Source organism: Streptomyces shinuiensis, assembly GCF_043660855.1.
Classification (GTDB): domain Bacteria; phylum Actinomycetota; class Actinomycetes; order Streptomycetales; family Streptomycetaceae; genus Streptomyces.
In genome coordinates, this window is the sequence record NZ_JBIHML010000001.1 from 3,563,463 (window position 1) to 3,618,972 (window position 55,510).

Annotated in this window: 52 protein-coding genes, 1 tRNA gene and 4 pseudogenes (2 of these 57 only partly in view); 29 read left to right on the forward strand and 28 right to left on the reverse strand. The window is 73.4% G+C overall.

Going from position 1 to position 55,510, the window contains the following annotated elements:
* The 7 genes from galU to ACGRHY_RS16340 form a co-directional block, all read left to right on the forward strand.
* A protein-coding gene (gene galU, locus ACGRHY_RS16310) for a UTP--glucose-1-phosphate uridylyltransferase GalU (protein ID WP_394636064.1) crosses the window boundary here: on the forward strand, nt 1-130 show its 3' end. It extends 776 nt beyond the left edge of the window; 130 of the gene's 906 nt are visible here — the last part of the coding sequence; its start codon lies off the left edge, out of view; it ends in the stop codon at nt 128-130.
* A 4-nt stretch (nt 131-134) separates the two neighbouring features.
* Nucleotides 135-1,535: a molybdopterin molybdotransferase MoeA gene (locus ACGRHY_RS16315; RefSeq protein ID WP_394636065.1), complete on the forward strand. Its 1,401-nt coding sequence runs from the start codon at nt 135-137 to the stop codon at nt 1,533-1,535.
* A 64-nt stretch (nt 1,536-1,599) separates the two neighbouring features.
* Nucleotides 1,600-2,109, forward strand: coding sequence for a cyclic pyranopterin monophosphate synthase MoaC (gene moaC, locus ACGRHY_RS16320; RefSeq protein WP_394636066.1), 510 nt, complete (start codon nt 1,600-1,602; stop codon nt 2,107-2,109).
* Nucleotides 2,106-2,645 (forward strand): MogA/MoaB family molybdenum cofactor biosynthesis protein, encoded by a 540-nt coding sequence (locus ACGRHY_RS16325; protein ID WP_394636067.1) that lies wholly within the window; start codon nt 2,106-2,108, stop codon nt 2,643-2,645. Before moaC ends, ACGRHY_RS16325 begins: the two co-directional genes overlap by 4 nt.
* Nucleotides 2,642-3,268 (forward strand): GNAT family N-acetyltransferase, encoded by a 627-nt coding sequence (locus ACGRHY_RS16330; RefSeq protein WP_394638080.1) that lies wholly within the window; start codon nt 2,642-2,644, stop codon nt 3,266-3,268. Before ACGRHY_RS16325 ends, ACGRHY_RS16330 begins: the two co-directional genes overlap by 4 nt.
* 172 nt (nt 3,269-3,440) lie before the next feature.
* Nucleotides 3,441-4,595 carry a divisome protein SepX/GlpR gene (gene sepX, locus ACGRHY_RS16335; RefSeq protein WP_394636068.1) on the forward strand — a complete coding sequence of 385 codons (1,155 nt, stop codon included), beginning with the start codon at nt 3,441-3,443 and terminating at the stop codon, nt 4,593-4,595.
* Between the two features lie 103 nt (nt 4,596-4,698).
* Nucleotides 4,699-4,772, forward strand: a tRNA-Ala gene (locus ACGRHY_RS16340).
* 333 nt (nt 4,773-5,105) lie between these two features.
* Here the strand turns inward: ACGRHY_RS16340 and ACGRHY_RS16345 are convergent.
* Nucleotides 5,106-5,639, reverse strand: a complete 534-nt coding sequence (locus ACGRHY_RS16345; protein WP_394636069.1) for an NUDIX domain-containing protein — start codon at nt 5,637-5,639, stop codon at nt 5,106-5,108.
* Between the two features lies 1 nt (nt 5,640).
* On the reverse strand, nt 5,641-6,708 hold the full coding sequence (locus tag ACGRHY_RS16350; RefSeq protein WP_394636070.1) for a MerR family transcriptional regulator: 1,068 nt from the start codon (nt 6,706-6,708) through the stop codon (nt 5,641-5,643).
* Between the two features lie 108 nt (nt 6,709-6,816).
* Here ACGRHY_RS16350 and ACGRHY_RS16355 point away from each other — a divergent pair, with 108 nt between their 5' ends.
* The 5 genes from ACGRHY_RS16355 to ACGRHY_RS16375 all read left to right on the forward strand — a co-directional run bounded on the left by ACGRHY_RS16355 (nt 6,817) and on the right by ACGRHY_RS16375 (nt 10,130).
* The gene (locus ACGRHY_RS16355) at nt 6,817-7,470 is read left to right on the forward strand and encodes a sigma factor (protein WP_394636071.1); all 654 of its coding nucleotides are present in this window, start codon (nt 6,817-6,819) and stop codon (nt 7,468-7,470) included.
* Nucleotides 7,471-7,472: 2 nt separating this feature from the next.
* Nucleotides 7,473-8,090: a DUF4383 domain-containing protein gene (locus ACGRHY_RS16360; protein ID WP_394636072.1), complete on the forward strand. Its 618-nt coding sequence runs from the start codon at nt 7,473-7,475 to the stop codon at nt 8,088-8,090.
* Between the two features lie 146 nt (nt 8,091-8,236).
* Nucleotides 8,237-9,076 carry a DUF4397 domain-containing protein gene (locus tag ACGRHY_RS16365; RefSeq protein WP_394636073.1) on the forward strand — a complete coding sequence of 280 codons (840 nt, stop codon included), beginning with the start codon at nt 8,237-8,239 and terminating at the stop codon, nt 9,074-9,076.
* A 5-nt stretch (nt 9,077-9,081) separates the two neighbouring features.
* Nucleotides 9,082-9,768, forward strand: coding sequence for a class F sortase (locus tag ACGRHY_RS16370; protein WP_394636074.1), 687 nt, complete (start codon nt 9,082-9,084; stop codon nt 9,766-9,768).
* Between the two features lie 74 nt (nt 9,769-9,842).
* A complete protein-coding gene (locus ACGRHY_RS16375) occupies nt 9,843-10,130 on the forward strand; it encodes a zf-HC2 domain-containing protein (protein ID WP_394636075.1) in 288 nt (95 codons plus the stop codon).
* Between the two features lie 6 nt (nt 10,131-10,136).
* Here the strand turns inward: ACGRHY_RS16375 and ACGRHY_RS16380 are convergent.
* The 4 genes and pseudogenes from ACGRHY_RS16380 to ACGRHY_RS16395 all read right to left on the reverse strand — a co-directional run bounded on the left by ACGRHY_RS16380 (nt 10,137) and on the right by ACGRHY_RS16395 (nt 14,644).
* Nucleotides 10,137-10,886 (reverse strand): annotated as a pseudogene (locus tag ACGRHY_RS16380) (SAM-dependent methyltransferase).
* A 178-nt stretch (nt 10,887-11,064) separates the two neighbouring features.
* Nucleotides 11,065-11,826 (reverse strand): helix-turn-helix transcriptional regulator, encoded by a 762-nt coding sequence (locus tag ACGRHY_RS16385; RefSeq protein ID WP_394636076.1) that lies wholly within the window; start codon nt 11,824-11,826, stop codon nt 11,065-11,067.
* Nucleotides 11,827-12,061: 235 nt separating this feature from the next.
* On the reverse strand, nt 12,062-13,486 hold the full coding sequence (locus tag ACGRHY_RS16390) for a multicopper oxidase domain-containing protein (protein WP_394636077.1): 1,425 nt from the start codon (nt 13,484-13,486) through the stop codon (nt 12,062-12,064).
* A 93-nt stretch (nt 13,487-13,579) separates the two neighbouring features.
* Nucleotides 13,580-14,644, reverse strand: coding sequence for a multicopper oxidase family protein (locus ACGRHY_RS16395; RefSeq protein ID WP_394636078.1), 1,065 nt, complete (start codon nt 14,642-14,644; stop codon nt 13,580-13,582).
* A 327-nt stretch (nt 14,645-14,971) separates the two neighbouring features.
* Here ACGRHY_RS16395 and ACGRHY_RS16400 point away from each other — a divergent pair, with 327 nt between their 5' ends.
* Entirely contained in the window at nt 14,972-15,727 is a 756-nt protein-coding gene (locus ACGRHY_RS16400; protein WP_394636079.1) for a YcnI family protein, read from the forward strand.
* Nucleotides 15,724-17,517, forward strand: coding sequence for a copper resistance CopC/CopD family protein (locus ACGRHY_RS16405; protein ID WP_394636080.1), 1,794 nt, complete (start codon nt 15,724-15,726; stop codon nt 17,515-17,517). The genes ACGRHY_RS16400 and ACGRHY_RS16405 overlap by 4 nt, the downstream gene beginning before the upstream one ends.
* A gap of 10 nt (nt 17,518-17,527) precedes the next feature.
* Here ACGRHY_RS16405 and ACGRHY_RS16410 read toward each other — a convergent pair whose 3' ends face one another.
* Entirely contained in the window at nt 17,528-18,007 is a 480-nt protein-coding gene (locus tag ACGRHY_RS16410; RefSeq protein WP_394636081.1) for a GNAT family N-acetyltransferase, read from the reverse strand.
* 22 nt (nt 18,008-18,029) lie between these two features.
* Between ACGRHY_RS16410 and ACGRHY_RS16415 the strand changes: the two genes are divergently transcribed.
* Nucleotides 18,030-18,827: an exodeoxyribonuclease III gene (locus ACGRHY_RS16415; RefSeq protein ID WP_394636082.1), complete on the forward strand. Its 798-nt coding sequence runs from the start codon at nt 18,030-18,032 to the stop codon at nt 18,825-18,827.
* A gap of 170 nt (nt 18,828-18,997) precedes the next feature.
* Here ACGRHY_RS16415 and ACGRHY_RS16420 read toward each other — a convergent pair.
* Together ACGRHY_RS16420 and ACGRHY_RS30270 are read right to left on the reverse strand one after the other, a co-directional pair.
* Nucleotides 18,998-19,393: pseudogene (locus ACGRHY_RS16420) on the reverse strand (integrase core domain-containing protein); the annotation flags it as partial.
* A gap of 45 nt (nt 19,394-19,438) precedes the next feature.
* Nucleotides 19,439-19,552, reverse strand: a pseudogene (locus ACGRHY_RS30270) (transposase); the annotation flags it as partial.
* Between the two features lie 104 nt (nt 19,553-19,656).
* Here ACGRHY_RS30270 and ACGRHY_RS16425 point away from each other — a divergent pair.
* Nucleotides 19,657-19,791, forward strand: a pseudogene (locus ACGRHY_RS16425) (exodeoxyribonuclease III); the annotation flags it as partial.
* On the opposite strand, the gene ACGRHY_RS16430 reads toward ACGRHY_RS16425, so the two are convergent.
* Nucleotides 19,779-21,062, reverse strand: coding sequence for an FUSC family protein (locus ACGRHY_RS16430; protein ID WP_394636084.1), 1,284 nt, complete (start codon nt 21,060-21,062; stop codon nt 19,779-19,781). The pseudogene ACGRHY_RS16425 and the gene ACGRHY_RS16430 overlap by 13 nt on opposite strands.
* A gap of 90 nt (nt 21,063-21,152) precedes the next feature.
* Complete coding sequence (locus tag ACGRHY_RS16435) at nt 21,153-22,016, reverse strand: MerR family transcriptional regulator (protein ID WP_394636085.1); 864 nt, start codon at nt 22,014-22,016, stop codon at nt 21,153-21,155.
* Nucleotides 22,017-22,199: 183 nt separating this feature from the next.
* On the opposite strand from ACGRHY_RS16435, the gene ACGRHY_RS16440 reads away from it, so the two are divergent.
* The 3 genes from ACGRHY_RS16440 to ACGRHY_RS16450 are packed head-to-tail and all read left to right on the forward strand — an operon-like array spanning nt 22,200 to nt 25,593.
* Nucleotides 22,200-23,720 (forward strand): flavin-containing monooxygenase, encoded by a 1,521-nt coding sequence (locus tag ACGRHY_RS16440; protein WP_394636086.1) that lies wholly within the window; start codon nt 22,200-22,202, stop codon nt 23,718-23,720.
* Nucleotides 23,717-24,712 (forward strand): alpha/beta fold hydrolase, encoded by a 996-nt coding sequence (locus tag ACGRHY_RS16445; protein WP_394636087.1) that lies wholly within the window; start codon nt 23,717-23,719, stop codon nt 24,710-24,712. Before ACGRHY_RS16440 ends, ACGRHY_RS16445 begins: the two co-directional genes overlap by 4 nt.
* Nucleotides 24,712-25,593: an SDR family oxidoreductase gene (locus tag ACGRHY_RS16450; protein WP_394636088.1), complete on the forward strand. Its 882-nt coding sequence runs from the start codon at nt 24,712-24,714 to the stop codon at nt 25,591-25,593. Before ACGRHY_RS16445 ends, ACGRHY_RS16450 begins: the two co-directional genes overlap by 1 nt.
* Before the next feature lie 82 nt (nt 25,594-25,675).
* Here the strand turns inward: ACGRHY_RS16450 and ACGRHY_RS16455 are convergent, their stop codons facing one another.
* From ACGRHY_RS16455 to ACGRHY_RS16495, 9 genes are all read right to left on the reverse strand, one after another.
* Nucleotides 25,676-26,461 (reverse strand): enoyl-CoA hydratase/isomerase family protein, encoded by a 786-nt coding sequence (locus ACGRHY_RS16455; protein ID WP_394636089.1) that lies wholly within the window; start codon nt 26,459-26,461, stop codon nt 25,676-25,678.
* Between the two features lie 7 nt (nt 26,462-26,468).
* Nucleotides 26,469-27,602: a cytochrome P450 gene (locus tag ACGRHY_RS16460; protein ID WP_394636090.1), complete on the reverse strand. Its 1,134-nt coding sequence runs from the start codon at nt 27,600-27,602 to the stop codon at nt 26,469-26,471.
* A gap of 209 nt (nt 27,603-27,811) precedes the next feature.
* Entirely contained in the window at nt 27,812-29,176 is a 1,365-nt protein-coding gene (locus ACGRHY_RS16465; RefSeq protein ID WP_394636091.1) for a cytochrome P450, read from the reverse strand.
* A gap of 8 nt (nt 29,177-29,184) precedes the next feature.
* The gene (locus ACGRHY_RS16470) at nt 29,185-29,775 is read right to left on the reverse strand and encodes a GTP-binding protein (protein WP_394636092.1); all 591 of its coding nucleotides are present in this window, start codon (nt 29,773-29,775) and stop codon (nt 29,185-29,187) included.
* Nucleotides 29,750-30,124: a DUF742 domain-containing protein gene (locus ACGRHY_RS16475; RefSeq protein WP_394636093.1), complete on the reverse strand. Its 375-nt coding sequence runs from the start codon at nt 30,122-30,124 to the stop codon at nt 29,750-29,752. The genes ACGRHY_RS16470 and ACGRHY_RS16475 overlap by 26 nt, the downstream gene beginning before the upstream one ends.
* Nucleotides 30,121-30,525 (reverse strand): roadblock/LC7 domain-containing protein, encoded by a 405-nt coding sequence (locus ACGRHY_RS16480; RefSeq protein WP_394636094.1) that lies wholly within the window; start codon nt 30,523-30,525, stop codon nt 30,121-30,123. The genes ACGRHY_RS16475 and ACGRHY_RS16480 overlap by 4 nt, the downstream gene beginning before the upstream one ends.
* Complete coding sequence (locus tag ACGRHY_RS16485; RefSeq protein ID WP_394636095.1) at nt 30,525-31,682, reverse strand: ATP-binding protein; 1,158 nt, start codon at nt 31,680-31,682, stop codon at nt 30,525-30,527. The genes ACGRHY_RS16480 and ACGRHY_RS16485 overlap by 1 nt, the downstream gene beginning before the upstream one ends.
* Before the next feature lie 432 nt (nt 31,683-32,114).
* Nucleotides 32,115-35,555: a S41 family peptidase gene (locus tag ACGRHY_RS16490; protein WP_394636096.1), complete on the reverse strand. Its 3,441-nt coding sequence runs from the start codon at nt 35,553-35,555 to the stop codon at nt 32,115-32,117.
* A gap of 413 nt (nt 35,556-35,968) precedes the next feature.
* A complete protein-coding gene (locus ACGRHY_RS16495; RefSeq protein WP_394636097.1) occupies nt 35,969-36,376 on the reverse strand; it encodes an SsgA family sporulation/cell division regulator in 408 nt (135 codons plus the stop codon).
* A 386-nt stretch (nt 36,377-36,762) separates the two neighbouring features.
* Here ACGRHY_RS16495 and ACGRHY_RS16500 point away from each other — a divergent pair, with 386 nt between their 5' ends.
* From ACGRHY_RS16500 to ACGRHY_RS16525, 6 genes are all read left to right on the forward strand, one after another.
* Nucleotides 36,763-37,920, forward strand: coding sequence for an energy-coupling factor ABC transporter permease (locus ACGRHY_RS16500; protein WP_394636098.1), 1,158 nt, complete (start codon nt 36,763-36,765; stop codon nt 37,918-37,920).
* Between the two features lies 1 nt (nt 37,921).
* Nucleotides 37,922-38,686: a cobalt ECF transporter T component CbiQ gene (cbiQ, locus tag ACGRHY_RS16505; RefSeq protein WP_394636099.1), complete on the forward strand. Its 765-nt coding sequence runs from the start codon at nt 37,922-37,924 to the stop codon at nt 38,684-38,686.
* Nucleotides 38,671-39,483: an energy-coupling factor ABC transporter ATP-binding protein gene (locus tag ACGRHY_RS16510; protein ID WP_394636100.1), complete on the forward strand. Its 813-nt coding sequence runs from the start codon at nt 38,671-38,673 to the stop codon at nt 39,481-39,483. Before cbiQ ends, ACGRHY_RS16510 begins: the two co-directional genes overlap by 16 nt.
* Nucleotides 39,484-39,559: 76 nt before the next feature.
* Nucleotides 39,560-40,738 (forward strand): serine hydrolase domain-containing protein, encoded by a 1,179-nt coding sequence (locus ACGRHY_RS16515; protein ID WP_394636101.1) that lies wholly within the window; start codon nt 39,560-39,562, stop codon nt 40,736-40,738.
* A gap of 39 nt (nt 40,739-40,777) precedes the next feature.
* Nucleotides 40,778-41,584, forward strand: a complete 807-nt coding sequence (locus tag ACGRHY_RS16520; protein ID WP_394636102.1) for an SDR family NAD(P)-dependent oxidoreductase — start codon at nt 40,778-40,780, stop codon at nt 41,582-41,584.
* Nucleotides 41,585-41,733: 149 nt separating this feature from the next.
* A complete protein-coding gene (locus ACGRHY_RS16525) occupies nt 41,734-42,402 on the forward strand; it encodes a lytic polysaccharide monooxygenase auxiliary activity family 9 protein (RefSeq protein WP_394638081.1) in 669 nt (222 codons plus the stop codon).
* A gap of 381 nt (nt 42,403-42,783) precedes the next feature.
* Here the strand turns inward: ACGRHY_RS16525 and ACGRHY_RS16530 are convergent, their stop codons facing one another.
* The 6 genes from ACGRHY_RS16530 to rsmI all read right to left on the reverse strand — a co-directional run bounded on the left by ACGRHY_RS16530 (nt 42,784) and on the right by rsmI (nt 48,455).
* Nucleotides 42,784-43,764 carry a 4-(cytidine 5'-diphospho)-2-C-methyl-D-erythritol kinase gene (locus ACGRHY_RS16530; protein ID WP_394636103.1) on the reverse strand — a complete coding sequence of 327 codons (981 nt, stop codon included), beginning with the start codon at nt 43,762-43,764 and terminating at the stop codon, nt 42,784-42,786.
* Nucleotides 43,761-44,603 carry a 16S rRNA (adenine(1518)-N(6)/adenine(1519)-N(6))-dimethyltransferase RsmA gene (rsmA, locus tag ACGRHY_RS16535; protein ID WP_394638082.1) on the reverse strand — a complete coding sequence of 281 codons (843 nt, stop codon included), beginning with the start codon at nt 44,601-44,603 and terminating at the stop codon, nt 43,761-43,763. Before rsmA ends, ACGRHY_RS16530 begins: the two co-directional genes overlap by 4 nt.
* A gap of 86 nt (nt 44,604-44,689) precedes the next feature.
* Entirely contained in the window at nt 44,690-46,216 is a 1,527-nt protein-coding gene (locus ACGRHY_RS16540) for a resuscitation-promoting factor (protein ID WP_394636104.1), read from the reverse strand.
* A gap of 133 nt (nt 46,217-46,349) precedes the next feature.
* A complete protein-coding gene (locus tag ACGRHY_RS16545) occupies nt 46,350-47,180 on the reverse strand; it encodes a TatD family hydrolase (protein ID WP_394636105.1) in 831 nt (276 codons plus the stop codon).
* A 49-nt stretch (nt 47,181-47,229) separates the two neighbouring features.
* On the reverse strand, nt 47,230-47,493 hold the full coding sequence (locus tag ACGRHY_RS16550; protein WP_394636106.1) for a hypothetical protein: 264 nt from the start codon (nt 47,491-47,493) through the stop codon (nt 47,230-47,232).
* A gap of 110 nt (nt 47,494-47,603) precedes the next feature.
* The gene (rsmI, locus tag ACGRHY_RS16555) at nt 47,604-48,455 is read right to left on the reverse strand and encodes a 16S rRNA (cytidine(1402)-2'-O)-methyltransferase (protein WP_394636107.1); all 852 of its coding nucleotides are present in this window, start codon (nt 48,453-48,455) and stop codon (nt 47,604-47,606) included.
* A 94-nt stretch (nt 48,456-48,549) separates the two neighbouring features.
* On the opposite strand from rsmI, the gene ACGRHY_RS16560 reads away from it, so the two are divergent.
* On the forward strand, nt 48,550-50,322 hold the full coding sequence (locus ACGRHY_RS16560) for a dolichyl-phosphate-mannose--protein mannosyltransferase (RefSeq protein WP_394636108.1): 1,773 nt from the start codon (nt 48,550-48,552) through the stop codon (nt 50,320-50,322).
* A 111-nt stretch (nt 50,323-50,433) separates the two neighbouring features.
* On the opposite strand, the gene ACGRHY_RS16565 is transcribed toward ACGRHY_RS16560, so the two are convergent.
* Nucleotides 50,434-50,805 (reverse strand): hypothetical protein, encoded by a 372-nt coding sequence (locus ACGRHY_RS16565; RefSeq protein ID WP_394636109.1) that lies wholly within the window; start codon nt 50,803-50,805, stop codon nt 50,434-50,436.
* A 370-nt stretch (nt 50,806-51,175) separates the two neighbouring features.
* A complete protein-coding gene (locus ACGRHY_RS16570) occupies nt 51,176-51,415 on the reverse strand; it encodes a hypothetical protein (protein WP_394636110.1) in 240 nt (79 codons plus the stop codon).
* A 485-nt stretch (nt 51,416-51,900) separates the two neighbouring features.
* Here ACGRHY_RS16570 and ACGRHY_RS16575 point away from each other — a divergent pair, with 485 nt between their 5' ends.
* From ACGRHY_RS16575 to ACGRHY_RS16585, 3 genes are all read left to right on the forward strand, one after another.
* Entirely contained in the window at nt 51,901-53,556 is a 1,656-nt protein-coding gene (locus ACGRHY_RS16575) for a penicillin-binding transpeptidase domain-containing protein (RefSeq protein ID WP_394636111.1), read from the forward strand.
* Between the two features lie 247 nt (nt 53,557-53,803).
* Nucleotides 53,804-54,454: a hypothetical protein gene (locus tag ACGRHY_RS16580; RefSeq protein WP_394636112.1), complete on the forward strand. Its 651-nt coding sequence runs from the start codon at nt 53,804-53,806 to the stop codon at nt 54,452-54,454.
* Between the two features lie 212 nt (nt 54,455-54,666).
* On the forward strand, nt 54,667-55,510 hold the start of the coding sequence (locus ACGRHY_RS16585; RefSeq protein ID WP_394636113.1) for an ABC-F family ATP-binding cassette domain-containing protein. It continues 1,004 nt past the right edge of the window; the window shows 844 of its 1,848 coding nt (coding positions 1-844); its start codon is at nt 54,667-54,669; its stop codon lies off the right edge, out of view.

The window sequence follows — 55,510 nt, forward strand, 5'->3', positions numbered from 1 at the left end:
GGGCCGCCGCTACGACACCGGCGACCGCGGGGACTACCTCCGCGCCATCGTCAGGCTGGCGAGCGAGCGCGAGGACCTGGGCCCGGACTTCCGCGCCTGGCTGCGAGACTTCGTCAAAGAGGAGCTGTAGGCACTTGAGCGGTACCCGGTCCGTCGACGAGCACCTGGCCGACGTCCTGCGGTCGGTCCGGCCGCTGGAACCCATCGAGCTGCACCTGCTCGACGCCCAGGGCTGCGTGCTCACCGAGGACGTCCTGGTGCCCGTCTCCCTGCCCCCCTTCGACAACAGCTCCATGGACGGCTACGCGGTGCGCGTCGCCGACGTGGGGAAGGCGGGTGAGGAAGACCCGGCGGTGCTGGAGGTCGTCGGCGACGTGGCGGCGGGCGCCGGCCGGCTGCCCGAGGTCGGCCCCGGCCAGGCCGCCCGCGTGATGACCGGCGCACCGCTGCCGCCCGGCGCCGAGGCCGTCGTCCCCGTGGAGTGGACCGACGGCGGCACCGGCGCCGGCCCCGCCGACGCCATGGCCGCCCACAGCGCAGACCCGTCCGGCGCGGCCGGCGAGGTCCGCGTCCACCGTCCGGTGACGGCACGGCAGTACGTGCGGAGCAAGGGCGGCGACGTACGCGCCGGCTCCGTCGCGCTGGAGGCCGGCACCGTCCTGGGTCCGGCACAGATCGGCCTGCTGGCCGCCGTCGGCTGCGGCACCGTCACCGTACGGCCGCGCCCGCGCGTGGTGGTGCTCTCCACCGGCAGTGAACTGGTCCGCCCCGGAGCGCCGTTGGGACCCGGCCAGATCCACGACTCCAACAGCTTCGCCCTGACCGCAGCCGCCCGCGACGCCGGCGCCATCGCCTACCGCGTCGGCGCGGTGGCCGACGACGCCGCCACCCTGCGCACCGTCGTCGAGGACCAGCTCGTGCGCGCCGACGCCATCGTCACCAGCGGCGGTGTCAGCGTCGGCGCGTACGACGTGGTCAAGGAGGCGCTCACCGGCCTGGAGGGCACCGTCCTGGGCGGCGCCGAGCCGACGGGCGACGGGGACGGCGAGGACGGCGGCGGCGACGGCGAGGACGCCGAGGGTGTCGGCGACACGCCGCGGCCCCCCGCACGCGTGGAGTTCCGCCGCCTGGCCATGCAGCCCGGCAAACCGCAGGGCTTCGGCCTGGTCGGCCCCGACCGGATCCCGCTGTTCGCCCTCCCCGGCAACCCCGTCAGCTCCTACGTCTCCTTCGAACTGTTCGTCCGCCCCGCCCTGCGCGCCCTGATGGGCCTGGAGCCCGTCACCCGGCGCTCGGTCACCGCCCGGCTGGAGTGCGGGGAGCCGATCACCTCCCCGGAGGGCAAGCGCCAGTTCCTGCGCGGCCGGTACGAGCCCCCGGCCGCCGGGGAGGAACTGGGCACGGTCCGCCCGGTGGGCGGCCCCGGCTCGCACCTGCTGGGCTCCCTGGCCCGCGCCGACGCGCTGGTCGTCGTACCCGAGCGGACCACGCAGGTCGCCCGGGGCGACGAACTGGAGGTCGTGCTCCTGGACTGACGCGCCGGTGCCCGCGCCGCGGCGGGTACCGTTGTCGTCCGGAACGGACCGACGCGGGAGAGCGATGAGCAGCGCGCGACAGGGGAGTCCAGCGGACGGGGCCGCAGGCCTCACCCACATCGACGAGGCGGGCGCGGCCCGGATGGTCGACGTCTCGGCCAAGGACGTCACCGCCCGCACGGCGCGCGCCACCGGCCGCGTACGCGTCTCCCCCCGGGTGGTGGAGCTGCTGCGCGGCGAGGGCGTGCCCAAGGGCGACGCGCTCCCGGTCGCCCGTATCGCCGGGATCATGGGCGCCAAGCGCACCCCCGACCTCGTACCGCTGTGCCACCCGCTGTCCCTGTCCGGGGTGAAGGTCGACCTCGCCGTCGCCGACGACGCGGTGGAGATCACGGCGACGGTGCGCACCACCGACCGCACGGGTGTGGAGATGGAGGCGCTGACGGCCGTGTCGGTCGCGGCGCTGACGGTCGTCGACATGGTCAAGGCCGTCGACAAGGGGGCCGTCATCACGGACGTGCGGGTGGAGGAGAAGACCGGGGGAGCCTCCGGGGACTGGAGCCGCGACCGATGACCGAGCCCGTGCCCGAGTCCGCGTCCGGGCCGCCCGTGCCCATGACCCGCCGCGCCCTCGCCGTCACCGTCTCCAACCGCGCCGCCGCGGGCGTCTACGCCGACACCACCGGCCCGCTGCTGGCCCGGTCCCTGCGCGCACTGGGCTTCACCACCGACGGCCCGCGCGTCGTCCCGGACGGGGAGCCCGTCCAGGACGTGCTGCGCGAGGCCGTCGCCGACGGCTACGCCGTGGTGCTCACCACCGGCGGCACCGGCATCTCGCCCACCGACCGCACGCCGGAGATGACCCGGGCCGTACTCGACCACGAGGTCCCAGGCATCCCCGAGGCCATCCGCGCCGCAGGCCTGGCCAAGGTGCCCACCGCCGCCCTCTCGCGCGGCGTCGCGGGCGTCGCCGGACGCACCCTGATCGTCAACCTCCCCGGCTCCACCGGAGGCGTGCGCGACGGCCTGACGGTCCTGGAACCCCTGCTGCCGCACGCCGTGGACCAGATCCACGGCGGCGACCACCCCAGGAAGGACGCACCCCACTGAACGCACCCTGGCCGGTCGAGCTGACGGACGGTGACATCACCCTCCGCCCCATAAGGCTGCGCGACCACCGCGTCTGGCGCGAGGTGAACCAGCGCAACCGCGACTGGCTGCGCCCCTGGGAGGCCACCGTCCCGCCCGCCCTGCCCGGCCGCCTGCCGCCGCGCCGCCCGACGTACCGGCAGATGGTCCGGCATCTGCGGACGGAAGCGCAGGCGGGCCGGATGCTGCCCTTCGTGATCGAGTACCGGGGGCGGCTGGTCGGCCAGCTCACCGTCGCGGGCATCACCTGGGGCTCGATGTGCTCGGGCCACATCGGTTACTGGGTCGACCGGGAGGTGGCCGGACGCGGTGTGATGCCGACGGCCGTCGCGCTCGCCGTGGACCACTGCTTCCGCACCGTCGGACTGCACCGGATCGAGGTCTGCATCCGCCCGGAGAACGGGCCGAGCCGCCGGGTGGTGGAGAAACTCGGATTCCGCGAGGAAGGGCTGCGGCCGCGTTATCTGCACATCGACGGCGCCTGGCGCGATCATCTGGTCTACGCGCTGACCACGGAGGACGTCCCCGGGCGCCTGCTGGAACGCTGGCACCGTCGCTCTCTTCCGGGAGCCTCGCAGAAATAAAATAAATGTTCGATATTGCCTGAGGGTAAGACACCTTACAGTCATCGGTCGGACACATTCGCGGAGGCAGGCCGCCGTAATCACAAAAAACGGTTGAGATATCAGCCGGATCGTGCGACACACCGCGCCAATTGGCGTATCACCTTCGCGAAACCCCTCTACCGTGTGGTGGGTGAGCAGCAGCGGCCTCATTTACGCAGTCATCGTCGGGGCCTGGGCCGCCTACCTGGTGCCGATGTGGCTCCGTCGGCAGGACGAACTCAACGAGGCCCGTCCGACGGAGCGCTTCGGCACCGCCATCCGGCTGCTGTCCGGCCGGGCTGGCATGGAGCGCCGGTACGCCAGGAACCTCAGGGGGGCGTCCGGGGACGGCGGCCCCGCCGACGGTGACGACCAGGGTGCCCCGGGCGTCGACGTCCGGGCGCTCGCCGACCCCGTGACCGAGCGCGTCGCGGTCCCCGGTCCCGCGACGGTCGCGCGTGCCGAGGCCCCCACCGAGGTACGCCGCCCCCAGCAGGAGCAGGAGGACCGGCGCGGCGGACAGCCCCGGCAGGACCGGCCCAGCCGTCCGAACCAGTCGGACCAGGTCCAGAAGGGACGGGCCAAGCTCCTCGCCCGCCGTCGGCGCACCACGATGGTGCTCTTCCTCGCCTTCACGCTCGGCGCGATCGTCGCGGCGGTCGGTGGCATCGCGTTCCTGTGGGCCCCGGCGATCCCGGCCGGGCTGCTGAGCGCCTACATCGCCCACATGCGCGCCCAGGAGAGGCGACGCTTCGAGTTCGTGATGGACCGGCGTCACGCCGAGGCCGCCGCCCGCCACCTGCGCGAGCGCCGCACGGACCGCGCCGACCGTACGGAGCGGGCGGACCGCGCCGCCGGCGGCCGTACCGCCACGGGACGCAACGCCACCGGCCGCAACGCCACCGCCCGCACCCCCGAGCCGGCCCCCGAGTCCGCCTCCGACCCGGAGGCGGACGAGCGGCGGGCCCTGGTGGAGCAGACCGACCACGCCGAGTGGGTGGACGCCCAGCGCCGCGAGCGCACCCCCGCCCCGGTGGAGAGCGGCTGGGAGCCCACCCCCGTACCGCTGCCCACCTACGTCAACGCCCCCGTCGCCCCGCGCACCGCCCGGAGCGTGGACCTGGAGGCCCCGGACGCCTGGAGTTCCGCCCGCTCCACCACGGCCTCCTCCGGGCCCGCCCGGCTCTCCGCCCCGGCCTCCCGGCTCTCCGCCCCGTCCTCCTCACCCTCGTCCGCGCCGCGCCGCCGGACCCCGCTCTTCGACCAGTACGCGGACGAGGGCCGCCCCCGCGCGGCCAACGAATGACCCCGCCCGCCCCGGGCACCCCCGTCGCCCCGCCCACCGTGACCAGCGCGGGAACGGATTTCCGCGCACGGGCGTGGGGATGCTAGGGTTTCACCCGTTGCAGGGGCCTGTAGCGCAGTCCGGTAGCGCACCTCGTTCGCATCGAGGGGGTCAGGGGTTCGAATCCCCTCAGGTCCACACAGGACCGTTCGCGGGTTCGCTCGGGAGCGGTTGACGAGACCTCGACCGATCTTCATGATCGGTCGAGGTCTCTGTCGTTTTCGGGAGCTGTTCGACCGTGTCTGGGGTCCCGATATCCGTCTCCGGACTCTTCGGTCGTCTGTGAATCCCCTCGCTGGGTTCTGACAGCACTATCGGCCCGGGCACGGGACGCTTTTCAAGCGGTCACGGGCCGGCTGGCACAGCCTCTCATCACCCGGCAACGGGTTTTTCACCTCGGAGACCCTGCTCCTGAACCGGGTTGCCGCAGTCAGCACGAGCGTAGTGCCGGCGGCGATCAGGACGGCGATCTCAGGGGTTCCAGCGGACGAGGGAGAGCCGCGGACCGCCGGTGAGGTAGCCGCGGAGGGCGCCGCCGGTGGAGGGGACGAAGTTCTCCGGGAGGGCGTCGACGGGAATCCAGCGGACCTGGGAGTGCTTGTCCGGTTCGCGGTTCTCGGGCTCGCCGGACCACTCGTGGGCGGCGAAGACGACGGTGAGGTAGCCGTTGGGGGACTCGACGCCCCGGGCCCCGTGGATGACATGGGCCAGGCGCAGGTGCTCGGCCTTCACGACCAGGCCGGTCTCCTCGCGCAGTTCGCGTACGGCGGTCTCCGTGACGGGCTCGCCGGGGTCGTTCTTGCCGGTGGGCAGATCCCACATCCCCTGCGCGAACTTGGCCCGCGGGCCGCGCTGGAGGAGGACGACGCGGTCGGCGGCCCTGTCGTGGACGATGACGGCCGCTACCAGCAGCGTCATAGACTCCAGCGCGGGCGGGAGAGTGGTGCGGATCTCGTGTTCGGGCTGTGCCACGGTGATCCCTTCGGAAGTCGGGCTTCCGAGCATGTCAGGCTGGACGCTCCGGCGGCCGGGGGCTCGTCGGAGCGGTCAGCAGGTCGAGGGCGTCGCGCAGACCGCGGGGGCGGAGGATGCCCGGCAGGCGCAGCCCCCGCCAGCCCGGCCCGGCGACCAGTACGGCGGGGCGCACGCGGGCGCCGCGCACGCCCCAGGCGGTGGCGCGTACCCGGTGGACCAGGGCGGGATCGGCGGTACGGCGGGTCTGGGACCAAAGGACGACGGCGTACGGCCCGGTGCGGCGCACCGCCTCCTCCATCGCCCCGGCCGGGACGGAGGCGCCGAACATCCGCACGCCGACGCCGTGTTCGGCCAGCCCGGCCGCCAGGACCTCCAGCGGGAGGGTGTGGGTCTCGTCGGGCGCGCAGGCCAGCAGCACCGGGGCGGAGGGCGCGGGGGAGGCGGCGGACACGGAGCGCGGCCGGACCGTCACACGGCGCAGGGCCGAGGAGACATGCCAGGACAGCAGGTGCTCCACCTCCACGTAGCGCTCGCCGGAGGTGACCCACTTGCGGCCCGCCGCCCGCAGGGTGGGCATGATCACCTCCTCCCAGGCGCCGGCCACGCCGTGCGCGGCGATCGCCCGGTCCAGCAGGTCGTCCAGGGCTGGGGCGTCCAGGCGTACGGCCGCGCGGGCCAGGCCCCGGCATTCCCGGCCGACGCTGCCCACGGGGAGGGCGTTGCCGCCGCCGGCGCGGGCCGGTGCGGAGGGTGGCCCGGCGGATTCCGCGGGTGATGCGGGCTCCGCGGGGGCTGCCGGTTCCTCGGGTGCGGGCCGCGCGGGTGCGGGGGGCGCCGGGCCGGGTGAGGCTGTGGCACGCGCCTGGCGGGCGGCCTCCGCCGGAGGCACGCCGGAGGCGGTCAGACGGCACATGGCCTCCAGCGCCGCGATGTCCTCCGGCGACCACCGCCGGTGCCGGCCGCCCTCCCGGACGCTCGGCCCCAGCCCGTACCGCCGGTCCCACGAGCGCAGGGTGGTGGGCGCGACGCCCAGTCGCCGGGCGACGGTGCCGGTGCTGAGGCCCGCCTGCCCGGGCCGGGGCTCCAGGGAATCCGCCATGCGTCCAGAGTAGTCGATGCAGAAACGATGCGACTTGCCCTCGCCTGTCATGCGCTCCACCGTGGTGGTATCGAAGCGCACCCCGCGCCCGGTGTGAGGAGTGAAGCCATGACGCCTGCGACGGTCCAGGTGGCGGCCCCTCGTGCGGAGCCCCGCGCGCGGCCGCGCCGGCCGGTCCCCGGGGGCGCGGCCGCCTCCGAGGAGGAACTGGTCAGGGCCCTGGCGCACGGCGAGGAATGGGCTCTGGCCGAACTCCTCGAACGCTTGGGCACGCTCGTCCACACCCTGTCCGCCCGCGTTGTGGGCGACCGCCAGGACGCGGAGGATGTCACCCAGCAGGTCTTCCTGGCCGCCTGGCGCGGCCGGGGCTCCCACCGGCCCGAGCGCGGCCCGCTGCCGGGCCGGCGCGTCGGCATCACCCGCAGGGTGGCGGCCGGCGCGCCGGCCGCCCGCGCCCGGCGCCACGAGCCGGCCGCGGCGGGCTCCACGTTCCCACCCGCCGCGGCCGGACCCCATCCGGACGAGGTCCTGGACCGCCTCCTGGCCGCCCGCGCGCTGGCGGGGCTGTCCGCGTCCCAGCGCCGGGTGCTCTTCCCGGCCTTCTACGAGGACCTCACCCGCACCGAGATAGCCCGGCGCACCGGCCTGCCTCTGGCACGGCCAAGGCGCACGCCCGCAGGGGACTGCTGCGGCTGCGCCGGCGGATGGATGCCGTCCGGTACACCCTGTGACCTTCCGTCAACCCCCGCGAGGAGGCGGTGACCATGAAAATCCAGGACGAACTGCCCATGGACCACCGGCTGTCCGGTGTCTACCGCTACGGAGCCGCCGCCAGCGGCCTCATCCTGCTGCTCTTCGGGATCCTCGGATTCGCCAACCGGCTCGACTTCTTCGACACCACCGGTTCCGAGATAGCGGGGCTGTCCAGCAACGGCCTGCTGAGCCTGATCTCGGTGACCGTCGGGACGCTGCTGATCGTCGGAGCGTTCATCGGCGGCAACTTCGCCTCCACGCTCAACATGACGGTCGGCGCGCTGTTCATCCTCAGCGGCTTCGTCAACCTCGCCCTGCTGGAGAGGTCCGCCAACATCCTGGCGTTCCGCATGCCCAACGTCATCTTCAGCTTCGTGATGGGCCTGGTCATCCTCACATTCGGGATGTATGGGCGGATAAGTGGCGGACTGCCGCACGACAACCCATACTGGCTCAGGCGCCACCCTGAACAGGCTGCCGCCGAGGAGGAGCGCAGGCGCCGCCTGGCGGCAGCGGGGATCGGCGCACCGGGTCGCACCCCCGAGTCCCTCGGGGCACGGGGGGCCGGCCCGGACCGGCCCGCTCTGAACCGTGACAACCACCGTGAAAGCGCCCAAGGGAGGGCGTAGCGGCACGCCGACCAACCAACCCCCCACAACAGGCGACGGGGAACCAATCCGTGAAATCCGTCGTGAAGTGCATCCGAAGGGCCGGCAGTCCGGAAGAGAGGGTGAAGTCCCGCATCCGAGCGGGGCTCCCACGAAGGGAAATCCCGATGATGAACTCGCGCAGCAGGAAGATCGTGTCCGTCACCGCCGGTGCGTGCGCACTGTCCCTGGCCGTGGCCGTACCCGCCTCCGCGGACGCCCACGAGCAGGGCGAGAAGGCATCGGTCTCGGTCTTCCACGGCGTCCCCGGTCTCACCGTGGACGTCTACGCCAACGGAAACGAGCTACTCCCCGACTTCGAGCCCGGCACCCTGACCGAGCCTCAGTCCCTGGACCCTGGCACCTACGACATCGAGGTCTTCGCGGACGGCGAGGGCCCCGACGGCGACCCCGCCATCCAGAAGAGCGTCGAGGTCCCGGCCGGTGCGAACGCCACGCTCGCCGCGCACCTGAGCGCGGAGGGCGACCCGATGCTCACCGCCTTCGTCAACGACACCTCCAAGGTCCCGGCCGGGCAGTCCCGGCTGACCGTCCGCCACGTGGCCGCCGCGCCCGCGGTGGACGTCCGCGCCGGCGGAGAGCCGGTCATCGAGGGCCTGACCAACCCCAACGAGGAGTCGCTGGAGGTGCCCGCCGGCACGGTCAGCGCCGACGTGGTCCTCGCCGGCACCGACACCGTCGCCATCGGCCCCGCCGACCTGGAACTCGGTGAAGGTGCCAACACCGTCGTCTACGCCTGGGGCAGTGCCGAGGACGAGAACCTCGCGCTGAAGACGCAGACGATCAGCGGCATGGCCTCCGCGCCGGGTGGTGTGGACGCCGGTGAGAGCGGTGCGATGGCAGCGGACAACGAGTCCGCCACCACCTGGCTGGCCTGGGGCACCGCGGGCGCCGTCGCGGTCGCCGGTCTGCTGGCCGCCCGCCGCCGCTACGCCCGGGACAACTGACGGCCATGCGCGCCTCCATCCGGGGTGGGCGGCCCTCCGCGGCGGCCGTGACGGCCGCCGCGGTGGTCGCCGCCGTCCTGGCGGCTCTGCTGGCCTGGTCGCTGCTGCGGCCGTCCGGAGCCGTGGTGCCGCAGGACTTCGGCGACCGGCCGCGGGCCCAGGAGCCCGCGGCCGGGTCGCCGTTCGAGGTCCACGACAGCGAGGCGGAGGGTGCGGACGGCGCCGGGAACGCGTCCGCTCCCGCACCCGAGCCGGTGGCCCTGAGCATCCCCCGGCTCTCCCTGGAGGCCCGCGTCCAGGGCGTCGGGGTCGGGGAGGACGGCACGGTGGAGATCCCCGGGAACGCCGGGCAGGCCGGCTGGTACCGCTACGGGCCGGCGCCGGGCGCGCCCGCCGGATCCGCCGTCGTCGTCGGCCACGTCGACGACCGCACCGGCGACCTGGGCGCCTTCGCCAAGCTGTACGGCGTCCGCGAGGGCGACGACATCACCGTCGAGCGGGAGGACGCCCCGCCACTGCGGTACGAGGTGACGGCCCGTGAGGTGGTCGACCAGGACAGCCTCCCAGACGAGGTGTTCCGGCGCGACGGACGACCGGTGCTGACCCTGGTCACCTGCGCGCCCCCGTTCGACCGCGAAGGCGGCGGTTACCAGAAGAACCTGCTGGTGTACGCCGTCCCGGCCGGGGAGTGAGACCGCAGGGCCGGGCGGGCACGGTACGGTCCGGCGACAGGCCGCTACGGCGTCATGGCGAGGAGGAGGACGGCGTGGACCACTGCGACCCCACCCTGTCGGCCGCGCTCGCCTTCGGCGAGGCCTCCGAACAGGAGATCCGTGCCGCCGAGCGCCATCTGGAGCACTGTGCGGCCTGCCGCGAGGAACTGGCGGCCCTGCGGGAGCTGGCGGCCGCCGCCCGCGGCGCCGCCCCCGCCGACAGCGTGTCCGTACGGCCGCCCCCGCGCGTGTGGGAGGCCATCGCCGCGGAGACCGCCGCCGAACGGCGGGACGGCGGGCGGGACGGTGGAGGGAACGGAACGGCCAGCGGGCCGCGGTGACGCCGGTCAGCCGGCGTGGATCAGCGTGAGGTAGGCCGGCCCCAGCACACCCCGGTAGTGCAGCCAGGCTGACCGGTGCCCCTCCACACGCTCCCGGACTCCGGCGGCCGAGGGATGGTCGCCGTGACCCGCCAGTCACCCCTCGGCGTCGGCCAGGTAGCCCGACTCGAACTCCTCCCACCCGTCCTCGTTCGCCGTCTCGATCCACTCGACCCGGGACCCGGCGCCCACGGCGGCGTCCACCAGGCCCGCGAGGGGAAGGTGGTCCGAGGCGGACGCCCCCGGCCACATGCCCGACAGTTCGGCGGCGGTCGGGGTGCGCTGCCGGAAGCCCTCGCCCAGCAGGACGCGCTCTCCCGGGGAGACCAGCCCGCGGAGCTCTGCGAGGGCGGGGGCGGTGTGACCGGGCGGTCCGACGGAGGTGAGCGCCTGGCTCGCCCCGAGGCACAGCACGAGGTCGGCCGGCCCGCGCGACGCGGCGTCCCGGCGGCCGCGCTCCAGGTCCCCGGCGCCGATGTCCAGGCCCGCGCCCGTGGCGCCGGGCACGGCTTCGAGCACGCGCAGCGTCATCTCGCCCCAGCCGCACCCGATGTCCAGGACGGTGGCGGGGCGGTTGCGGGCGAGGCGCGCCACCATGTGGTCGGCCCGAGCCCCGGAGAGGGGGCCGTGGAAGGCGAGACGGGCCAGCCGGGGCGGCGCGTCGGTGTCGGTCACGCCGGGAACGCCAGCGACGCGGACGGCGGCGGAACAGCGAATATCCGGAAGGCGCCGGACATACGGGGAGGCGGGGAGGCGGGGACGAGCGCGGCGGTACGGACGGAGCGGCGGCCTTGCCGCAGGCGCGCACCCCCGCGTTCCCGGCCCGTCCTGACGGTGGTCACCTGCGCCCCCGTACGGCCCTGAAACGGTTGCCGGAAGAATCCGGCGCCCCCGGTCACTCCCCGTCGGGCGGCCTCACGGTGTCCGGTTCCCCGATCTGCGGCCCTCCGGCCTCCCGCTCCGTGGTGGTGTCCTCGGCGTCCCCCCCGGCCTTCTCGAACAGGGCGAGGCAGGGATGCTCCGCGCTGTGGGAGACCTTCAGGTCGGTGGCCCGCAGCGGCGCCCTCATCTCCGCCAGCGCACCGCGCATCAACCCCAGGTGGACCGAGCACACCACGTCCGGCCGCCGTTCGGCCACCGCGCGGAAGGGGCAGTGGTGCACGCGCAGTTCGGCCGGCCCGTGGGTCCGGTCGGTCCCGAAACCGAGGTCGCCCATCAGCGAGTCGATCCGCTCGAAGGCGTCCTCTGAGGAGACCGACGAGAACGGAGCCGGCCGCTCGACCAGATGGCGTCCCCATTCACGGCCCGCCGCGACCGCGTCCCTGGACGGGCTGGTGGAGGTGGCGGCCAGGTGCCCGGCCAGGATCTCGGCGAGCACCCGGTACCCGCCCGGGGGCTCGGTGGTTTTCCCGGAGACGGCCGTGTAGGTCAGTTTCGGCCGGCCCGGGCCCCCGCGGTCGGCCCGCCCTTCCGTCACCCGGCCGTCCTTGGTGAGCCGGGCCAGGTGGAACCTGACCGTGTTGGCGTGCAGTCCGAGCTCGTCCGACAGTTGCCGCACGGTGAGGGACTGCCCGGTTCGCCGCAGGGTTTCGAGGACGGCCTCCCGGGACGCGCCGGAGAGCCCGGAAGGGTTGCTGGAGGAATGAGAAGTTTTCATCCTATCAACGCCCGAAATAGTCGTGGGAACCGGGATTGTTCTGAGAAATTTGTCTCCAGCGTAACAAGGGTGCGGCCGGGTTGTTCCGTTCCGGCGTGCAGCCCCGCTGCGGACAGGACCGGCGTCACTGGTGAGGCCGGGTGGGGTGAGGGGCGCCCGGCGGACACGGGACCGTGTGCGCCGGGCGCCGGATTCCATCGTCCCGCCGCGGTGGCCGGGACGTCTCAGGGGGTGGTCAGTGCGCCTCCGCGGGGCCGTCCCCCGCCACGATCAGGCCGGCGGCGCCGCGTGACAGGTCCCTCATGATGTGGTTCACGAAGGTGTAGCTGCCGGCCTGGTCGACGGTGAACTCCACGAACCCGCCCTGGGTGGGGGCCAGGTCCAGGGTCTGGGAGCCGCCCTTGTCGGCGCTGTCCGGCTTCAGCACGTAGCTTCCCTCCTTCCACACCGTGTCGAAGATCAGGCCGACGGTGTGGAACGCCAGGGGCTCGTTGATCGCGGCGTTGTCGACCCAGATGCGGACCCGGTCGCCGACGTCGACCTTGATCGGCTTGTGGACGTACTGGTTGTGGTAGCCGTTGAAGACCACGCCGTCGTTCTCGCCGGCCATCATCTTCTTCAGGTCGGAGGCCTTGCCCTCAGGGCCCAGGTACAGCTCGGACTGGACCAGGGAGATCTCCTTGTCCACCTTCGGCAGGTTCGGCGGGTCGACGATCACCGCGCCGAACATTCCGTTGCCCATGTGGTGGATCATCGGGGCGACGCCGCAGTGGTAGGTGAAGATGCCGGCGTGCTTGGCCTTGAACTCGTAGACCAGCGACTCGCCCGGCTTGATGGGCCGCATCTCCACGTTCGGCGCCACCTCGGAGGCGTGGAAGTCGATGGAGTGGTCCATCGATCCGTCGTTGATCAGGGTGACCCGGAAGGTGTCACCCACCTTGCCCCGGAGGGTGGGGCCCGGGGCGGTGCCGTTGTAGGTCCAGACGGTCTGGGTCACGCCGGGGGCGACCTCGGCCTTCTTCTCCTTCACCCGCAGTTCCACCTTGTGGAGCTTGCCGGCGGGGGCGGGCTCGAGCGTCGGGTCGACCGCCTTCCACTTCGCGGACGGCTTGGCGTTCGCGTCGATCTTCGCGCTGTCGTCGGCCTCGGCGGTGCCGGAGTCTCCCCCGGCGGCCGCGGTGCCGCCCTTGACCTTGATGGCGAGCACCATTCCGGCGTCCTTGTGGCCCTCGACGGTGCACCACGCCTCGGTGGACTCGTTGATCGGCCCCCAGTCGAGGGTGGCCGACGCGCCGGGCTTGAACACCGTCGGGTCCTCGCCCTTGAGGCCGAGGGTGTGCTCCATGGCGCCCTTGTTGGTGACGTTGAGCTTGAGCTTCGCGCCGGCCGGTATCTCGATCGAAGCGGGCTTGACGTACATCTCGCCGAGTTCGATGTCGAAGGTCATGGTCTTGCCCGCGCCGGGGGCCGCCGCGGGAGCGGCGTCGGCGCCGGGCGCGGCCGCCCCGGCGGACGACCGGTCGGGCTGGAAGACCCCGACCAGTGCCATCCCGATCACGAGGCCCAGCGCGAGCGCGATGCTCACCACCGGTATGAAGGGGGTGATGACGCGCAGGAGTGCCTGCGGTCTTCCCTGAGGGGAATCCGTGTTGACGGACACGGTCGTACTCCAGTCTTGACGGTTGGGGACGGGGTGGGTGGGGGGGAGATCCCGAGAGGGTGACGGGGGGAGAGGGGCGGGGAGGCCGCTCCGTCAGCTCACGACCATTTCGGTGAACATGCCGAACATGCCCGACTTGCCTTCGGAGTGCGGGAAGATGTGGCAGTGGAAGGCCCACTTGCCCGCCCGGTCGGCCTTGACGAGCACGCTGTACCGCTCGCCGGGTGCGACGTTCACGGTGTCGGCCTTGTAGGGTTCCTTCAGGGGGAAGCCGTCCTTGGCGACGACCAGCTGGTCCAGCCCGTGCAGGTGCATCGGGTGCGCCATGGTGCCCGCGTTGACGTAGTGGATGAGGACCGACTCGCCCTTGCGGACCCGGATGGGTTCGGTGGCGGGGAACGACTTGCCGTTCAGGGACAGGCCGATGCTGCCCGCGTCCTGGAGCTGCATCGGTATCTCGTGGTCGGCCTTGATCTTGTCCGGCAGGGGCATGTCCCCGATCAGGAAGGCACCCCACAGACCGTTGGACACCTGCTCGGTGCCGTTGTGGTGCGAGTGGTACCAGCCGACGGACGCGCGCTCGGCCTTGATCTTGTACGTGAAGGTGTCGTCCGGCGGGACCGGGTCCTGGGTGATGTTCGCGACGCCGTCCATGGCGTTCTCGATGGGGATGCCGTGCCAGTGGATCACGGTGGACTGCGGCAACTTGTTCTTGAGGACCACCTCGACCTTGTCGCCGACGTCGACGCGGAGGGTGGGGCCGGGGACCATCCCGTTGTAGGACATGGCATCGACCACCTTGCCCGGTTCGACCTCCCACTTCACGGGCTTGGCGGTGAGCGTGAACCGCTTGGTCCCGTCCTCCAGGATCTTGGGCTTGATGACCTGCGCGCCCCTGCCCTCGGTCTTGGCCGGGAACGACTTGTCGCGCTTGGCCATCATTTCGTCCATGGACTTCCAGTCCTGGGCCTCCTGGTCCCCGGCGGAGGTGCCGGGGGAGGCGGGTGACGGGTCGTCGTCGTGCGTCGCGCCGTGGTCCGCCGCGGCACCGGCCGCCGGTGCCGGAGCGGGAGAGGTGGCCGGGGAGAAGGACCACCAGGGGACAGCGAGTGCCACTGTGAAGGAGACGGCGCCTACCAGCGCCTTTGTTCTCAACATGCTGCCTTCCTCGGGCTGGCTCGAGTGAGTGCCTAGTTTTTATCATAAAAAACAAGTGTCGTGTGTGTCTCGCAGGTCACATCCCGGTGGTGCGGCCCCGGTGGCCGGTCGACCCGCCGCGTCGCCCGGGTGGCCGCGGTCCGACCTCCCGGGCCGGATCGAATCCCTCTGGACTGGAGTTGAGGGGTTGGCGGGCGCCCGGAGGGTCGGCGGGGCAGGGGCTTGGGGTGGCGGCCCTTGTGTCGCCTGTCGAAGAGGCGGGGGTGAGAGAGAGGTTGTTTTTATGGTAAAAACTCTTCACCATCTCTGGCCGACTGGAGAACCCCCATGCGCCATGCCCTGCGCCGAGGCACCCTGGCCGCCGTGTCGGCGGGTGCCCTCCTGCTGGCGGCGGCCGGCCCGGCCGCCGCCCACATCACCGTCGACCCGCGCAGCACCGAGGCCGGGGGCTGGGCCAAGCTCACCTTCCGCGTTCCCACCGAACGGCCCGACGACGCGACCGTCCGGGTCGAGGTCGTCCTGCCGCAGGACCAGCCGCTCGCCTCGCTCTCCGTGCGTCCGACCCCCGGCTGGAAGGCCGAGGTCAAGAAGCGGAAGCTGTCCGAGCCGCTCGTCGTCCACGGCGACAGGAGCATCGACGAGGTCGTCTCCCGGATCGTGTGGACCGGGGGAGAGATACGGCCCGGAGAGTTCCAGGAGTTCGACGTCTCCGCCGGTCCGCTGCCCGAGGACGCGGACCGGATGGTCTTCAAGACCCTCCAGACCTACGACAGCGGCGAGGTGGTCCGCTGGATCGAGGAGCCCGCCGAAGGTGGCGAGGAGCCTGAGCGTCCCGCCCCCGTCCTCGCCCTGACTCCCGCGGCGGCCGCGGTGGACGATGCCCCCTCGGAAGCCGCGGCAGACGATGCCCCCGCGGCTTCCGAGGGCTCCCCGGAGGCGGCCGCACCGGCGGCGGAGGGGACGCAGGACGCGGCGGCCAGGCTGCTGGGCGGCGCCGGACTCGGGGCCGGTCTGGCCGGCCTTCTGGCGGCCGTCGCGGTACGGCGCCGGACCGGGCGCACCACCGACCGCGCCGGGTCGTGAACCGGGCCGCCTGCGCCCCGTCGGCCCCGCCGGGGCGCAGGGCACCGTCCGCACCGCGGCTCGTCGCGGCCCTGGTGCTCGGCGCGATCGGCGGGTTCCTGCTCCTGCTGACGGCGACGGCCGCCCCGGTCGCGGCACACGCCGAACCGGTCGTCACCACACCGGCGAACGGAGCGGCTCTCGAGCGGGCGCCGGAGACCGTCACCGTGCGGTTCGGCGAACGGGTCCGACCCGTCCCCGACGGGCTGCGCGTCCTCGGTCCCGACGGCACCCGGGTGGACACCGGGGAGGCGCCTGCCGACCCCGAAAGCATCGCGGCCACGCTCAGGGACGGCCTCGGCGACGGGGCCTACACCGTCTCCTGGCGCGCCGTCTCCGCCGACTCCCACCCGGTCCACGGCGCCTTCACCTTCACGGTCGGGCGGACGGGCTCCGCCCAGCCCCCGCCGCCGGGCGCCGGCCCGGGCACCGACCCGGTACTCGGCGCCCTGGTGACCCTCACCCGCGGCGCGGGCTACGCGGGCTTCGCCCTGCTCGCCGGCGCGGCCGGGACGCTGCTGCTGACGGCTGTGCCGGGTGCCGCCCGCGCGAGGCTGAACCGGCTGGCCGCCGGCGGAGGACTGCTCGTCGTCGTGGCCGCGGGCGCGGACCTGGTCGCGCAGGGCCCCCACGCGGCCGGAGCGGGCCCGGGGGGCCTCCTCGACCCGCGGTTCCTGGAGCCGGTGCTGACCGGACGGACGGGCATCGCACTCCAGGTGCGGGCCGCGCTCACCGCCCTCCTGCTGGTGCTGGTGGCTACGGACCGGCTGCGGCCGCCCTCCGGGCGATCCCTCCTCCGTCGCCTGGCGGTCGCGGTACTGCTCGCCGCCGTGGCCGCCACCTACGCCGCGACCGGGCACGCGGCCACCGGGCACCTGGTCCCCCTGGCGCTGGCCGCCGGCGTACTGCACCTGCTGGCAATGGGGCTCTGGCTAGGCGGGCTGGTCGCCCTGGGACTTCTGTGTGCCGGGCGGACCGGCTCCGAGCCACCGACCGCGGCCATCCGCCGGTTCTCGCCACTGGCCGCCTGGTGCGTCGCCGTGCTGGCCGTCACCGGGCTCTTCCAGGCGAACCGTCAACTCGGCGATCCGGCAGCTCTGCTGGACAGCGGATACGGCCGGCTGCTCGTCGCCAAGACGGCGGCCGTCCTCGCCGTACTAGCACTGGCGTACCGTGCGCGTCGCTGGGTGCGCGCGCACGGTACGCCGTACGCCGCCCCGCCCCCGGCCGGCGCGCTGCGCACCGTGCGGCGCACCCTCGCGGTCGAAGCGGTGGGCGGTGCGCTGGTGCTCATCCTGTCGACCCTGCTGGCCGGCTCGGCCCCGCCACGGGACGTCCCCGCTCCGCCGGCGGGCCCCGCCGCCGTACGGATGGAGGCCGGTTACGACACCGGCGGTGCCGCCGGCCGCGGCACCGTCACGGCCCGGATCGTCCGGCGGGGCGACAGGACCGGGCTGGACCTGCGGCTTGCCGCACCCTCCGGCAAGCCCGTACGGCCGGAGGAGGTCACCGCCGCCTGGACGCTGCCCGCACTCGCCCTCGGTCCCCTGCCGGCGGACCTGGAGCCGGCCGGACCGGGCCGCTGGCGGGGTACGACGCGGCTGTCGCCGGACGGCGACTGGCGACTGGCGGTCACCGTCCGCACCTCCGACGTGGACGTGGCCACCGTGGTCTTCGACGGCATCGTGGCCGCTCCCGGTCCTGCCGGCCGGCCGGCAGGACCTGAGGGCGGGGGCGGGGAGCGGCGGTGAGGGGCGGGCCTCAGCGCAGCGGCTTGGCGTAGCAGCGGCTGTCGGGCTCGTGGCGGTAGATCCCGAACTTCTCGGTGGGCGTGTAGCCGCTCGACTCGTACAGCGCCATCGCCTCCGGCTGCGCGGTGCCGGTCTCCAGCACCATCCGCAGCCGCCCCGCCTGCCGTGCGTCCTCCTCCAGCAGGGCCAGGATGCGGCGGGACAGCCCCCGGCGCCGCGCCTCGCGGACCACGAACATCCGCTTGAGCTCGGCGTCGCCGTCGCGGTAGTTCTCCCCGTTCTCGTCCATCGCCCGCCAGCCGCCGGTGGCCACGGGCCGGTCCCGCTCGTCGTGCGCGATCAGGAACAGGCCGTTCGGCGGCGAGAACATCCCGGGGTCCAGAGGTGTGACATCGCCCTCGCCGCCGTAGCGCTCGGCGTACTCCAGCTGCACCAGATCGGTGAGCTTCGCGGCGTCGGGGTGGTCGTAGGCGACGGGCGTGATGCGCATGGCCGCATCGTAAGGTGCCGGGGTGCTGACGATTTCGACGGTCAATGTGAACGGGCTGCGCGCCGCCGCGAAGAAGGGTTACACCCAGTGGCTGGCCGCCACCGACGCGGATGTGGTGTGCCTGCAGGAGGTGCGTGCCGAGCCGGACCAACTCCCCGGCGGGGTACGCGATCCGGAGGGCTGGCACGCGGTGTACGCCCCGGCCGCAGCCAAGGGACGCGCGGGTGTGGCGGTGCTCACCCGGTGCGCGCCCGAGGATGTGCGAGTGGGGTTCGGGGTGAGCGAGTTCACGGACTCCGGCCGCTATCTGGAGGTGGACCTGCCGGGCCTGACCGTCGCCAGCCTCTACCTGCCCTCGGGCGAGGCCGGCACCGAGCGGCAGGAGGAGAAGGAGCGCTTCATGGCGGCCTTCCTGCCCTATCTCGCCGGGCTGCGCGAGCGCGCCGCCGCGGCCGGCCGCGAGGTCCTGGTCTGCGGCGACTGGAACATCGCCCACCAGGAGGCCGACATCAGGAACTGGAAGGCCAACCGGAAGAACTCCGGCTTCCTGCCCGAGGAGCGCGCCTGGCTCGGCCGGGTCCTCGGCGAGGCGGGCTACGCCGACGTGGTCCGCCGGATGCATCCGGATCAGGACGGGCCGTACTCGTGGTGGTCCTACCGGGGCCGAGCCTTCGACAACGACGCGGGATGGCGCATCGACCTGGTTTGCAGTTCGCCTGGCCTGGCGCAGCGGGCGGTGAAGGCATGGGTCGAGCGGCCGGCTACGCATGCGGAGCGCTGGTCCGACCATGCCCCCGTGACGGCGGTCTTCGAGGCGTAGGCCAGGGCAGCAGCAGGACGACAGCGACAGAAAGTCGAGTTTGGTCACAGCTCTCCAGCTACCTCTGCAGACACCTATCTATTTCTTGCGTAGAGGGAACAGTGGAACCGTAACCAAACAAGATTAAGTAGTGAGCTGCCCCGAGTTTCGTGGAGTCCGCGATCGTGTGATCAAGCGGTCTGCGGGACTTCGTCCAGTTGCGCCCAGTGCGCCTGTTCGTACTCGTCGGGTGGTGCGTAGCCCAGGGCGGAGTGGAGGCGTTCACCGTTGTACCGCGTGACCCACCGGAAGACGGCCCGCTCGGCCTCGTCGAAGTCCCGCCATGGGCCCTGATGCTCAATCAGTTCGGCCTTGAACGTGCCGTTCAGTGCCTCGGCCATCGCGTTGTCGTAACCGTCCGAGACGGAGCCCACCGACGCTGAGGCACCGACCTCCGCGAGACGTTCCGTATAGCGAATGGATACGTATTGCGACCCTCTGTCGCTGTGGTGGATGAGCCCGGCGTCCTTCTTGATCTTCTGCCGCCACAGCGCCATTTCCAGCGCGTCCAGCGGCAGGTCGGTGCGCAGGTGGGTGGCGGCCTCGGCCTGGCGGACCCAGGACCTCAGGGCTTCCTTGTGGATGCCGAGGTCGCGGGCGACGTGGGCCACAGGACGGCCTGTCGAGCGGACCTCGCGCACCGCGCGCTCACGCAGCTCATCAGGATATTTACGGGGCGCTGGCATTACTCGTGGTTCTCCTTACGCCTGGAAGCGTAACCCAGGCTTCAGGGACTCCACGAAGATCAGTGCAGCTCATGCCGGGCAGCGTGCTGGACTCTGAACCGTCCGGGTTGCGCATCGACTACCACGTGGCCACCGAGCCGCTGGCGCAGCGGGCGGTGAAGGCGTACGTGGAGCGCGCGGCCGATCACGCGGGCCGGTGGAGCGACCACGCGCCGGTGACCGTCGTCTACGCGCCCTGACGGCCGGAGGCGTCTCCGCCGCCGTCCCCGTCTGTGCCGCCCTCCCCGTCCCCGCCGCTTCCCGCGCCGCCCTCGCCACGCCCGCCCGGCAGGAGGCTCGTGGCCAGCCGGCGGGATTCCGCCAGCAGGGGGCCCAGTACCGACAGCCCATCCGGGACGGCGGCGGCGTGCCGGGGGAGATCGGCGCGGAGCCGGTCCTGCTCGACGCGGATCTCCCCGACGGCCTCGCGCAGTTCGCGGCGGGCCGTCTCGGGGGCGTCGCCGGTGACCGTGCGCCCGTAGGCGTTCAGGGCGGCGGCCACCTGACGGAGGAAGCCGACGTAGGGGCGGGTGACCTCATGGCCGGGACGGGGTACGTCGTCGCCCTCGTCGGCGGCCTCCAGCAGGGTCCGGGTCAGGACGGTGAGGCGTTCGGCGACGTCCTCCAGGGTGGCCAGCGTCTCCTCGTACACCGCCGTCAGCCGCGCAGCCTCGGCGCGGCGGCGGCTCTCGGGGTTGAGGCGCACGCTCTCGCGGCTCCAGCCGACCGCGGACTCCACGCCGCGGATCAGCCGGGGCAGCCGACAGGCCCGGTCATACCAGGCGCGGACGCGGTCGTACTCCCAGGGCTCGTCCAGGCCGTCCGCGACCTCGGTCACGATCTCCCGCGCCTCGCGGACGGCGGAGTCCACCGCCTCGCGCGCGCTGCGCAGATGGACGGGCGGCAGGACGAGCGCGTTGACGCCGACGCCGACGGCGGTGCCCAGCAGGGCGGCCAGGACACGGGAGACGGCCGAGTCGAGCGTGGCCTCGCCGGGGACGAGGGTGAACAGGGCGGCGGTGGAGGCGTAGATGCCCTGGGCGCCGAAGCGCGGCCAGTTGCCCAGCAGGGTGGTGACGGGCAGGACGAGGATCATCACCAGCACCGGATGGCCCAACGGGATGACCAGGGCCGCGGCGAGCACCGTGCCGAGGGTGATCGCCATCGTCTGCTGGAGCCCCTGCCACACCGAGCGGTAGACGGTGGCCTGCACCAGGACCACCGCCACCCAGGGCGCCATCAGGGCGAAGGCGTCGGGCAGCAGCCAGGTGGCGGCCAGCCAGGCCAGGACGGCGGCGAGCGCGGCCTTGAGGGACTGGACTACGGCGTCGCGCTCCCGGCCCGGCCCCCGCCGGGCGCGGCGCAGGGAGCGGGCGCCCCAGGAGACCTCGGCCCGCACCGCACGCACGGCGCGGGTCGCGGGGGAGGGGCGGTCGGAACGCGTCGTGGACCCGGACTGTGTGTGCACCATCGAGGTACGGGTTGCCGTGCGGGCGGCGGCCATACATGTGCTTCACGGGCACCGTGCCGCGAATGGTCCGTCATCGGGCCGCCGGCCCGTTCAGCCGCCGGACCGGCTCCGAGACTCCCCGTCCGGTTCCGGCCCTTCGGCTTCCCCGTCCGGCCGGGACCAGCTCTCCAGCTCCGCGCGGACGCGGCGGTCCATGGCCAGCGCCAGTTCGACGTCGACCACCTGCTCGGCCAGCGGGCGCAACCGGTCCATCACGTCCGACAGGCGCCGCAGGTCGTCGGGGGAGAGTTCGCGGACGTCCGTGAACAGATGGACGCGGACGAGGTTGGTGAACAGGTCGGCGACGGCGTCGGCGTGCTCGCGCACCACGCGCCCGGCCTCCAGCACGGCCCCCAGCGGGATGCCCTCGCCCACCAGGGCGGTGGAGGCGTCGAGCAGGCGGCGGCTGACGTGGACGACCTCGTCGCCGTCGACGGCGACGTAGCCCAGGTCCAGGGCGGCGGCGAGGTTGCCGGAGGTGACCTCGCCGGGGAAGTGCGCGGCCAGGTCCTCGGGGGTGAGGCGGACGGGGGTCTCCTGTGACCAGGGGGAGACGAGCGCGCTCTCCAAGCCGAGCAGTTCGGCCGTGCCGCCCGCGTCCCGGCCCTTCTCGAAGGCGTCGATCAGGTCGGCGATCCCGCCGAGGGTGTGGCCGCGGGCCAGCAGTGCGGAGATCGTCCGCAGCCGGTTGAGGTGGTGCTCGTTGTACCAGGCGATGCGGCCCTCGCGGCGCGGCGGCGGGAGGAGTCTGCGCTCGCGGTAGAACCGCAGGGTGCGCACGGTGATGCCGGCCGCCCCGGCGAGTTCGGCCGTGCGGTACTCGGCGGGCGGGGCCGTGCCGTCCTCCTCGGGTCCGGTCCGCGCGTGCGCCGCGCCGTCCGCTCGTCCGCTGTCCGCCGATGTCCTGTCCGCCACACCGGAGAGCCTATGCGGCGGGCGCGGCCGGGTGCCCGGGACAGGGGTGCAACCGGCGGTAACTTTCCCTCGCCGCACCCCTACCCATGGGTACGTTCCTGCTCTACTCTCCAACCATGCCAGTGATTACTGGCGTGTTTGATGGGCGAGGACACAGAGGACACACCGGAGTCGGGAGGCGGCATGGCCGGACACGAACACGTACGGGTGGCGGTGATCGGGTCGGGATTCGGAGGCCTGGGCGCCGCCGTACGACTGCGCCGCGCGGGCATCACGGACTTCGCCGTACTGGAGCGCCGCGACTGCGTGGGCGGCACCTGGCGCGACAACAGCTACCCCGGGTGCGCCTGCGACGTGCCATCCCACCTCTACTCGTTCTCGTTCGCGCCCAACCCCGACTGGCCGCGGAACTTCTCCGGACAGGAGCACATCCGCGCCTATCTGGAGAAGGTCGCCGACACCTTCGGGCTGCGCCCCCACATCCGCTTCAACTCCGAGGTGCTGGGCGCCCGCTGGGACACCGGGGCGCTGCACTGGGAGATCGAGACAGGCCGCGGCACCCTGACCGCCGACATGCTCGTCTCGGCCACCGGCCCGCTCTCCGACCCGAAGATCCCCGACATCCCCGGCCTGGACGGCTTCACCGGCAAGGTCTTCCACTCCGCCCGGTGGGACCACGACTACGACCTGCGCGGCAAGCGCGTCGCCATGATCGGCACCGGCGCGTCCGCCATCCAGATCGTCCCCTCGATCCAGCCGCTGGTGGACAGACTCACCCTCTTCCAGCGCACCCCGCCGTGGGTCATGCCGCGCATGGACCGGGAGATCACCGGGGCCGAGCGCTGGCTGCACGCCAAGGTGCCCCCCACACGCGCGCTGCGCCGCCGGATGCTCTGGCTGATCAGGGAGTTCCAGGTCGGCGCCTTCACCAGGCACCCCGCACAGCTCGGTCTGGTGGAGAAGCTCGCCAGGCACCACATGACCAAGGCCGTCAAGGACCCGGTGCTGCGCGCCAGGCTGACCCCCGGCTACCGCATCGGCTGCAAGCGCATCCTGCTGTCCAACACCTACTACCCGGCCCTGGTCCGGCCCAACGTGGACGTGGTCGCCTCCGGTCTGAAGGAGGTGCGCGGCAACACCCTGGTGGCCGCCGACGGCACCGAGGCCGAGGTGGACGCGGTGGTCTTCGGCACCGGCTTCCACGTCACCGACATGCCGATCGCCCGGCGGATCACCGGCGCGGACGGCATCACGCTGGCCGAGGCATGGAAGGACGGCATGGAGGCGCTGCGCGGCTCCACGGCCACGGGCTTCCCCAACTTCATGACCGTCATCGGGCCCAACACCGGCCTCGGCAACAGCTCGATGATCCTCATGATCGAGGCGCAGCTGAACTACATGGTCGACTACCTCGGGCAGTTGGGGACGCTCACCGCCGGATCGGCCGGCCGGGCCGCGCTCGACGCCCGCCCCGAGGCGGTGCGCTCGTGGACCGAGCACGTCCAGCGGCGGATGACGCGCACCGTGTGGAACACCGGCGGCTGCGACAGCTGGTACCTGGACGCGAACGGCCGCAACACCACCGTGTGGCCGGGCACGACCGGCGAGTTCGCGAAGGTGACCAGGCAAGTGGACCTGGCCGAGTACGAGGTGCTGCGGGCCCCGGCCCGCGCCGGACAGCGGAAGGCGGAGGCGACCCGATGAGCCGTGGATCCCGTGCGACCGGCGGACCGTACGCCCCGCCCGCCCCCCGCCGCGAGCTGACCGTCACCTCCGCCGACGGCTCCCGGCTGCACGTCGAGGAGCACGGGCGCGAGGAAGGGCCCACCGTCGTCCTGGTGCACGGCTGGACCTGCTCGACCGCCTTCTGGGGCCCCGTGGTCCGGCGGCTGGCCGGCGGCCACCGGGTGTTCGTCTACGACCAGCGCGGCCACGGCCGCTCCCCGGCCGTCGGCCCCGACGGCTACAGCACCGACGCCCTCGCGGACGACCTGTGCGCCGTCCTGGACACCGCCGTGGGCACCGCCGGGTCCCGGGCGATCGTCGCCGGGCACTCCATGGGCGGCATGACGGTCATGGCCGCCGCCGGGCGCCCGCAGGTGCGCGAACGCGTCGCCGCCGCGCTGCTGTGCAACACCGGCAGCTCCCGGCTGCTGCACGAGTCCACCGTCGCGCCGCTGAGAGCGGGGAAGCTGCGCCACCGGATCCAGAAGGCCGTACTGGGCTCCAGCCTGCCGCTGGGGCCGGTGACGCCGCTGGGCATGCGCGTCCTGCGGTACGCCACGATGGGGCCCGGTGCGACGAAGGAGCAGATGGATGCGTGCGCCCGGATCGTCCACGCCTGCCCGCGCACCGTACGCGCCTCCTGGGCCCGGAAGGTCCTGGCCGTGCTGGACCTGGACGCGCGGCTCGCCGCCCTGGACCTGCCCGTCGGCGTCATCGCCGGCGAGAAGGACCGGCTCACCCCGCCGGTGCACGCCCGCCGCCTCGCCGGGGCGCTGCCGAACTGCACCGGCCTGACCGAACTGGCCGGCCTGGGGCACATGACGCCCCTGGAGGACCCCGACGCCGTCGCCGGCGCGGTGGCCGCGCTGGTACGCGACCACCTCGCGGCGGACACGGCGCACGACGCGGAGCGGAACACACCGCCGGACACACCGCCGGCCGAGGCGCCGGCCGGGAAGGAGAGCGCGTAATGGCACGCAGAGACCTCCAGGGCCAGGTCGCGGTGGTGACGGGCGCGGCCCGGGGCGTGGGCGAACTCCTCGCCCGCAGGCTGGCGGCGCGCGGCGCGCGGCTCGCGCTGGTCGGACTGGAGCCGGACGAGCTGAAGAAGGTCGGCGAGACACTGCCGACGGACTCCGCGCACTGGCACGCCGACGTCACCGACCACGCGGCCATGTCCCGTGCGGCCCGCGAGGTGCGTGAGCGCTTCGGCGCGGTGGACATCGTCGTCGCCAACGCCGGCGTGGCCACCGGCGGTCCCTTCACCGGCTCCGACGAGACCGCCTGGCGCCGGGTCATCGAGGTCAACCTGATGGGCAGCGCCACCACCGCCCGCGCCTTCCTGCCCGCCCTGATCGAGTCGCGCGGCTACCTGCTCCAGATCGCCTCGCTCGCCGCGCTCACCCCGGCCCCGATGATGACGGCGTACTGCACCTCCAAGTCGGGTGTGGAGGCCTTCGCGCACAGCCTGCGCGCGGAGGTCGGCCACCAGGGCGTGCGCGTCGGCGTCGGCTACCTGAGCTGGACCGACACCGACATGGTGCGCGGCGCCGACCAGGACGAGGTGCTGCGCGACCTGCGCGGCCGGCTGCCCTGGCCGGCCAGCAGGACCTATCCGCCGGGCCCGGCGGTGGACCGGATCGTCGCGGGCATCGAGCGGCGCTCGTTCCACGTCTACGGGCAGTGGTGGCTGCGCGGCATGCAGTCGGTCCGCGGCTGCCTGCCGGGGATCATCGGCCGGGTCGGCCAGCGCGAGATGAGGCACTTCGCCCCCCGCCTGGCCGCTGCCGGCCCCCGCGGCCTGGTCGGCGCGGGCGGCGCGGCGGACGAGAAGGAGCGCACGGAGGGCTGAGGGCCGGCGCCGCCGGGCCGAGGGCCTCCCGGGCGGTGTGCCGGCGGGCGGGGGAGGGGCGGGCCCCCGCCCGCCGGGGGCGTCAGCCGCGCCGGGAGGCGGAGCCGGCGGCGCACGTCGCGGACAGCAGCTGGGCGTCGAGCAGGCCGCCGTCGGCCAGCCGGCTGCCCCTGGAGTAGGCGCCCAGTACCGCCTTCGCCAGCGGCAGCGCCCCGGGGGGACGGCGGGTCAGCGGGTCGACCCACGCACTGACGGCCGCGTCGAGCCCCCCGGCCGGTACCACTTTGTGGAGGATGGACAGGTCGTGCGCCTGCGCCGCGCCGAAGGGGGCGCAGGTGAGGATGAGTTCACGGACCCTGGCGGTCCCCGCCTCGGCCAGCAGGCGCGGCAGGACGCCGCCCCACACGGGCGCTATGCCGAGGGCTATCTCGGGAAACCGGAACCGGCAGGTGTCCGTGCCCACCCGCAGGTCGCAGAAGACCGCGAGGGCGAGACCGGCCCCGACGACCTTCCCGTGGAGCCGGGCGACGCTGACCGCGCTCGTGGTGTCCAGGGCCTCGCAGACGCGCCGGGCCTTGTCCGCGATCACGCGGAGTTCCGCACCGGTGGGGTCGGCCTCCAGCGTCGCCGCGAACTCCTCGCGATCAGCGCCCAGGCAGAAGTGCTCGCCCGCTCCGGAGAGGACGAGCACCCGGATCCCGGGGCGGTCGTTGACCGTGCCGAGCACGTCGAGGAGTTCGTCGAGGATGTCCGCGGTCAGGGTGTTGCCGGTCTCCGGGCTGTTCAGCACCACGTTCAGGACGGGGCCGTCGCGGCTGACCCGGAGGGCCTTGTAGTCGTGGACGTCCTCGTTCGCAACTCTTCTCACGGCAACCTCAGGGTAGGGCTACGGGCAGGGTCAGCAGACGCCGGAAGGCGACTCGGGGGGCCCACTCCGGCGGGCGGGCCGGGCGGAGCGCGGGGAAGCGTTCCAGGAGCGCGGTCAGCAGGGTCGTGGCCTCCAGGCGGGCCAGGGGCGCGCCGAGGCAGTAGTGGATCCCCCCGCTGAAGCTCAGATGCGCCGCCTTGCGGCGGATGTCGAAGACGTCGGGGTCGGTGTGCCGGGCCGGGTCCCGGTTGGCCGCGCCCACCATGAGGTGCACCGTCCGGTCCGCGCGGACATCGGTACCGGCGATGGTGAGGTCCTTGGCCGCCACCCGGCTGATCACGTGTGTGGGGGCGTCGTAGCGCAGCACCTCCTCGACCGCGCCGGGCACGTGCTCGGGGTGGGCGCGGAGCCACGCCCACTGCCGCGGGTGATCCAGCAGGAGCCGCACCATGGTGGACAGCAGGGTAGAGGTCGTCTCCAGGGCGGCCAGCAGCACGAACAGGGCGGTGTGGCAGACGGCCTCGTCCGCGGTGTCCCGGTCGGGCTCGGCCTCGTCCCAGAGCCGGATCCACGCCGACACCGGGTCGGGGCCGGGGTCGGCACGCCGCTCGCGCACCAGGGCCGCGAAGTACGCGTGCAGCTCCGTCGTGGCGGAGTCCGAGAGCGCCAGCTGGCTGGCCGAGGGCAGGAGTTCCTGGGCGAACACCTGGTCATGGGTCAGGTCGCGCAGTAACGGGTAGTCGGACGGCGGCAGCCCGAGCCACCGCCCTATCGTGACCACGGGGAGTTCCTCGCTGACCAGCATCCCGAAGTCGGCCTCCCCCGAGGCGAGTCCACCGGCGAGCCGGTCGAGCAGGCCTCCGGTCGTCTCGGCGATCACGGGGCGCAGGGCCTCCAGGGATCCACGGTCGAGCACCCTGCCCGTCGCCCTGCGGGCGCGGGTGTGCTCCGGGGGGTTGAGCGCCGGCAGGGTCCTGCCCATCATGCGCGAGGAGGCCGCGCTCCAGCGCGTCGACCCTCCCTGGCGTAACCGCCAGTCGGCGTCGGGGACGAGCCAGTCCCTGCTGCGCAGGATCCGGTCGCACAGGTCGAAGGACGTGACGAGCAGCCCTCCCCAGGGAGCCGGGACGACATCACCCATCGACCGGAGTTCCGCGTAGTAGGGGAACGGGTCCCTCTGCCCGTTCCCCGTTCTTAACCTGGAGAAAAGGGCTACCACGGAACGCCGGTCGACAGCCGGGGATTTCACGCGGGTGACTCCTTCGGTAGATCGGTCGGATCAGCCCGACGTGTCTACCCGCGTGGATAAAACGTCATGCGAGCATGCGCGGACAGGTGTTGTTACCTGGGTCACGCACCCGTCAGCCACTTCAGGAACGAACTCCACCGTGTGGTCTTGGCCGGCCGGGACTGTCCGGAGGCCGTGGCACCGCCGCCGGAGCCGCCCGTCGGCCCGGACGACTGCTGGGAGGACGGGGCACGCCGGACGGGCGGCGAGAGGGGGGTGAAGCGGACGGGCAGCGCGGTGAGTGTCCTGCTCCAGGGAGAGGGTTGCCAGGTCAGCTCCTGGAAACCGACGGCCAGCGTGATGTCGGTCAGCCGGTTGAGCAGCCTCTCGATGGCCGCCGCCCCGATCAGATGTGCCGGTTCCTTGGCCGGGCAGACGTGCGGGCCCGCACCGAACGCGAGGTGCGCCCGTCCTCTGACCGACCAGGACCCCTCGGCCAGGGAGAGGTCGGTGTTGGCGGCCGCGAAGCTGATGACCACGGGCTGGTCGGCCTCCAGGACCCTGCCGTCGAGTTCCACGTCCCGCACGGGGTAGTGGACGGCGTAGTTGGCTATGGGGGCGTACCTCCACAGCACCTCCTGGACGGCGTCCTCGACCAGCAGTTGGGTGCCCGAGTACTTGTCGTCGCCGAGGATGAGCGCGGTCCCGGTGCTGATGAGGGACATCAGGGGCGCCGTCCCGCCCGACAGCAGCGTGACGAGCTGGTTGACCATCTCCTCGTCGCCGAGGTCGGCCGGATGCCTCAGCAGGTGGGAGGTCACGTCGTCGCCGGGGGACTTCCGCTTGAGGGCCACCAGTTCGTGGAGGGCCTGCCCGAGCACCTGGTTGGCCCGCTCCGCGTCGACGCCCTCGAAGATCCCGGAGATGCCGAAGACGATCCTGTCACCGATGTCGGCGGGGCACCCGAAGAGGTTGCTGAAGACCAGGAGGGGAAGCTGCTGGGCGTAGTCGACCACGAGGTCGGCCCTGCCCCCGGGACGACCGCTGAACTGGCCGATGAGGTAGTCCGCGACCTGCTCGACATGGCGGCTCAGCCGGTGCGGGTCCACGGTGGCCAGGCTGTCCGTCACCGCCTGCCGAAGCCGCGCGTGGTCGGCACCGTCCGAGAACAGGGCGTTGGGCCGGTGGGCCATCATGGGCAGGGCCGGACTGTCCGCCGGAACGCGGCCCTCGCCGAGGGCGCGCCAGCGTCGTGCGTCCCGGACGAAGGTGGCCGGGTTCTGCAGGATGTGCAGCGCGGCCGGGTAGCTCGTCACCAGCTCGGCCTCCACGTCCGGGGCCATCTCCACCGGTGCGCTGGCGCCGAACCGCCGCAGGTGGTCGTAGTAGCCGTCCGGGTCGATGCCGAAGCCTTCGGTGTACAGCGGGACGCGGCCGTGGGCGGGGCAGCCCGGCGGAGGCCCGTTGCCGTCTGGTTGCTGCTGCATGAGTGCTCCTATCGGGTACGGGAGTGGAGGTACTCCACGAGAGTGATCAGCGTGTCCGCCGCGGCCTTCCGCTCCCGCACGTCGCACGGGACGACGGGGACATCGGCTGTCAGGTTGAGAGCCTCGCGCACCTCGTCCATGTCGTACGAGGACGATCCGTCGAAGTGGTTCACGCCCACCGCGACCGGCAGGCCGTACTGCTCCACCAGGTCGAGGATCTCGAACGACCTGTCCAGCCGCTCCGGGTCGATCAGCAGGAGCGCTCCCAGGGCGCCGTGGGAGAGGTCCTCCCACAGTTGCTTGAAACGCTGCTGGCCGGGGGTGCCGAAGAGATACAGGACCACGGTGTCGCTGAGCGTCAGACGCCCGAAGTCCATGGCGACCGTGGTGGTCGTCTTGTCCGGGGTGCCCGACAGGTCGTCGACCCCCGTGCTGGCCTGCGTGATCACTTCCTCGGTGCGCAGCGGTCTGATCTCGGAGATGCTGCCCACGAAGGTCGTCTTCCCGACGCCGAAGTGACCGACGACCAGGATTTTCACAGCGGTGTGGACGGACGACCCCAGGTGTGTCGGTTCACGCGAAGCGAGTTCGGAGGCCATGCAGTACATCCTCAAGAAGTTGTCGGTCGGCGCGCTGGGCGCTCGGCACCGGGGCGCGGGTGTGAATGAGACCGCTTTCCGCGAGTTCGGCGAGGACGCCCCGGACGATGCCCAGCGGGAGGCCCATGTGCCCGGCGAGTTCCGCGACCGAGAGATAGCCCTCCAGACACATGTTCAGGATGCTGCGGGCCTCCGGGGTGAGCACCCGGCTGTGTGACGCCTCGTCCGCGGCCGTGACCAGCGTGGTGACGGAGAAATCCCTGTCGGACGGGAGGTCGCGGCCGTTCGTGATGACATACGGCCGAACTAATTCACCGACCAGTTCGAAGTTCGATTCCTCGGTGGTCACCGGTCATCCGCCTTTTCGCGAGGCGGCGATGTCATTTCCCGGCCGAGCCGCTGCACCAGTTGCTGCATGCGGAACGTGATGTCCCCCATGTCGACGCTCTCCGAAGCGGAGACGGCCAGGAAGGCCCCGTCGCCGGCCTTGATGAGGAAGACCCAGCCGTGGTCGAACTCGACGACCGTCTGGCGCCACAGAGGCGGATCGGCGGGACCCGCGAACTCGTTCGTGGAGCGGCTGATGGACTGCAGGGCACTCATCGCGGCGGCCGCGGTGTCGGCCAGGTCCGGGTGGAGGTTCTCTGTCGCGCCCCTCCTGAGGCCGTCGGCGGACAGGAGCAGCGCGTGCCGCGCCCCGGGCACCTTGCGGATGTCTTCGAGCATCCACGACAGGTCTTGTGCGAACATCAGGACTCCTGCCCTTCCTGGCTTGCCGCGGTGGTCTGCCGGCCCGTCCGCGTGCCGCGCTGGAACGCGGCCATCCGGGCGGCGGCCACCTCACTGCTCTGCTGCTCGTCGACGTCCCGGCCGTCGAGTTCCTCCTGCGTGCGCACGATGGCGATGGGAGCCTGCCGGGCGGCCCGCTTGGGCAGGCCGTTGGCGGTGCGGCCGGAGGGTTTCGGTGTGCCGGCGTCGTGCCGGGGGGCGGCGGTCATGTCCGGGCTGCTCCTCCGCTCGGTGTGCTCCGTCGTCAGGAGCTTCTCGGGGAGCCGCACGACCGCTCGTACGCCTCCGTAGGGAGAGGTGGAGCTGACGTCCACGCTGAACTCGAATCGCTGGGCCAGTTCCGCCACCACGGGGAAACCGAACTGAGGGGGGTTCCCCAGGTCGGACAGGCCGGGCGTGCGGGACCCCGAGAAGAGTTCGGCGGCCTTCCGCCTGTCCTCCTCGCTCATGCCGATGCCGGCGTCGTCGATGATGATGCACAGGCCGCTCTGGACCGGTTGCAGGTTCACCTCGATGGTGGTTCCCGGCGGGGAGTAACTCGCGGCGTTGTCCAGCAGTTCGGCGATGGCCAGCGCGACACCGCTGACCGCGCCGGGGACGACGGCGAAACCGCTCTGCGAGCGGATCTTGATCCGGTCGAAACGGCTGATCTGCCCCTGCGCGCTGCGGATCACGTCATAGACGGAGGCGGAGTCGTTCCTGCGCCCGGAGAAACCACCGCAGAGAACGGCGATTCCCAGTGCGCGCCGGGCGAACTGGGCGTTTGCGTGGTTGATCCCCAGCAGTTGCTTCAGGATCTGGTGTCCGCCGTACTCCCGCTGGAGTGCGTCGAGTTGGACCTGCTGCTCCCCCGCGAGGAGACGGAGCGTCTGCATGGCGGACTTCAGGACGGTCGCGATCTGCCCGTCGGTGGCCTCCTGGACCTCCCGAAAAGCTTCACGGGAGCTGCGTTCGGATTCCTCCGCAGCCCTCTTCAGGTCGGCTATCCGGGCATCCCGCAGCGTTAACTCCTTGCGGTGCCGGGTGGCCTTCCGTCTGCTGCGGACGTTCGCCGACAGGGAAGCGAGCACTGCAATGACCAGGACCCAGAAAATCGGATCCTGCCAGTATTCTTCCATGAGCTCTCTTCTGGCTGAGGGTCATGAGATGGTTGGGCGTTGGCTGCGGCGCGCAGAACACGAAAAGGCGAGCTGGGGCTGCTGTGGCCGGCCACGCTCCGCGTTTCCCCAACGCTGCCGGCGTGGGTGGCCGGTGGACCCCGGGTCCGGGCCGACAACGGGCGGATACGGCCCTGCGCTTCTGACGATTCGAGTTCCGCTTGGCAAGCGTGGCGATCCTAGCATCACGCTCCGGCCCATGGACCGGCGTGATGTGTACCCTTTTTCCGTTCCCTGGCGCCTTTTGCTTCACTTCCCTTTTTGTTTCCCCGTCGGTGCCGCACACCCTTGTCGTCTCGAATTCCGGAGGTCCCGGCGGTGCGAGCGGCGACGGTACGGCCCGGGCGGGCCGTACCGTCACGCCGTCACGAGAGGACCGCCGCGGCGGATCCGTCAGGGCCGCGGCGGCAGCGGCGGGCGGCTGCGGTCGGGGACGTCGTCGTAGCCGGGCGGGGCGGCGGCCGGATGGCGTTCCAGCAGGTCGAGCGCGGTTCGCACGGCCGTCTCCAGCATCGGGTGGTGGTCCTCGGCCCAGTCCGTCGGGGTGCGCAGCACCTCGACGTCGGGCTCCACGCCGTGGTTCTCCACCGACCACTTGTACTCGTCGAACCACGCCGCGTTCATCGGCACCGTGATGACCGTGCCGTCGCCGAGCCGGTGCCGCCCGGTCATGCCGACCACTCCGCCCCAGGTGCGGGCGCCGACCACCGGGCCGATGCCCAGCAGCCGGAACGCGGCGGTGATCATGTCGCCGTCGGAGGCGGTGGCCTCGTCGGCCAGGGCCACTATCGGGCCGCGCGGGGCGTTGGAGGCGTAGCTGACCGGCTGGGCGTGACGCACCAGGTCCCAGCCGAGGACGGTGCGGGTCAGAGCCTCGACGACCAGCTCGCTGATGTGGCCGCCCGCGTTGCCGCGCACGTCCACGATCAGCGCGGGCCGGGAGACCTCCATGCGCAGGTCGCGGTTGAACTGCGCCCAGCCGGAGCCGCCCATGTCGGGGATGTGCAGGTAGCCGCAGCGGCCGCCGCTGAGCCTGCGCACCACCGCGCGCCGCCGGCTCACCCAGTCCTGGTAGCGCAGCGGGCGCTCGTCGATGAGGGGGACGACGGCGACCCGGCGGGGGCGCCGCGAGGTGCCGTCCGGGCCGTCGCCGGAACCGCGGGGATCGCCGGCATCGCCGGTGAGGAAGGCCAGTTCGACGGTGGTGCCGCCGGCCGCGGCCAGCAGCGGGAACGGGCCGGCGTCCGGGTCCACCGGGCGTCCGTCGACATGGGTGAGCACCGATCCCTCGCGGATGCCGGAGCCGGCCAGCGGGGAGCGGGCCCGGGAGTCGGAGGAGTCGCCCGGCAGGATGCGCTCCACCCGCCAGCGGCCCTCCCCGTCGCGGGCGAAGTCGGCGCCCAGCAGCCCGATCGGCCGCTGGTAGTGGGCCGGTCCCTCGTTGCGCCGGGCCGGCGAGACGTAGGCATGGGAGGTGCCCAGCTCGCCCACCGTCTCGCGCAGCAGGTCGGCGAACTCGTCCGGGGAGGACACCCGCTCGACCAGCGGGCGGTACTGGTCCAGGATCGCGTCCCAGTCCACGCCGGACATGCCCGGATCCCAGAAGTACGACCGCATGATCCGGCCCGCCTCGTCGAACGCCTGCCGCCACTCGGCGCGCGGATCGGCGTCGTGCAGGATGCGGCGCAGGTCGAGGTGGGTGGTGGAGTCGGCGTCGGCGTGCTCGCCCGCCGGGACGGCCCGCAGGTCGCCGTCGTCGTTGACCACCAGGCGGGTGCCGTCGCCGCTGACCGCGAACCAGTCGATGTCGCCGGTCAGCTCGGTGCGCTTGGCCTTGACCAGGTCGAAGTGCTCCAGGGTGGGGCGGCCGGAGGTGTCGGCCGGGTTGGCGAAGGTCTCGCCCAGCGCCCCGGAGATCGGCCAGCGCAGCCAGACCAGCCCGCCGCCGCTGACCGGGTGCAGCGAGGAGTACTTCGAGGCCGCCACGGGGAAGGGCGTGACGCGGCTGGCCAGCCCCTCGGCCTCCACCAGCACCGTCCCCTCCTCCCCGGCCACCTCGCCGAGGGGGTCCGGGTCCAGGCCGCCGGCCGCCGGGCGGCCCTCGGGGGAGAGGGCGAACGGCGAGGGCGTGGCCGACGACAGCGGCACCAGGTACGGACGGCAGCCCAGTGGGAAGGACAGGTCGCCGGTGTGCACGTCGTACACCGGGTCGAAGCCGCGCCAGGAGAGGAAGGCGAGATAGCGGCCGTCGCGGGTGAAGACGGGCTGCTCGTCCTCGAAGCGGCCCTCGGTGACGTCCAGGATGGTGCGGTCGGACAGGCGGGCGATCCGGATGCGGGTGAGTGCGCCGCCGGTGCCGGGGTGGGCCCAGGCCAGCCACTGGGAGTCGGGCGAGAAGGCGAGGTGGCGGACGGGACCGTTGACGGAGCGGACCAGCTCGGCGACATCGGCGGCTTCCGCTGCTTCGGGGGGCCCGGCGGTTCCGGCGGCCCCGGTGACCTCGGCGGCCTCCCCGTCCCCGTCGCCCTCCGGTCCGGTGCCCCCGTCTCCGCCCTCGTCCCCGGCGTCCAGCAGCAGCAGCCGCCCGTCGTGCGAGGCGACGGCCAGGGTGGCGCCGTCCGGAGAGGCGGTCAGCCCGTGCACCCGCCCCAGCCGCCCCGCGGCGAGCCGCACCGGCTCACGGGCGCCGGTGGCCCGGGGCAGATCGGCGATCTCCACCGCGTCCTCGCCCTCGGCGTCGGTGACGTAGGCGATCCGGCCGGTGGAGCCGAGCATCTCCGGCAGCCGCACCCGCACCCCCGGGGTGTCGGCGATCACCCGGGCCGGGCCGTCGCGGTGGGTGAGCCAGTACAGGCTGCCGCGCACCCCCACCGCGCTGGCGCGCCCGGTGGTGTCCACGGCCAGGGAGTTCACATGCCCCGCGGCCGACACCTGGTAGACGCGGCGCCCGGCGCGCGGCCCCGCCAGCCGCACCGGCAGCCGGCGCGGCCCCGCGCGCGGGGAGAGGTCGTCCACCAGCCACAGCTCGCCCGCGCACTGGTACACCACGCGCTCGCCGTCGGTGGAGGCGTGGCGGGCGTAGAAGTCGGCGTGGTCGGTGTGGCGGCGCAGACCGGTGCCGTCGGGCAGGCAGGAGTAGAGGTTCCCCACCCCCTCGTGATCGGAGAGGAACGCGACCCGGCCACCGACGATCATGGGGCAGTCCAGGTGCCCGTACAGTTCGGGCACCAGGCGCTCGCCCTCCAGCCACAGCCGCCCCATCGCGCCGCCGCGGTAGCGCTTCCAGGAGGCCGGTTCGTGCGGCGGGGTGCCGGTCAGCAGCAGGGTGCGCCGCTCTCCCGCCAGGTCGGCGACGGCGAGGTCCGACACCGGGCCCCAGGGCAGTTGCTCGCCCGGACCGCCGCCGGGCGGCAGCCGGTAGGCCCAGGCGAAGTGCGAGAACGGCTGGCCGTGCGAGGCCACGGCCAGAATGTCCCCCTCGGGCGTCCAGCCGCGGATCTGGGTGTCCACCGCGCCCCAGTACGTCAGTTGCCGCGACGGTCCGCCGTCGACCGGCGTCAGGTGCACCTCGGGGTCCAGGCTGCGCCAGTTCGTGTACGCGATGTGGCGGCCGTCGGGGGAGAAGCGCGGGTGCCCGATGCGCGTGCGGTCCACCGTCAGGCGCCAGGCACGCGGCGGCTGGGCGGCCCCGGGCGCGAGCGGGGCGATCCACAGGTCGTCCTCGGCGGTGAAGCAGAGCAGTTCGCCGTGGAGGTGCGGAAACCTGAGATACGCCCCGGAGGGGTCCGGGGAGGGGAGAGCGGGGGTGCCTGGGGATCCGGAGGTCGCGGTCATCCCTTCCATGGTCGGCAGCCGGGCGGCGGGCGGCAACTCCTGGGAGCGGCGCGGCGGTCGGCGATCCGGATCTCACCGGCGGGTGCGGGGGTCCGGCCGGTTGCGGCGCGGGCCGCTGTCCGCGGTGGCCGCGGGTTCCGGGGCCTGTGGCCCGTATCTGTGCCCCGTGCCGCGGGCTGCGGTGTCCCGGGCGGGGCCGGACAGGCGGCACCGGGGGCGTGTGAGCGGGCGGGCGGTCCGTCCCTGCCGCGTCCGCGGGTCTTTCCGGAGGGGACCTTTGGGTTCTGCGGGGTCTCCTGCGTGACTCCAGGCGGTCCTGCGTGATTCCGGATGATCCCGCGGGTTCCCGGGATTCCCGTTCCGGCCGTCTCCCGGCGCCTGCTTGCCGAAGCGCCGGACGCGCGGCCGCCGCCTCAGCCGAGCAGGGAGGTCAGCCCGCGGTCCAGGTCCAGCTCCAGGTGCTCGGAACCGCCCGGCACCACGCCGTACGTGCCGTGCAGGAAGCGCAGCAGGCCGGTGGTGTCGAACTCGATCACCGCGACCCCCTCGGGAGCGCGCAGTTCGATGACGGCCCGCCCGGGGCCGGACGGCCGGATGTGCACGTCCCCGAGCCCCACCGCGGCCCGCAGCCCGTCCTCCAGCAGCTCGCGGGAGAACACCCAGACGACCTCCTGCCCGTCCAGGGAGACATCGGGTGGGAAGACCAGGCTGACGGCGAAGGGATCGTGGCGGTCGTAGCGCAGCCCGACGGTCACCTCCCGGGTGACCGAGGGGACGGTGATCAGACGTGCCTGGACGCTGTGGTCGACGACTGCGCGCATGGGGTGCTCCTTCTCCGGGGGTCTTTTCTCCTACGACCCCGTCAGAGCGTTTTCATGACGGCATACCGCAGGTAATCGATGTGAGTTCCGCAACAGTTGTGTGAAGGTCCGACATTAATGCCGTCTTCCCTCGGGGCGGGCAAGTATCCCGATCCACCGGCAAACGGATGGGGTGGAAACGCTGGGTCCTCCCGTCCGTCGCACTGCGTGACATTCGTCCGCGGCCTCCCTCCGCGGCCGCCCACCGGCGATGCGGACGCTCTTGCGAAGAGGTTGCAACTACTCCTTACTATCGAGGTGTAGAGCCGCCCCGGCTCCCCGCCCCCGCCGGCCGCGGTGCGGCGGGGCCGGGGCGGCCGTGGAAGCCCGAGAAGCGGAGTCCTGCCATGCACGTGCCCGACGGATTTCTCGACGCCCCGGTCTCGGTGGCCACCGGCGCCGTCGCCGCGGCCGCCGTCGCGGTCAGTCTGCGCGGCGCCCGCCGCGAGCTGGCGGGCGCCGCCGCGTACCACGGAGCGGAGCGCACCGCGCCGCTGGCCGGCCTCGTTGCGGCCTTCGTCTTCGCCGTGCAGATGCTCAACTTCCCCGTGGGCGCGGGCACCAGCGGCCATCTGATGGGCGGGGCGCTGGCGGCGATACTCGTCGGCCCCTACACCGGAGTGCTCGCCCTCTCCGTCGTCCTGCTGATGCAGGCCCTGCTGTTCGCCGACGGCGGCCTCACCGCGCTGGGCACCAACATCACCCTGATCGGCGTCGTCACCGTCGTCACCTCCTACGCCGTCTTCCGTGCCCTGGTACGGGTCCTGCCGCGCCGCCGTGGCTCGGTCACCGCCGCCTCCTTCGTCTCCGCACTGCTCTCCGTACCGGCCGCCGCCGCCGTCTTCACCGGCCTGTACGCACTCGGCGGCACCGCCGAGGTCTCCCTGGGCAAGGTCCTCACCGCGATGCTCGGCGTCCACACGCTGATCGGCGTCGGAGAGGCGCTCATCACCACCGCCACCGTCGGCGCCGTCCTGGCCGTCCGCCCGGACCTGGTGTACGCCGCCCGCGGAACGGCCCGCCCCCTCGTCCTGCGCAGCGGCCCGGTCGCCACCCCCGGCTCGGGCCCCGTCCCGCAGGCCGTCACCACCTCCACCACCGCCGAGCCGGCCGTGCCCCCCGTGCCCGCCGCGCGTCCCGCCTCCGCCCGGAAGGTCTGGGCGGGCGGGCTGGCCGCCACGCTCCTGTGCGCCGGCGTCGTCAGCTTCTACGCCTCCGCCGCCCCCGACGGCCTGGAGAGGGTCGCCGGCGAGTACGGCATCTCCTCCCGGGAGGAGGAGCACGGCCTGGCCGGCTCCCCGCTCGCCGACTACGGCATCGCGTCCATCACCGACGAGCGCCTCTCCGGCGGGCTCGCCGGCGTCATCGGCGCCGGCACGACGCTGGCCGCCGGCACCGGCGTCCTCGTCGTGGTGCGCCGCCGCAGGAACGCCGCGGCGACCGCGGGCGGGAGCGCCGGCCGTGCGGGGAGCGGGGCCGGCCGCACCCCCGCCGGGAACGCCTGAGATGGGCGCCGGACACGCCCACCGGCTCCACCGCCCCGGGCACTCGCCCGTGCACCGCCTCCCCGCCCACACCAAGATCGCGGCCGTCCTCGCCTTCGTCCTCACCGTCGTCGCCACCCCGCGCGAGGCGGTGTGGGCCTTCGGTGCCTACGCGCTGCTGCTGGCCGCCGTCGCCGCGCTCTCCCGCGTCCCCGCCCGCCATCTGCTGAAGCGCATGCTGATCGAGGTCCCCTTCGTCGCCTTCGCGGTGCTGATGCCCTTCGTCGCGGAGGGTCCGTACGTGGAGGCGCTGGGCATGTCGCTGAGCCGGTCCGGCCTGTGGGGTGCCTGGAACGTCCTGGCCAAGGGCACCCTCGGCGTCGCCGCCTCCGTCCTGCTGGCCTCCACCACCGAGTTGCGCGAGATCCTCCTGGGCCTCCAGCGGCTGCGCATGCCGCCGCTGCTGGTGCAGATCGCCTCCTTCATGATCCGCTACGGCGACGTGATCGCCGACGAGATGCGCCGGATGCGCCTGGCCCGCCTCTCGCGCGGCTTCACCGCCCGCGGCGTGCGGCAGTGGGGCGTGCTCGCCAAGACCGCCGGGGCGCTGTTCATCCGCGCCTACGAGCGCGGCGAGCGCGTCCACCTGGCCATGGTCAGCCGCGGCTACACCGGCACCATGCCCGCCACCGACGAGACGGCCGCCACCCGCGTCCAGTGGTCCTCCGCCGCCGCCCTCCCGCTCGCCGCGCTCGCGGTCTGCCTGGTGGGATGGTGGACCCTGTGACAGCAGCCGATCCGCGAACCGACACCACCCCGCCCCCGCCCCCGTCCCTGGAGATCTCCGGCCTCGCCTACGCCTACCCAGACGGCCACCAGGCCCTCTTCGGCGTCGACCTCACGGTGGCGCGCGGCGAGCGCGTCGCGCTGCTCGGGCCGAACGGCGCCGGCAAGACCACCCTCGTGCTCCACCTCAACGGCATCCTCACCGGCGGCGCGGGAAGCGTCACCGTGGCCGGACTGCGGGTGGACCCGTCGGACAGGGCCGCCCTGGCCGAGGTCCGCCGCCGCGTCGGCATCGTCTTCCAGGACCCCGACGACCAGCTCTTCATGCCCACCGTCCGCGAGGACGTCGCCTTCGGCCCCGCCAACGCCGGGCTGCGCGGTGCCGAACTCCGGGCCCGGGTGCACGACGCGCTGGCCCTGGTCGGGATGGAGGAGTACGCCGACCGCCCCCCGCACCACCTCTCCTTCGGCCAGCGGCGCCGGGTGGCGGTGGCCACCGTGCTGGCCATGCGGCCGGAGATCCTCGTCCTGGACGAACCCTCCTCCAACCTCGACCCCGCCTCCCGCCGCGAACTGGCCGACATCCTGCGGTCGCTGGACGTCACCGTGCTCATGGTCACCCACGACCTGCCCTACGCACTGGAGCTGTGCCCCCGCTCGGTCGTCCTCGGCGAGGGCGTCATCGCCGCCGACGGCCCCACCCGGGACCTGCTGTGCGACGAGGCGCTGATGCGCGCCCACCGCCTGGAGCTGCCCTTCGGATTCGACCCCCGGTCGGTGTCGCTGCCGCACGCGTAGCACCATGTACGGCGGCACACATCGGTGCACACACCGGTGCACACATCACCTTTCGACCGGCGGGAGCACGAAGACAGTGGTGGACGTCCAGGGCACGGTGTCGGACGGCTACGAGCCGGTCCGTGAGGCCTTCCGCGCCAACCTGACCGAGCGCGGCGACCGGGGCGCGGCCGTGTCCGTCTACCGGGACGGGCACAAGGTCGCCGACCTGTGGGGCGGCCTGGCCGACCCCTGCGGGCGGGAGCCCTGGACCGAGGGCACCGCCCAGGTCGTCCGCTCGGTCACCAAGGGCCCGGCCGCCGCCGTCCTCCACCTGCTGCACCAGCGCGGCCGCCTGGACCTGGACGCGCCGGTGGGCACCTACTGGCCGGAGTTCAAGGCGGCGGGCAAGGAGCGCGTACCGGTCCGCCATCTGCTCACCCACCGCGCCGGGCTGCCCGCCCTGGACGCCCCCCTCACGCCGGAGCAGGCGCTCGACGGCGTCTCCGGACCGTGCGCCGTCGCCGCCCAGGAGCCCGCCTGGGAGCCGGGCACCGCGCACGGCTACCACGCGCAGACCTACGGCTGGCTGCTGGGCGAGCTGGTGCGGCGGGTCACCGGGCGGAGCCTGGGCCGCTGGTTCGCCGAGGAGATCGCCGCACCGCTCGGCCTCGACCTGTGGATCGGGCTGCCCGCCGGCCAGGCGCACCGGGTGGGCCGGATCGCCGGGGTGGACGCCCCGCCCGCGCCCGCCTCCGCCGGGCTGCGGGTGCGCCCCAAGCGCGAGGTCGCCGACGCCTGGCGCGATCCGCACTCCCTCACCCGCCGCGCCTTCGGCGCCATCGACCCGCAGCCCGACGAGAACGACCCCGCCTACCGGGCCGCCGAGCTCGCAGCCTCCTCCGGCGTGGCCACCGCCCGTTCCCTGGCCCGCTTCTACGCGGCGCTCATCGGCGACCTCGGCGACGGCACCCGCCGGCTGTACGCCCCCGCCACCCTCACCCAGGCGCGTACCGAGGAGTCGGCCGGACCCGACCGCGTCCTGCTGGTCGCCACCCGCTTCGGCCTGGGCTACATGCTCCACGGGCCGTCCTCGCCGATGCTGGGCCCCGGTTCCTTCGGCCACTCCGGCCGCGGCGGCTCGCTGGCCTTCGCCGACCCGGAGACGGGACTGGCCTTCGCCTACGTCACCAACTCCCTCCAGAAGTCGGTCACCTCCGACCCGCGCGCCCAGGCCCTCGTACGCGCGCTGAGGAAGGCGGCGGCGGACGGCTGACCCGGGTCCTCGGGCCCGGGAGGATGGCAAGCTGGCCCGATGCAGCGGTTCGAGGAACGCCTGAGGGGCTACGCGGTACTCGTCACGGGCGCGGGGCGGGGCATCGGCGCGGCGGTCTGCCGGCGGCTGGCCGCCGAGGGCGCCCGGGTGCTGGCCACCGACATCGACGCCGAGAGCGCCGGGCGAACGGCCCGGGAGGCGGCCGGGGCGGGCGGGCAGGCCGGCCACACCGTCTGCGACGTGGGCGACGACGACTCGGTGCGGGCGGCCGTCGCCCACGCGGTGGATCGGTTCGGCGGCCTGGACGTCCTGGTCAACAACGCCTACGGCGTCCCGTCCGAGCCCCCGCTCTTCGAGGACCTGCCGGAGGGGGAGTGGCAGCGCGGCCTGGACCTCACCCTCACCGGCGCGTTCCGCTGCGTCCGCGCCGCCCTGCCCCACCTGGCCGCCGCCCCCCACCGGCGCGGGGCCGTCGTCAGCGTCGGCTCCGTCAACGGCGAGCGCGACTTCGGCGGGCACGCCTACAGCGCCGCCAAGGCGGGGCTGGCCTCCCTGACCCGCACCCTGGCCGGGCACGCCGCCCCGCGCGGCGTAAGGGTCAACCTGGTCGCGCCGGGGACCGTCGCCACCCGGGCGTGGGACGGCCGCGGCGAGGTGCTGGAGCGCGCGGCCCGCGAGTATCCGCTGGGCCGGGTGGGCCGCCCCGAGGACATCGCCGCGGCCGTCGCCTTCCTCGCCTCCTCCGACGCGTCCTGGATCACCGGGCTGACCCTCCCGGTCGACGGCGGGCTGCTGGTCTCCAACCTCGGGCTGCGCCGCGCGCTCGGCGGGGAGGAGTCCGGCTGACCGGACGCTCCCCGCTGCCCGGACGCGCGGTGTTTCGGCCACGTTGACGGGACGGAGTTTTCTGTTCCGTGCCCCCGGGTAAAGTCGCGGTGACATGGGAGCGCTCCCAAACGCCGGAAACCCCACAGCCGGAAAACGGAGACCGCATGATGCATTGTCATGACCGGGCTGAATCCCCCCGCTGGTCCGTCCGCGCGCTGGTCGTCCTCTTCGCAGGACTGCTGGCCCTGATCCCCTGGACCGACACGGCCTCGGCGCACGGCGGGATCGTCAACCCCGCCTTCCGCGCCTACAGCTGCTGGGAGCGGTGGGGCGACGACCACCTGAACCCGAACATGCAGCAGGAAGACCCGATGTGCTACCAGGCGTGGCAGGCCAACCCCAACACCATGTGGAACTGGAACGGCCTGTACCGCAACGGCGTCGGCGGCGACTTCCAGGCCGCCCTCCCCGACGGGAAGCTGTGCAGCGGCGGCGGCGCCGAGGGCGGCCGCTACAACTCCCTGGACGCCGTCGGTCCGTGGAAGACGACGGACATCGGCAACGACTTCACGATGCACCTGTACGACCAGGCCAGCCACGGCGCGGACTTCTTCCGCGTCTACGTCACCAGGCAGGGCTTCGACGCCACCCGCGAGCCGCTGGGCTGGGACGACCTGGAGCTGGTGAGGACCACCGGCCGATACGCCCCCGCCCAGAACATCTCGTTCGACGTCAGTGCCCCCGGTCGCAGCGGCCGCCACATCGTCTTCACGATCTGGCAGGCCTCGCACATGGACCAGTCGTACTACCTGTGCAGCGACGTCAACTTCCGCTGACCCCGGTCCGCCGGTCCGCATCCCGGCGACATCGGTAGTGGCACCGGCCCCGCCGGACGCGCCCGCGTCCGGCGGGGCCGGTGGCGTCCGGGCCTGCTCCGCACGGTGTCCCGCACGTTCCACCGGCAGCGGACCCGCGGCCGCCATGGCCGCCGCCGGGGCGGTGACGGGGCGGTGACGGGGACGGCGGCCATCAGCCGGTGGCCGGGCACCACCGTGCCGGTCGAGGCCACGCGCAGCAGGTCGGCGAAGTGATCGCGCGAGGCGGGTGCGGCCGCGGGGGTTCCCGTGGTCCGCGTACGCGCAGCCCGGCGCGCGACGACGCCCGCCCGGCGGGGCGCCGGTGCACAAGAGCCCCGCCGGGAACGTGCGTCGCGGTACTCAGCCCGCCGGGCGGACCACCGTGGCGCCCGGCGCCGGGCTCGTGGCGGTGTGGGCGGTGCGGCAGACGCCCGAGGCGCGCAGGGCGAAGGCGACGTCCGAGGCCGCCGCGGCGTCCCCGGCCAGGAAGGCGCAGGTCGGGCCGGAGCCGGAGACCAGGGCGGCCAGCGCGCCCGCCTGAGTGCCCACCGCCAGGGTGTCGTCCAGGGACGGCAGCAGGCAGACGGCGGCGGGCTGGAGGTCGTTGGACAGTTGCCCGGCCAGTGCGGCCGCGTCCCCGGCGCGCAGCGCGTCCAGCAGCGCGGGGGACGCCTCGGGAGCGGGTACGGCGTCGGCGCCCGCGCCGCCGCCGCGCGCCTCGCGCAGCCGGTCGCACTCGCGGTAGACGGCCGGGGTGGACAGCCCGCCCTCGGCGACGGCGAACACCCAGTGGAAGACGCCGCCCACCTCCAGCGGCGTCAGCAACTCGCCCCGGCCCCGGCCCAGCGCCGCGCCGCCGACCAGGGAGAAGGGCACGTCCGACCCCAGCCCGGCGCAGATCTCCAGCAGTTCCTCACGCGAGGCGCCCGTGCCCCACAGCGCGTCGCAGGCCAGCAGCGCGCCCGCCGCGTCCGCACTGCCGCCGGCCATGCCGCCGGCCACGGGGATCTCCTTGTTGATGTGCAGATGGACGTCCGGCACGATGCCGTACCGCGCGGCGAGCGCGTCGGCGGCGCGGACGGCCAGATTGGTGCGGTCCAGCGGCACCTGGTCGGTGTCCGGCCCGGAGCAGGTGACGCGCGGGCCCTCGCCGGGCGCCGTGGCGGTGGCGGTGACATCGTCGTACAGGCCGACAGCCAGGAAGACGTTGGCCAGGTCGTGGAAGCCGTCCGGCCGCAGCCCGCCCACCGCGAGCTGCACGTTGACCTTGGCGGGTACGCGTACGGTGACCGGCGCGGCGGTGCGGGCGGTGCCCGTGCCGGCCGTCTGTGCGGTGCTCATGCGCTGGTGGTGCCCTTCCGCTCCGCGATGGCCGCGAAGTCCTCGATCGTCAGTGACTCCCCCCGGGCGCGGGGGTCGATCCCCGCGGCCGTCAGCGCCGCCTCGGCCGCCGCGGCCGAGCCCGCCCAGCCCGCCAGCGCCGCACGCAGCGTCTTGCGGCGCTGGGCGAAGGCGGCGTCCACCGCGGCGAAGACCTCACGCCGGGTGGCGCCGGTGCGCGGCGGGTCGCGCCGGGTCAGCGACACCAGCCCGGAGTCCACGTTGGGCGCGGGCCAGAAGACGTTGCGCCCGATGGCCCCGGCCCGCCGCACCTCCGCGTACCAGGCGGCCTTCACCGACGGCACCCCGTAGACCTTCGAGCCCGGTTCGGCCGCGAGCCGGTCGGCGACCTCGGCCTGGACCATCACCAGACCGTGCTCGATGGACGGGAACGTCGCCAGCATGTGCAGCAGGACGGGTACGGCGACGTTGTAGGGGAGGTTGGCGACCAGCGCGGTGGGCTTCGGCCCGGGCAGCTCGGTGACGCGCATCGCGTCGTGGTGGACGAGCGCGAAGCGGTCGGCCCGGCCGGGCAGCCGGGCGGAGACGGTCGCGGGCAGCGCCGCCGCCAGCACGTCGTCGATCTCCACCGCCGTCACCCGGGCGGCCTCCTGGAGCAGCGCCAGTGTCAGCGACCCCAGCCCCGGGCCGACCTCGACCACCACGTCCTCGGGGCCCACCCGCGCGGTCCGCACGATCCGGCGGACGGTGTTGGCGTCGATGACGAAGTTCTGGCCGCGCTGCTTGGTGGGACGCACCCCCAGCGCGGCGGCCAGCTCGCGGATGTCGGCGGGGCCCAGGAGGGCACCGGACCCGGTGCCGGTGCCGGTGCCGTCGCCGGGTCCGGTGTCGGCGCCGGGGGGCGGGGGAGGGGAGGGGGCTGAGCTCACCGGTGCAGTTTACGGCCGCACACCGGCCAGGGACTCGCGCCCTTCTGCACGTACAGCTTCTTCGCCCGGTAGGTCTGCTCGGCCGGCGGAGCGTCCTGCGGGCGGCCCTTCCCGCCCAGGGCGCGCCAGGTGCGGGTGTCGAACTGGTAGAGCCCGCCGTGGGTGCCGCCGGGGTCCACCGCGTCCGGCCGGCCGCCGGACTCGCAGCGGGCCAGGGCCTCCCAGTCCAGGCCGTCGGCGCCCCGCACCGAGGAGGGCGGCTCGGCGGTGCCCACGCGCACGACCTGCGGCCTGGGCGCGCGTACCACCACCGTCCCGGTGAGCCGGGGCCGCTGACGCACCCCGTTGACCGTGCGCACCTCGTAGGTGAGCCGGCGCAGCCCCGGCAGGCCCGTCTGCTCCACCACCTCGGTGCCGCGGAACAGCGCCGGGTCCTCGCGCCGTTCGGTGGTGTACGGGACGGGCTCGTCGCGCACCCGCTCGGTCTCGGTGATGCGCAGCACGGTGACGGTCTGGCCCTCGCGGGGGACGGAGTCAGGGTCCACCGAGGCGCGGTCCGCGCCGCGCAGCTCGACCCCCGCGTCGGCCAGTGCCCCGCGCACGGTCGCGGCGCTGGTGCGGACGGTGTGCTCGCGGCCGTCGGCCAGGACGGTCACGCTCCGCTCGGTCCACACGGTCAGCGCCAGGCCGTCGCGCCCGATGCGCCGGTCGCGTGGCACCGACACACGCGCCCCCTCCGGGCGCACCCCGAGCCCGCGCAGCGCCGCCTCCACGGTGGCGGCGGTGGTCCACACCCGCCGGGGGCGGCCGTCGAGGGTGAGGGTCAGCGGACGGCCGTAGCGGACGGTGACGCTGTCGCCGTGGGAGAGGGGCTCGCCGGGGGCGGGGGAGACGGCGTCGTGCGCGCCGACGGACACGCCCTCGTCGGCCAGGAGTTCGGAGACGTCGTCGGCGAAGGTGTGGAGGGTGCGCGGCCCGTCCTCGCCCTCCACCGACAGGCTGACGGCCTTGTCGTCCACGACGAAGGCGGAGGTGCCGCCGGCCAGGAAGGCGACGACGAGGGCCTGCGGCAGCAGGCGGCGCAGGGCCTCGGGGCGCTGGGCGGCCTTCCGCTGCCGTGCGGCCCGGCGGGCGGCGGCCCGGCCGCCGCCCGCACCGTCCGCGGGGCCGTCCGCGGGACCGCCGGTGGGCTGCCGGGGCAGCCACGGGGCGGGGCCGAAGGCTCCGGGGTGCCCGGAGTGCCCGGGGTGCTCCGGGGGTTCCGGAGTCTCCGGGAGCGGGGGCGCCTCGGGCGGCCCGTACACGCCGGGGTCCTCGTACGCGCCGTACGTGCCGTGGTCCCCGTATGCGCCGTACGGCTCGTAGCGGAGCTCGTACGAGGGCCGGTAGGTGTCGTACGGGTCCCGCTCGTGATCCGGCCCGCCGTACCCCTGGCCGCGGTACTCCCACGGGTTCCACGGCCGGTGCGGCGGCGCGGAGGGGTACGCGTACTCGTACTGCTGGATCCCCTGCGGATGGCTCACGACGTGCTCCCAAGCGGTCCTGGTGGCGGGCCGGGACCCTAGCGGAGCATCCGTCACTCTCCCAAGTCGTATGACTACCCAAAGTTGCGAAAAGCGGGCCGCCACACCGCGCGCGCCGGCCGCCGGGCGCCCGTCAGTAGCCGAACGCGCGGGCCGTGTTGGCCGCGACGTGCTCCGCGAGTGCGTCCTCGTCCAGCCCCTTGACCTCGGCCATCGCACGCAGCGTGTACGGGATCATGTACGGCGCGTTGGGGCGACCGCGGTACGGGGCCGGGGTCAGGAACGGCGCGTCGGTCTCCACCAGCAGCAGCTCCGGCGGGGCGGCGGCCAGCGCCTCGCGCAGCGGCCGCGCGTTCTTGAAGGTGACGTTGCCGGCGAAGGACATGAACCAGCCCTTCGACGCGCACACCCCGGCCATCGCGGCGTCGCCGGAGAAGCAGTGGAAGACCGTCCGCCCGGGGGCGCCCTCCTCCTCCAGGACGCGCAGCACGTCCTCGTGGGCGTCCCGGTCGTGGATCACCAGGGCCTTGTCCAGCCGCTTGGCGGCCTCGATGTGGCGGCGGAAGGAGTACCGCTGGGCCTCCCGCCCCTCCTCGCCCGTCCTGAAGTGGTCCAGGCCGGTCTCGCCGACGGCCAGCACCTCCGGCCGCGCGGCCAGCTCGGCGATCTCCTCCAGAGCGGCGTCCAGTGCCTTCCGCCCCCCGTCCCGCTCCAGCCGCGGCGCCTCGTTGGGGTGCAGGGCGACGGCGGCCCACACCGCGTCGTGCTCGGCGGCCACCCGCGCCGACCAGCGGGACCGCTCCAGGTCGCAGCCGACCTGCACCAGGGTCGTCACGCCCACCGCGGCGGCCGCGGCTACGGTCCGACCGACCGTGGCGTCCTGCATGTCGATGTGGGTGTGCGAGTCGGCGACCGGCACGTTCAGCGGTACGGGCGGCGGCGCGGGCCGCGCGGACTTCTCCATGGCCGCGATCCTAGGACGCCCGCCCGGGCCGTTCGCCGCCCGCCCGGCGTCACTCCCGGGGCAGGGCCTGCTCCGCCGTGTACACCCGCCCCGGCCGCATGATCCGTACCACGTGCGATTCGCAGTTCGGGCAGACCGGGCGCGTCAGCGGCGACGGCACCCGCCCGCCGTCCGCCGGATCGTGGTAGGTGACGAAGGGCCGCCCGTCGCGATCGGTGTGGTGCCGTATCTCGTACGCCCGCTCCCAGCCGTGGCCGCAGCGCAGGCAGGCGAAGGAGTACTCCTCGTGGGTGGTCGTGCCCCTGGGGTCCATGGGAACCTCCTCCCGATTCTCCTTCCTACCAGTGGACTCCCTCCCGGCCGGAAATGCACGGGCCGGCCCGCATCTTTCCGGCCCGGGTTCCCGCCCGCCGTCCGGGCCACTCAGCCCGTTCCCGCGTTCTTCGCCGCGACCACCGCGTCGAAGACCTCCCGCTTGGGCAGCCCCGCCTCGCGCGCCACCTCCGCGATGGCCTCCTTGCGGCGCTCCCCGGCGGCCTCGCGCACCGCCACCCGGCGCACCAGCTCGGCGGCGTCCACCGCGCCGGGCGCCTCGGCGGGCGCGCCCTCGACGACGACGGTGATCTCGCCCCGCACGCCCTCCTCCGCCCAGCCGGCCAGCTCGCCCAGCGTGCCGCGCCGCACCTCCTCGTAGGTCTTGGTCAGCTCCCGGCACACCGCGGCCCGGCGGTCGGCGCCGAAGGCCTGTGCCATGGCGGCCAGCGCGGCGGCCAGCCGGTGCGGGGCCTCGAAGTAGACCAGCGTGCGGCGCTCCCCGGCGGCCTCGCGCAGCCGCGCCAGCCGCTCTCCCGTCTTGCGCGGCAGGAAACCCTCGAAGCAGAACCGGTCCACCGGCAGCCCCGACAGCGCCAGCGCGGTCAGCACGGCGGACGGCCCGGGCACGGCCGTGACCCTGATCCCACGCTCGACGGCGGCGGCCACCAGCCGGTAGCCGGGGTCGGAGACCGACGGCATCCCCGCGTCCGTGACCAGCAGCACCCGGGAACCCTCCGACAGCGCGTCGGCCAGCTCAGGGGTCCGCGCGGCCTCGTTGCCCTCGAAGTACGACACCACCCGGCCGGAGATCCGCACCCCCAGTGCCTGGGTGAGACGCCGCAGCCGCCGGGTGTCCTCGGCGGCGACGACGTCGGCCCCCTCCAGCTCGGCCGCGAGCCGGGGCGGTGCGTCGGCGGTGTCGCCGATGGGTGTGCCTGCCAGTACGAGTGTTCCGCTCACCCCGCCATCCTCGCAGCTCCGGCGAGGGCCGGGACCGGCGCGGCGCCGCCCGCCCGCCGGTGTGCGGCGCCGCGCCGGAGGGCCGTTCCCTACGATGGCCCGCGTGACCAGTGACACCGCGACTCAGGCCCGGCACGGGGAGCCCGTCGGGGAGCAGGCCCCGACGTGGCGCGGGCGGCTGCGGCGCTACGGATACGCCCCGCCGCCCCGGGCGGGCGCGCGGGAGCGGCTGGTGCCGCCGTACCCGGAACCCGGCCGCGGCCGGGTGTGGGGACTGTTCGGACTGGACGGGGACGACGCGCGGCTGCTGGGCCGCTGGGCGGCGTGGGGCGGCCCGGTCCTCGTCGCGCTCCTCGCCGGCCTCCTGCGCTTCTGGAACCTCGGCTCGCCGCACGCGGTGATATTCGACGAGACCTACTACGCCAAGGACGCCTGGGCGCTGTACCGGCTCGGCTACGAGGGCACCTGGCCCGACGGTGCCAACGACACCATCCTCGACAACCCCGCGGCGGCTCCGCTGAGCGAGGCCGCCTCGTACGTGGTGCACCCGCCCGCCGGCAAGTGGATCATCGCCATGGGCGAGGCGGCGTTCGGTCTGACGCCGTTCGGCTGGCGCTTCATGGTGGCGGTGCTCGGCACGCTGTCGGTGCTGATGGTCTGCCGCATCGGGCGCCGGCTGTTCCGCTCCACCGCCCTGGGCTGCCTGGCGGGACTCCTGCTGGCCGTGGACGGTCTGCATCTGGTGATGAGCCGCACCGCGCTGCTCGACCTGGTGCTGATGTTCTTCGTGCTGGCGGCCTTCGGCTGTCTGCTGATCGACCGCGACCGCGCCCGCGCCCGGCTCGCCGCGGCCCTGCCACCGGACGGGCGGCCCGACGCGGACACCGGCGGCCGGCTGGGCCTGGGCGTCCGCCCCTGGCGGCTCGCGGCCGGGCTGTGCCTGGGACTGGCCTGCGCCACCAAGTGGAGCGGCCTGTACGTCCTGGTCGCCTTCGGGGTCCTGACGGTCCTGTGGGACGCCGCCTCCCGGCGCACCGCCGGGGCCCGGCGCCCCCATCTGTCGATGCTGCGCCGGGACGCCGCCCCCGCCTTCCTCTCCCTGGTGCCGGTCGCGGTCGTCGCCTACGCGGCCTCCTGGGCGGGCTGGTTCGCGAGCCGGGACGGCTACTTCCGCACCTGGGCGGAGGGCCGCCGGGGGCTGTCCCCGGAATCGCTGCCCGTCCCCTTCACCGGTCTGGAGCTGCCCCTGCCCCGGTTCGACATGACCTGGGTCCCCGCCCCGCTGCGCAGCCTGTGGCACTACGAGAGCGAGGTCTACAGCTTTCACGTGGGGCTGACCTCCGAGCACACCTACCAGTCCCACCCCTGGAGCTGGCTGGTGACCGCCCGCCCGGTGTCGTACTTCTACGAGTCCTCCGACAAGGGCGAGAACGGCTGCACGGCGGAGGGCGGCTGCGCCCGCGAGGTGCTCGCCCTGGGCACCCCGCTGCTGTGGTGGGCGGCCTGCTTCGCGCTGCTGTACTGCCTGTACCGATGGGCGCTGCGGCGCGACTGGCGCGCGGGCGCGATCCTGTGCGGGGTGGCGGCGGGCTGGCTGCCGTGGTTCCTGTACCAGGAGCGCACGATCTTCTACTTCTACGCGGTCGTCTTCGTGCCGTTTCTGTGCCTGGCACTGGCGATGGCGATCGGGGCGGTCCTCGGGCCGCCCGGCTGCGCGGAGCGGCGGCGGGCGGTGGGCGCGGTGGGCGCGGGCGTGCTCGTGCTGCTGATCGTGTGGAACTTCGTCTACTTCCACCCGCTCCACACCGGGGTGCAGATCCCCAAGGACGCCTGGCAGTCCCGTATGTGGCTGGACACCTGGATCTGACCGGGACTCCGGGACTCCGGGACCCCGGGGTCCCGGGAAAAGCGGCGCCGCCCGCCGGTGAGACCGGCGGGCGGCGTTCCGAAGGCGGTCCGACGCGAGGCGTCAGTCGCTTCAGTGCTTCTTGACGGCGTTCTTGTTCTTGTTCTCGAGCTCCTGCTCGCCCTCCTGCTTCTGGCCCTGCGCGCTCTTCTGGCCCTGGCCCTGACCCTGGGCCTGCTCCTGCTTCGGAGCGACGTGGATGTCGGAGTCCTTCTCGACCTTCACGACCTTCTTGATCTGGACCTCCTCCTTGGAGTTCCGAGAGCAGTCGAGGTTGTTGATGTCGCTCGACAGGATCGGGAGGTTGACGACCTCCAGGTTCGGGCAGGGCAGGATCTGCGCGTTGTTCTCGAACTTGGCCTCACCGGCGTGGGCGCTGGCGGCCCCACCCGCGAGGGCCATGGCGGCGGCGAAAGAAACGACGAGCGTCTTCTTCAGCATCATGCTGTCTTGTCTCCTTGACGAGAGAAGGAAGGATCCGATGTCCCCGACCGCCGCCGAGCGGCCGGATAACCGGTTTCCGGATTGCGACCGAAGTTCGGCCGGCTCACCGGAAAGGCGGGAGTTGCCCCCACGTCGGCGACATTAACCCACCGAATCCCCGATTGCGCGCTTCTGTGTTTCTGCGTGTCCTGCGGAAAGCAGGGCCGGGTCGTCGCTGATCGGCTTACTACCTGGGCTTATGTGCCGCCACTGCGCCAAGCGGGTGTTGTTTCGGGGTATATCCCGCGAGCGTGTCACGGAAAGACGAAAGGCCGCCCCGGTGTGCCGGGGCGGCCTTTCGGAGTGCTGTGCAGGTGGTCCGGTCGGTTCCTCAGTCCCTGAAGGACTTGTAGGAGGAGACCTTCTTCGACTCCACGTAGGTGACGGAGCAGTCGAGGTTGTTGATGTCCGCCGACGCGATCGGGACGTTCAGCAGCTCCAGGTTCACACAGGGCAGGATCTGCGCGTTGTTCCGGAACTTCGGGCCGTCCTCGGCGTGGGAGACGCCGGCTCCGCCGATCACCAGGGCGGCGGCGGAAAGCGCGACGGCGGCGGTCCGCTTCATCTTCATGGCATGTACCTCCAATGTACGAAGCCGCTTCACGGGCTTGCGTGCGTAATGCTAGGAACTGGCGGGCCGAGTACACCGTAAGCCTTGCCGCGCGCCGCGAATCTTTTCTGGTCCATACGTGTCACGGGCCCGCGCCGGCGGCTGCGGCGCGGGCCCGTGACGGTAATTGCCGGAAGGAGGATCGGCCTTCTGCTTCGCAGTGACAACGACCGTGAGGGGCGATGGTTGTGCTTCCGGAAGAGTGAACGGAGCGATGTCGAGCGCGCGAGCGGGTAATCGGGGAGCTTTTTCCGCTGTTCATCTTCGGAAAAACACACTAATCATTCCCGTGGTGTACGGGAAATACCCGAAGTCGTTTCGCGCAGCCCGGCCGGGCGCCGGTACGGACGCCTGGCCCCGATCCGTGTAGCCCATGTGCTCTAGGGTTCTTCGCACGGGTCCCCGGCGGTGTCGGTCCGGGGCAGGGGCGGAAGTTCGGGAGACTCATGCGTGACGGTCGGAAGGTGGCGGTGATCGGAGCGGCCTTCACCGCCGTGGTCGGAGCCGCCGGGTTCGGGGCGTACGCCCTGATCGGCGACAGCGGCGCGGCCGGCGGCGGGAGCAGGCAGGACGTGGCCTTCTCCGACGGCAGGGCCGGCGAACCGGCGGCCGGGACGGGCCCGCTCTCGCCCGAGGAGGTCCGCGAGACCGCCGGGAGGTTCCTTAGGGCCTGGCAGGAGGGGAAGGCCGACGAGGCCGCCGCGCTGACCGACGACGAGGCCGCCGCAGCCAAGGCCCTGACCGGCTTCCGCAAGGACGTCCGGGTGTCGGGCGTGCGCCTGGAGCCGGGCACCGCCGCGGGCGCCGACGTCCCGTTCACCGTGACGGCCGAGGTGGAGTACGACGAGAAGGAGAAGCCCGCCGCCTGGACGTACGAGTCGGAGCTGAAGGTCGTACGGGACGACGAGAGCGGCGAGCCCGTCGTCGGCTGGGAGGCGTCCGTCGTCCACCCCGCGCTCAGGAGCGGCCAGAAGCTGGAGACCGCCGAGGCCGGGGCCCCGCCCATCAAGGCCCTGGACCGCAACGGCGCCGAGCTGACGGCCGAGGAGTACCCCGAACTGGCCGCGATCCTGGCCGACCTGCGCAAACGCTTCGGCGACAGGACCGACGGGAAGCCCGGTTTCGAGACCCGGATCACCGACGCCGCCGGCAAGGAGGTCAAGACGCTCAAGCGGCTCAGCAAGGGCACCCCGGGCGAGCTGGGGACCACGCTGGACGCCAGGGTGCAGAAGGCCGCCGTCCAGGCCATCGCGGGCAAGCCCAAGGCGTCGGTCGTCGCGCTGAAGACCGGCACCGGCGAGATCCTGGCGGTCGCCAACACCCCGGCGGAAGGCTTCAACACCGCCTTCAAGGGCTCCCTCGCCCCCGGCTCCACGATGAAGATCGTCACCGCGTCGATGCTCATCGAGAAGGGCCTGGCCTCCAGCGCGAAGCAGCACCCCTGCCCCAAGTACTTCACGCACGGCGGCTGGAGGTTCCAGAACCTCGACAAGTTCGAGATCAACGGCGGCACCTTCGCGCAGTCCTTCGCAGCCTCCTGCAACACCGCCTTCATCAGTCAGGCCGGCGAGCTGTCGGACGACGACCTCACCAGGCAGGCCCGCGACGTCTTCGGCATCGGGCTGAACTGGCAGGTCGGCACAGCCACCTTCGACGGCTCGGTTCCCGTGCAGTCCGACGCGCAGATGGCCGCCTCGCTGATCGGGCAGGGCGGGGTCAGGGCGAACCCGCTGATCATGGCCTCGGTGTCGGCGACGGTGAAGAGCGGCGCCTTCCGCCAGCCGTACATCGTCCCGCCCGAGGTGGACGGCCGCGGCCTGGCCAAGGCCCCGCGCACCCTCTCCCCGGCCGTCTCCCAGGAACTGCGCTCGCTGATGCGGCTGACGGCCACCAGCGGTTCGGCGGCCGAGGCGATGGCCGGCACCAGCGGCGACTTCGGCGCGAAGACCGGCTCGGCCGAGGTGGACGGCCAGGAGAAGCCCAACGCCTGGTTCACCGCCTACCGGGGCGACATGGCCGCCGCGGCGGTCGTCCCCGCCTCCGGCCACGGCGGCAAGAACGCCGGACCGGTGGTCCGCCAGGTGCTCAACTCCGTCGGCTGACCCCGCCCGCGGGCGGCCCCGCCACTTCGCCGGGCAGCCCCGGCACCCCGTACGGCCCGCGCGAGACGGCCCCGCGCGGACCGTCCCCGTCGAGGGGAGGAGGCCGGGCGGGGCTCCGGGAGGGGCGTACCGCGTGAACCCTCTGTGACGGACATCTCCCCGAAGTCGTTGCGGAACGATACGGTACGGCCCCGAAACGCAAGACCGACGCCGCGCGACAAGGCGGCTTCGGAAGAAGGGGGGACCCGTGCCCACTGACTACGCGTGCCAGGCGGCGGCCGAGCAGGCCGCCCGCGGCATCGCGCCCGTACGGGCGCTCCTGCTGCCCGCCCAGCGGTCCGCTCCGGCGCAGCAGGAGGAGGTCTCGGTCGTCATCCGGTCGTTCCTGGGCCCCGACGCTGCCGGCAGGCCGTCCGCGCCGGACGACTCCGCGCCGCGCGTCGAGCCCGTCAGCGCTCCTACGGGCGCCGCGGTCCTGCTGAGCTTCCTCGACGGTCTGCGGGCGGACCTGAGCGGTGCGCTGGTCGACTGGTACTCCTCGATCCCCGCGCAACTCCCCGTGACACTGGGCGCACCGGAGCCGGAGTCTCCGGGCCGGAGCCCGGCGCGGCTGCCGAACGGCTGGCAGTCCCTGGCCGACCTGCAGAGCAACGCCCAGGACGTGCTGACCGTCCTGGCGAGCCGGCCGCGCGACGGCCGGCAGGTCGGGCCCGCGGAGCTGAGCTGGCGGCTGGCCCTGCTGGAGGACGCGTTCTCCGGGGCGCTGCGCCGGATGGGCGTTCCGGACCGGCCGGCGGCGGACTGCGCCGCCGAGCTGGCGGTCGCCACCGGCTCGCTGTTCGGCCTCAACCGGCCGACCCCGCGCTCGGCCCCGGCCCAGCACAGCCCGTCGTACTGAGCAGGAGAGGCCGAAGGGACCGGAAGGGCGGCCCCGGGGGCCGCGGACGCCGTCGCCCGCGGTGGTGCGGGGCTCGTGCGGCGGACCCGGCGGGCGGTGCGGTCGCCGGAGGGCGGGCATGAGCGCGTGTGCCCGGACGGCGACTAGGCTGAGAGGCTGACCAGCCCACCCGAAGACCACACCAGCCCGGCGCGCCGGGCAGCGGGAGCCACATGGCCACGAACCTCGTCAATCTGGAAGCCGTCGGCAAGGTGTACGGCACCCGTGCGCTGCTCGACGGCGTCTCCCTCGGCGTCAGCGAGGGAGACCGGATCGGCGTCGTCGGGCGCAACGGCGACGGCAAGACCACCCTCGTCCGCATCCTGGCGAAACTGGAGCCCGCCGACGACGGCCGGGTCACCCACGCCGGCGGGCTGCGACTGGGAGTGCTCACCCAGCACGACTCGCTCGACCCGGCCGCCACCGTCCGGCACGAGGTCATCGGCGACATGGCCGACCACGAGTGGGCCGGGAACGCACGCGTTCGCGACATCCTCACCGGACTCTTCGGCGGACTGGACATGCCCGGCTTCCCGCAGGGCCTGGACACCGTCATCGGCCCGCTCTCCGGCGGCGAGCGGCGGCGCATCGCGCTGGCGAAGCTGCTCATCGCCGAGCAGGACCTGATCGTGCTGGACGAGCCGACCAACCACCTCGACGTCGAGGGCATCGCCTGGCTCGCCGGGCACCTGCGCGCCCGGCGCTCGGCGCTGGTCTGCGTCACCCACGACCGCTGGTTCCTGGACCAGGTGTGTACGCGGATGTGGGACGTGCAGCGCGGCACGGTCCACGAGTACGAGGGCGGCTACAGCGACTACGTCTTCGCCCGCGCCGAGCGCGAGCGCATCGCGGCCACCGAGGAGGCCAAGCGGCAGAACCTGGTCCGCAAGGAGCTGGCCTGGCTGCGGCGCGGAGCCCCCGCCCGCACCAGCAAGCCCCGCTTCCGGGTCGAGGCGGCCAACGAGCTGATCGCCGACGTGCCGCCGCCGCGCGACAGCGCCGAGCTGATGAAGTTCG

Coding starts and splice junctions, on each gene's coding strand:
- moaC (WP_394636066.1), top strand. CDS start 1,600: ATGAGCAGCGCGCGACAGGGGAGTCCAGCGGACGGGGCCGCAGGCCTC.
- ACGRHY_RS16325 (WP_394636067.1), top strand. CDS start 2,106: ATGACCGAGCCCGTGCCCGAGTCCGCGTCCGGGCCGCCCGTGCCCATG.
- ACGRHY_RS16345 (WP_394636069.1), bottom strand. CDS start 5,639: ATGCTCGGAAGCCCGACTTCCGAAGGGATCACCGTGGCACAGCCCGAA.
- ACGRHY_RS16350 (WP_394636070.1), bottom strand. CDS start 6,708: ATGGCGGATTCCCTGGAGCCCCGGCCCGGGCAGGCGGGCCTCAGCACC.
- ACGRHY_RS16355 (WP_394636071.1), top strand. CDS start 6,817: ATGACGCCTGCGACGGTCCAGGTGGCGGCCCCTCGTGCGGAGCCCCGC.
- ACGRHY_RS16360 (WP_394636072.1), top strand. CDS start 7,473: ATGAAAATCCAGGACGAACTGCCCATGGACCACCGGCTGTCCGGTGTC.
- ACGRHY_RS16365 (WP_394636073.1), top strand. CDS start 8,237: ATGATGAACTCGCGCAGCAGGAAGATCGTGTCCGTCACCGCCGGTGCG.
- ACGRHY_RS16370 (WP_394636074.1), top strand. CDS start 9,082: ATGCGCGCCTCCATCCGGGGTGGGCGGCCCTCCGCGGCGGCCGTGACG.
- ACGRHY_RS16385 (WP_394636076.1), bottom strand. CDS start 11,826: ATGAAAACTTCTCATTCCTCCAGCAACCCTTCCGGGCTCTCCGGCGCG.
- ACGRHY_RS16395 (WP_394636078.1), bottom strand. CDS start 14,644: ATGTTGAGAACAAAGGCGCTGGTAGGCGCCGTCTCCTTCACAGTGGCA.
- ACGRHY_RS16400 (WP_394636079.1), top strand. CDS start 14,972: ATGCGCCATGCCCTGCGCCGAGGCACCCTGGCCGCCGTGTCGGCGGGT.
- ACGRHY_RS16410 (WP_394636081.1), bottom strand. CDS start 18,007: ATGCGCATCACGCCCGTCGCCTACGACCACCCCGACGCCGCGAAGCTC.
- ACGRHY_RS16430 (WP_394636084.1), bottom strand. CDS start 21,062: ATGGTGCACACACAGTCCGGGTCCACGACGCGTTCCGACCGCCCCTCC.
- ACGRHY_RS16440 (WP_394636086.1), top strand. CDS start 22,200: ATGGCCGGACACGAACACGTACGGGTGGCGGTGATCGGGTCGGGATTC.
- ACGRHY_RS16445 (WP_394636087.1), top strand. CDS start 23,717: ATGAGCCGTGGATCCCGTGCGACCGGCGGACCGTACGCCCCGCCCGCC.
- ACGRHY_RS16450 (WP_394636088.1), top strand. CDS start 24,712: ATGGCACGCAGAGACCTCCAGGGCCAGGTCGCGGTGGTGACGGGCGCG.
- ACGRHY_RS16460 (WP_394636090.1), bottom strand. CDS start 27,602: ATGGGTGATGTCGTCCCGGCTCCCTGGGGAGGGCTGCTCGTCACGTCC.
- ACGRHY_RS16465 (WP_394636091.1), bottom strand. CDS start 29,176: ATGCAGCAGCAACCAGACGGCAACGGGCCTCCGCCGGGCTGCCCCGCC.
- ACGRHY_RS16470 (WP_394636092.1), bottom strand. CDS start 29,775: ATGGCCTCCGAACTCGCTTCGCGTGAACCGACACACCTGGGGTCGTCC.
- ACGRHY_RS16480 (WP_394636094.1), bottom strand. CDS start 30,525: ATGTTCGCACAAGACCTGTCGTGGATGCTCGAAGACATCCGCAAGGTG.
- ACGRHY_RS16485 (WP_394636095.1), bottom strand. CDS start 31,682: ATGGAAGAATACTGGCAGGATCCGATTTTCTGGGTCCTGGTCATTGCA.
- ACGRHY_RS16490 (WP_394636096.1), bottom strand. CDS start 35,555: ATGACCGCGACCTCCGGATCCCCAGGCACCCCCGCTCTCCCCTCCCCG.
- ACGRHY_RS16495 (WP_394636097.1), bottom strand. CDS start 36,376: ATGCGCGCAGTCGTCGACCACAGCGTCCAGGCACGTCTGATCACCGTC.
- ACGRHY_RS16500 (WP_394636098.1), top strand. CDS start 36,763: ATGCACGTGCCCGACGGATTTCTCGACGCCCCGGTCTCGGTGGCCACC.
- cbiQ (WP_394636099.1), top strand. CDS start 37,922: ATGGGCGCCGGACACGCCCACCGGCTCCACCGCCCCGGGCACTCGCCC.
- ACGRHY_RS16510 (WP_394636100.1), top strand. CDS start 38,671: ATGGTGGACCCTGTGACAGCAGCCGATCCGCGAACCGACACCACCCCG.
- ACGRHY_RS16520 (WP_394636102.1), top strand. CDS start 40,778: ATGCAGCGGTTCGAGGAACGCCTGAGGGGCTACGCGGTACTCGTCACG.
- ACGRHY_RS16525 (WP_394638081.1), top strand. CDS start 41,734: ATGCATTGTCATGACCGGGCTGAATCCCCCCGCTGGTCCGTCCGCGCG.
- ACGRHY_RS16530 (WP_394636103.1), bottom strand. CDS start 43,764: ATGAGCACCGCACAGACGGCCGGCACGGGCACCGCCCGCACCGCCGCG.
- ACGRHY_RS16545 (WP_394636105.1), bottom strand. CDS start 47,180: ATGGAGAAGTCCGCGCGGCCCGCGCCGCCGCCCGTACCGCTGAACGTG.
- ACGRHY_RS16550 (WP_394636106.1), bottom strand. CDS start 47,493: ATGGACCCCAGGGGCACGACCACCCACGAGGAGTACTCCTTCGCCTGC.
- ACGRHY_RS16560 (WP_394636108.1), top strand. CDS start 48,550: ATGGCCCGCGTGACCAGTGACACCGCGACTCAGGCCCGGCACGGGGAG.
- ACGRHY_RS16565 (WP_394636109.1), bottom strand. CDS start 50,805: ATGATGCTGAAGAAGACGCTCGTCGTTTCTTTCGCCGCCGCCATGGCC.
- ACGRHY_RS16570 (WP_394636110.1), bottom strand. CDS start 51,415: ATGAAGATGAAGCGGACCGCCGCCGTCGCGCTTTCCGCCGCCGCCCTG.
- ACGRHY_RS16575 (WP_394636111.1), top strand. CDS start 51,901: ATGCGTGACGGTCGGAAGGTGGCGGTGATCGGAGCGGCCTTCACCGCC.